The sequence below is a fragment of the Haemophilus sp. CCUG 60358 genome, assembly GCF_001679485.1.
Classification (GTDB): domain Bacteria; phylum Pseudomonadota; class Gammaproteobacteria; order Enterobacterales; family Pasteurellaceae; genus Haemophilus_D.
In genome coordinates this window covers 325,155-382,825 of sequence record NZ_LZOZ01000014.1, presented here as the reverse complement: position 1 = coordinate 382,825, position 57,671 = coordinate 325,155, and the positions used below count along the sequence as shown (strand labels likewise).

The following is a 57,671-nucleotide window of genomic DNA, read 5'->3' as shown; positions in this document are numbered from 1 at the left end:
AGTTTGCCGGGTGTATTCAGTGCCAATGAACTTGATAGTGGCACGTCACTTCTACTTTCTACCTTAACATCACCAATTCAAGGCAAAGTGTTAGACGTTGGTTGCGGTGCGGGTGTTATTGGTTCAATGATCAAAAAACATCACCCTAAAGCGGATGTCACAATGACTGATATTCATGCAATGGCAATTCAATCCGCTCGCCAAACACTTGCTGAAAATCAGCTTGAAGGTCAGGTTATCGCAAGCGATGTGTTTTCCCATATTGAAGGGAAATTTGATCTAATTATTTCAAATCCGCCTTTCCACGATGGAGTCGATACGGCTTATCGTGCGGTGAAAGAACTTATTCAACAAGCTAAATGGCATTTAACGACAGGCGGAGAACTGCGTATCGTTGCTAATGCATTTCTTCCCTATCCCGATTTATTAGCACAACATTTCAGTAAGTTTGACGTACTTGCTCAAACCACCAAATTTAAAGTGTATTCCGTGAGAAATTAAGGAGAAAACAATGTTTGTAACCAGTTCAGCCATTCAAAATGGTGCCTTTGAAGACAAATATGGTAAACGCGGCACACAATTTAGCCCAAATGGTATGCCGCTCTACTCTATCCCGTTTGAAATTCATGATGCACCTCAAGGTACCAAATCCTTTGCGGTTGTCTTAGAAGATAAAGACGCAATTACGGCGAGTGGCTTTGTGTGGATTCATTGGCTCATTGCGGATCTTGAACGTACCGTTATCCACGAAAATGAAAGTCAAACTGCAACAGATTATGTACAAGGTGCAAATACTTGGGCAAGTAAATTAGGTCAATTTGATATCGAAGAAGCCTCATTCTATGGTGGTATGGCCCCACCAAACTGCTTACATCGTTACGAGCTTATTGTGTATGCACTTGATACCAAACTAAACCTCAAACCGGGATTCCGTTTTAATGATCTACATTTTGCAATGCAAGGGCATATTCTAGAGCAAGCAGTGGTAATGGGCACCTATGATGTTTAATCATTTATAGCTCATTCTAAAAATACCATAAAAAATGACCGCACTTCGATAAAGTGCGGTCATTTATTTTGAGGGTTTATAATGTGATTTTATTTGATGAGTCTTTCACTAATTTCGCGTGCGCTTTTTTCTGTTCTTTCATCTTATTGCTCGTTTCACGGCGTAAAGTAGAAAGTTCCGCATTGCGAATGTTGTACTCATCCACACGGCCTTCATAATCATCACGCATATTTTCGATAATCGCACGAACATCTTCAATGCTCATATCATCACGAATATATTGATTTAAGTTATCTAACAATAAGACACGTTTTTGGTTATCACGAATTTTGCGGTTGTTGTCTTCAATGTCACGTTTAAGTTTATTTTTCAAACGATACAAACGCACATACTCTAATACTTCTTGGAAGGATTTACTTACATTTCTCATGATCTACTCTCTCAAAGTTAAAAACAAGCTTCGAGTACTGTAGCCTTTTTTTTCGTCCCCGTCAAAAGCTTAAATTTAAATTGATAGATTAGATCAAAAAACTGTTTGATTTAGTTGATTATCCTATTCGGTAGTGGTAAAAATGAAGAATCCATTCAAAATAAAATAAGGAAACACAATGTCAAAAGTCTTTAATTTTAGCGCGGGTCCAGCCATGATTTTTCCTGAGGTCCTACAAAAAGCACAAGCTGAGTTAACCAACTGGCTTGGTCAAGGTGTATCGGTAATGGAAGTCAGCCACCGTGGCAAATATTTTATGGAATTGATTACCCAAGCAGAAAAAGATCTGCGCGAGGTATATCACATTCCAGATAACTATCGTGTATTATTCCTACAAGGTGGCGCTCGTGGTCAATTTGCAGCCTTGCCAATGAACTTAATCGGTGAGAAAGGCAAAGCACTTTACTTAAATAGCGGTCACTGGTCTGCAACTGCAGCGAAAGAAGCGCGTAACTTTGCTGAAATTGATGAAATTACCATTGTAGAAAATGGTGATCACACACGCATTACCAACCTTGATTTCAGTGACATTGCGGAACAATACGATTATGTTCACTATTGTCCAAATGAAACGATTAGCGGTGTTGAAATTTTTGATGTACCGAATGTGGGCAATGCGGTACTTGTAGCAGATATGTCATCTAATGTGCTCTCTCGCGAAATTGATATTAGCAAATTTGGTGTCATTTACGCTGGTGCACAAAAAAATCTTGGCCCAGCAGGGATTACACTTGTGATTATTCGCGATGATTTAATTGGCCATGCTCGCCAAGCGACACCATCAATTTGGAATTACGCTACACAACGTGATGCAGACTCCATGATCAATACTCCACCAACATTTGCTTGGTATCTCTGTTCATTGGTCTTCAAACACATTCAAGCAATTGGCGGCTTAAAAGAAATTGCAAAACGTAACGCCGTGAAAGCACAAACCCTTTATGACTACATTGATAGCAGCAAGCTCTATCGTAACGTGGTAGCTAAAGAAAACCGTTCAACCATGAATGTCACATTTGTAACAGGCAATCCTGAACTTGATGCTAAGTTTGTTGCAGAATCGACAGCTGCAGGTCTTCAAGCCTTAAAAGGCCACAAAGTGTTAGGTGGTATGCGCGCCTCTATCTATAACGCGATGCCATTAGAAGGGGTACAAGCGCTCATTGAATTCATGAAAAAATTTGAAGCTGAAAATAGCTAATTATCTGATTTATTAAACTCAACGTGCGGGCTGAAAGGCCCGCTCGTCTTTATAAGGAAAGCATATGCAATACATCAACGTCGCCAATCAAGGCGTGAAATCTCTTTCACCTTACCAAGCCGGAAAGCCAATCGAAGAACTTGAACGAGAATTAGGCATTACTGATATCGTTAAACTGGCCTCAAATGAAAACCCTTTCGGTTTTCCTGAAAGTGCGAAAAAAGCCATTCAAGCCCAACTTGATCATCTAACTCGCTATCCTGATGCGAATGGTTTTGAACTTAAAGCGGCTATTGCAAAAAAATTTGGTGTGCAACCTAACCAAATCACCCTTGGTAATGGTTCGAACGATTTATTAGAACTCTTTGCCCACACCTTTGCGGGTGAACACGATGAAGTGATTTATTCACAATATGCTTTTATTGTTTACCCTTTAGTGACGAAAGCTATTAATGCTGTCGCAAAAGAAATTCCCGCTAAGAATTGGGGACATGATTTAAACGGATTTTTGACCGCACTTTCAGATAAAACCAAGCTAATTTTTATTGCCAATCCAAACAATCCAACGGGGAATTTCTTAACGGAAGCAGAATTAGATGACTTCTTAGCCAAAGTGCCTGAAAAAGTGATTGTGGTACTAGATGAAGCGTATACTGAATTTACTCATCCAAGCGAACGCGTTAATTCTTTTGCATTACTGGAAAAATACCCAAACCTTATTGTTTCTCGCTCCCTATCAAAAGCTTATGGACTTGCGGGTTTACGCATTGGTTACGCAGTCTCTAATCCTGAAATCGCAGACTTATTAAACCGTGTTCGTCAACCGTTTAACTGTAATAGTCTTGCTTTGACTAGTGCAATTGCAGTGATGAACGATGATGCCTTTGTCGAAAAAGTGGCTGAGAACAACCACCAAGAAATGAAACGTTATGAGGCCTTCTGCCAACAATATGGTTTAGACTTTATTCCATCTAAAGGTAACTTTATTACCATTGATTTTAAACAGCCTGCCGCACCAATTTATGATGCATTATTGCGTGAAGGCGTGATTGTACGCCCAATTGCAGGCTATGGCATGCCAAATCACTTACGTATCAGTATTGGCTTACCACAAGAAAATGACAAATTTTTTACTGCACTCGTTAAAGTGCTGAATTTAGGAAAATAAAAATAAGGCGCTTTCTTTTAACTAGAAAGCGCCCTTTTATTTATTCAGGAAAAATCTCATTCAATATCAATGCAATCCCATCATCATTATGCGAAGCGGTGACGCGATTAGCAGCTTGTTTAATTTCATCCGGTGCATTGCCCATTGCAACGCCTAATCCCACACTTTCTAGCATATCTAAATCGTTAAAATTATCACCGAAAGCAACACATTCTTCCATCTTCACATGAAAATAATCTTCAAGAAAACGTACTGCGTTACCTTTTGTCGCAGATTTATGCATCACCTCAAGGAAATTCGCATGAGAACGGCAAATGCTTAAATGTGGGAATTTCTCTTTCAAGATTTGCTCAATAGCAATCACTTCATCCGTTTCACCAATGATTTGAATTTTATGCGGAGAATAGACCGCACTTTCATCATAAGGATCAATTTGAATGCCTGTCACGCTACGTTCATAAATCACCCATTTATTATCCAAATCGCGAGCGACGCAATCATCATAGGTATAATAATTGACACCTAACGCAGGATGATCTGCTAATACTTGGTTAATGGCTTGGATATCAGCGGGATCAATTTGTACTGAATAAATAGGCGTGGCGTTTTTATCTAAAATCAAGGCACCACTGAATGCCACAATGATATTGTAATTTTCAATGAGTTTTGCATAAGGCCAAATACCAAGCGGCGAACGAGCAGAGATTGGTGTAAATGGAATACCTTGTTTTGTAATGCGTTGAATTGCATCTAAGGTTTTAGGCAAAATTCGATGATCCGACGTTAATAAGGTACCATCAAAATCGCTGAATACGGCTTTATACATAATTGCTCCAAATCGTCATTATTTTTCGGAAAGGTAAGGATCGGCAAAGCCCAAACCCTGCATAATTTCAGTTTCTAAACTTTCCATTTCTTCGGCTTCATTATCTTCAATGTGATCGTACCCCAACAAATGTAAGCTGCCATGCACAATCATATGCGCCCAATGTGCCATTAAAGGCTTTTCTTGCTCGATAGCTTCACGCTCCACCACTTGACGACAAATCACTAAATCGCCCAACAGCGGTAATTCCACTTCATCAGGACATTCAAAAGGGAAAGACAATACATTGGTTGGACGATCTTTACCACGATAAGTCAAATTCAAGTCATGACTTTCCGCTTCATCCACAATACGTACTGTCATTTCAACATTATCACTTTCTGGTTGAACTGCAGCGGTTGCCCATTGCAGAATTTGCGCTTCTGATGGCAAGCCTTCTGTATTTTCACAGGCCAGTTGCAAATCGATAATCATATTGCCCATGTTATTCTCCTAAATTCGTTTCATTTTCTGACCGCACTTTTTGCTCACGTTCAGCTCGACGCTGCGCTGCGATTTCTTGGCGACGAATTTCATCTTGAGCTTCCCATTCTTCGTAAGCCTGCACCACTTTTGCCACCACAGGATGTCGTACAATATCTTTACTCTCAAAGTAGTTAAAGCTCAATTCCGACACTTTGCTTAATACTTCCATGGCGTGGCGTAAACCCGATTTTGTGCTGCGCGGTAAATCGATTTGAGTCACATCCCCTGTAATCACGGCTTTGGAATTAAAACCAATACGAGTCAAAAACATTTTCATTTGTTCAACTGTTGTATTTTGGCTTTCATCTAGAATAATAAAGCTGTCATTGAGTGTGCGACCACGCATATAAGCCAATGGCGCGATTTCAATCACATTACGCTCCATTAATTTTTGTACACGTTCAAAGCCAAGCATTTCAAATAACGCATCATAAAGTGGTCGTAAATAAGGTTCAATTTTTTGGCCTAAATCACCCGGCAAGAAACCTAATTTTTCGCCCGCTTCCACCGCAGGACGAGTCAGCAAAATGCGACGAATTTCTTGGCGCTCTAATGCCTCAACAGCAGCCGCTACGGCTAAAAAGGTTTTCCCTGTGCCAGCGGGGCCAATCCCAAAACTAATATCGTGCGTAAGAATATTATGTAAATACTGAATTTGATTTTCACCACGCGGTTTAATCAAACCTCGCTTGGTTTTAATTGTGGTGCTATAGACGTGATTTTCACTGCGTGACTCACTGCCCTCTTGCGATAACATTCTGCTCTCTTGCAAGGCAATATGCACATCTTCCAAATCAAGTTCTTTCACTTTCCCCTTAATTGGCGCTGTCTCCACATATAATGCTTGGATTAATCTAGCTGCACGCTCAACTAATTGCTCATGATGTGGTTTCGGACTTTCATCGTTAGATTTCACCGTGAAAGTGAAATTATTGCGGGAAATATTGAGGTTAAATTCTTTTTCAATCAGTTTGATATTTTCATCAAATGCCCCACAAAGGGATTGCAGACGATCATTTTCTTGAGGTTCTAAGGTAAAAGTTGTCATTAAATTTCATTTTAGAATTGTGAATACTGTTTCCATTTTAGCCTAATTACGATGAATGTAAAACGGGCTTCACCAACTGATGAAGCCCGATAACTAAATTAAGGTAATTCAGGGAAAAGCATCTTAATCACATTCATTGTCAATCGTCGAGATTGTCCACTAAATGGGAAAATATGCATCATCATCATAGGATTAAAGTTTGCCTCAATCACACCCCACGAATGTAAACTCGGTTCTGCCGGCTGTTTCAAATCAGGAATAATTAAATCTACACCACAAACTGCCGCCCCCATTGCCTTGCTAATCCCTACCGCAATTTCTTTGTAACTGGCATGCATTTCATCCGTCATATCAATAGAATCACCGCCTGTACTAATATTAGAATTCGCACGTAATTGAACAAGTTGATCTTTTGCAGGAATAGAATTCACGGTTAATCCTTGCTCCTTAAGCTGCAACTGCTCAATATCCCCCAATGCTATTTTTTTCAATGGTGTACGACTGCCATCGCCCCGTAAAGGATGATCATTTTTAGCGGCAACTAATTCAGCAACAGTATGTACACCATCTCCAATTACATTTGCTGGAACACGTAATAAGACGGCTAACGTTTGATCCCCTAGCACAAAGAAGCGATATTCAGTGCCAAGTAGATAATCTTCAACCATGATCTCTTTATCTTCACGGAAAGCAATTTCTACTGCTTTTGCAAAATCATCTCGATCCGTTACACCTTGTTGGAAAATACTGATCCCTAAACCAAAATTCGTTGATTTTGGCTTAATCACGACAGCTCGATTCTCAAAAAGTGGGAAATTTTCGACCGCACTTTTCACATCGGTAAACTCGATGCTTTGTGGTACATTAAATCCGGCTTTCGCTAACACTTTCTTCGTCACCACTTTATTTTCCATGATGAGTGGGGAAATATAGCTATCGTGAGAAGTCATATTACCGTTTTTCACATATTCCAAATGGTCGCCAAATTGAAGACTGATAAATTGATCGCGTTCATCTAAAATCTCAATCTTTAGCCCTTTTTGGATTGCATCAAACAATAACGCTTGTGTGGACAGTTCCATATTATCAAACGCAGTTAATGCATAAAAACGTTCAAAGGCTTTTGCTTTATTAGATTGCGCAATATCGGCCCCTAATTGTTGGTAACTGCCGACCTGTTCAATTGCCGCAACCACTTTGGCACAAAGCGTTTGGCTTGGTTCCGCAAATTGTCCTAATTTGTCTTTAACAATCGTTTTAATCTCATCACTCACATTGAGTTGCTCAAGCATTTTGAACATTTCAAGGAGGACTAATTCCCCTTCTACCGCATAAGCACTTTGCTGTCTTGGGTCTTCCCATGCCACTTCAGCAAGACGTGCTTTACCTAATTTTATGCCCTCTTGATCAGCGGTATCGTCAAGCCATGCCATTAACAAAATAAAATAATGAATGAATTTCGCATCTGCAAGTTCCATTCCATAAGGTGCAAACGGATTGAGATCAAACAAACGAAATTCTAAATATTGAATTCCTTTTTCAAGTAAATCGCGCGCTTTTTTAGCGCCACGCAAACGTACGCTTGAGTAAAACTCTTTTTCCGCAATCAAATCACCCGATTTCACCCAGTGTTCTAACGTCTCAACATACTCTTGCAAACTGTCATAAGAAACGTGGATCTTCGGATCATTCACATAACCATATTTCCCTGAACGTAAACTGCGAACATATTGATGCGATTTAAGTGGTGAATGACCTCTGAAATATTTTTCCTCTACCGTCGGTGTCGCAGAAAACAGATAAAGCAGAATCCATTGATAGCGTAAGAAGTTTTTGGCTATTTTTAGGTAAAAATCATTTTGAAAATCAACCGCACTTTGTGTTTCATTTTGTGCATGAAATAAAGCATCAATAAACTTAGGGTCAATTTGAAAATTGTAATGAATACCACTGACCATTTGCTTATATTTACCGTAAGACTGGACTAAATGCTCCCGATAAGCCACATCTTCCTGATTATCTAATTGTGCAACCTTAATGTGTTCTTCTGGTGGTAACCCTGCAGGCATACTAAAAGGAAAAATAAATTCATCCTCCGGTAAAGTTCGCAAAGTCACTTCATGAATGGCTGAAAGCCAACGTAATGTATCCTCTAATTTTTTCATAGGGGGAGTCACCAATTCCAACTGACTTTCTGCAAAATCAGTTTGAATATAAGGGTGGAAACGACGATTACCAAAAGCTTTAGGATGCGGTGACGTCACAATTGAACCATCTGCATATACCCGTTGACTTTCCTTTTCAATCCCAAATGACCCTTGCTGGAATAAGAGCTCTAAATGATGTTGTTTAATGATTTGCTGAATATTCATATCCGTCCTTATTAGAAATTTCTACTAGACATTATGGAGAAAAATCAACATAGGACGAAGTAAAAAAATAGAATGGGATATGAAATTTTGATATAAGAGAAAAACATCTGAGAATTATTTGCATTATCTCTTTTAAATATATTAGAATGGGACGAATTTTATTTTCAGAAAATGGGCGATTTGCCCGATAATATAAAGGAGTTTTCATGAAAATTAAGCACTTCCAAATTGCCGCACTAACCGGCTTAATGGCGTTTGCAGGATTCGCTTCTGCAGATATTACTGTTTACAATGGACAGCACAAAGAAGGTTCTCAAGCTGTTGCTGATGCATTTACAAAAGCAACGGGCATTAAAGTGACCTTAAACAGTGCTAAAAGTGATCAACTTGCAGGTCAATTGAAAGAAGAGGGAGATAAAACCCCTGCTGACGTATTCTTTTCTGAACAAACTGCACCTTTCGCGGCACTCTCTGATGCAGGCTTATTAGAACCGCTTTCTGCAGATACTATTAAACAAACTGCACACAAGGGCGTTCCTGTTGCACCGAAAAAAGACTGGGTCGCATTAAGCGGTCGTTCTCGTGTTGTGGTTTACGATCACACTAAATTATCTGAAAAAGACATGGAAAAATCCGTGTTAGATTATGCAACACCAAAATGGAAAGATAAAATTGGTTACGTTCCAACTTCAGGCGCATTCTTAGAGCAAGTTGTTGCGATTACCAAATTAAAAGGTAAAGATGCCGCTCTTAAATGGTTAAAAGGCTTAAAAGAAAACGGTAAACTTTATGCGAAAAACAGCGTTGCTCTTCAAGCGGTTGAAAATGGTGAAGTACCCGCAGCGTTAATCAACAACTATTACTGGTATACACTTGCAAAAGAAAAAGGTGCTGATAACCTCAAAACACGTCTTTACTTCATTCGTCATCAAGATCCAGGTGCATTAGTGACCTATTCTGGTGCAGCGGTATTAAAAGGTTCTAAAAATAAAGAAGAAGCGAAAAAATTCGTTGATTTCTTAGCAAGTAAAGAAGGACAACAAGCGTTTGTTTCAGTACGTGCAGAATACCCACTTCGTACCGATGTGGTTTCTCCATTTAACATGGAACCTTATGCGAAATTAGAAGCGCCTGTTGTTTCGGCAACCACTGCTGAAGACAAAGACAACGCCAATAAACTTATTGAAGAAGCTGGTTTGAAATAAGTTTAATTTGCTATGCAATATAGGGCGTGTAATACACGCCCTTCTGTTATTTACTCTACACTAATATTTTCAAAGGATTTTTCTGTGTCTAATCGCCCACCTCGCTGGCTTATAGCCTTAATCGTGCTGATTAGTTTGCCATTATTACTCCCTTTTTTATATGTTATTGAGCGTGCTGCAGATGTCGGATTGGCTCGCAGCATTGAATTACTTTGGCGCCCAAGAATGTGGGAATTGCTCAGTAATACCCTACTTTTAATGGTATTTGTCACACTTTTTGCCATTATTCTCGGCACACTATGTGCGTTTTTATTAGAACGTTATCGCTTTTGGGGAAAAGGCTTTTTCCAAGTAGCCATGACGCTCCCTCTTTGTATTCCGGCTTTTGTCAGTTGTTTTACGTGGATCAGTCTTACCTTCAGAGTGGAAGGCTTCTGGGGAACCATCGGCATTATGACGCTGAGTTCTTTCCCGCTTGCTTATCTCCCTGTCGCGGCGACCTTAAAAAGACTCGACCGCTCTTTAGAAGAAGTGAGCCTTTCATTAGCTAAAAGCCATGCTTACACATTTTGGCATGCGATTTTTCCACAACTCAAACCCGCCATCGGTAGCAGCGTATTATTAATTGCGCTTCATATGTTGGTAGACTTTGGCGCCGTGTCTATTTTAAATTACCAAACCTTCACTACGGCAATTTTCCAAGAATATGAAATGGCCTTTAATAACAACACCGCCGCCTTACTTTCTGGTGTGTTAATGGTGATCTGTATCTTTGTTGTGATGGGGGAAATTCGTTTTAGAGGCACACAAACACTCTATCAAAGCGGCAAAGGCGTAATACGTCCGTATCCATTGAAAACCCTCTCAGCAGGAAAACAAATTTTAGTCGTAAGCTTTTTCACGACCATTTTTGTGCTCAGTATTGGTGTGCCGATTACTATGCTGATTTATTGGCTAACCGTGGGAAGTTCCATTGAAGGTGCGGTCGATTTTGGGGAATTTTTTACCGCCTTCACAAATTCACTGACTATATCAACACTGGGTGCAACACTTACCGTTATTTGTGCACTACCATTGGTATGGGCTGCGGTACGCTATCGCAGTAAATTGACGATTTGGCTTGATCGAATCCCTTATCTACTTCACGCTGTGCCAGGGCTTGTTATCGCATTATCATTGGTCTTCTTTACCATCAACTATGCCTATTCCCTTTATCAAACCTTTGCCATGGTTATCGTCGCCTACTTTATGCTTTATCTTCCAATGGCACAAACGACCTTGCGGAGTTCGCTTGAACAAATGTCTAGCAACATTGAAAAGGTAGGACAAAGCTTGGGCCGTAGCAACTTTTATATTTTCCGAACCTTAGTCATTCCGGCTATGCTACCAGGGATTGCTGCTGCCTTTGCTTTAGTGTTCTTAAACTTAATGAAAGAGCTCACCGCAACCCTATTGCTGACCCCAAATGACATTAAAACGCTTTCAACCGCCGTATGGGAATACACCTCTGATGCACAATATGCGGCTGCTACGCCTTATGCCATTATGTTAGTGCTATTTTCAGGGATTCCTGTATTTTTACTGAAACGATACGGTTTTAAATAACGAGAAGATAAAAATGACAACATTACTCGACATTAAAAATTTGAATAAATCCTTTAATGGACACCAAGTTCTACACAATATCTCTCTGCAATTAGAGAAAGGTGAAATTCTGTTTCTTCTCGGTGCATCTGGTTGTGGGAAAACTACCTTATTGCGTAGTATTGCTGGTTTTGAACAACCAACAAGCGGTGAGATTTGGTTAAAGAATCAACCTATTTTTAAAGAAAATCTCAATGTGCCAACCCAGCAACGCAAATTAGGGTATGTGGTACAAGAAGGCGTGTTATTCCCTCATTTAAATGTTTACCGTAACATTGCTTATGGTTTAGGCGATGGTAAAGGAAAAATGGAAGAGGAAAAACAACGCATACAGGAAGTGATGAAACTCACGGGTATTAGCAGCTTAGCGGACCGTTTCCCTCATCAGCTTTCTGGAGGTCAACAGCAACGTGTTGCACTTGCTCGAGCACTTGCACCAAGCCCTGAATTAATTCTATTTGATGAACCATTTAGTGCGTTAGATGAGCATCTGAGAAATCAAATTCGTTACGATATGTTACAAGTATTAAGAGAAAGTGGTTCCTCTGCCGTATTTGTGACCCATGATCGTGATGAAGCACTATGCCATGCGGACAAGATCGCAGTGATTCAAGAAGGAAAAATTCTCCAAATTGCGACACCTAAAACGCTCTATTGGTCCCCTCAGTATTTGTCTATTGCTAAATTTATTGGGGACAGCATTATTCTTCCTGCAACATTAAAAAACGATAGCATCGCGACCTGTCAATTAGGTGAAATTGCCGTCGAAAATAAAGGAAATGGCCATATACAAGGGAAAGTGTTATTCCGCCCTGAGCAATTCTCTCTTGCGAAAAAAATCCAAGATCCGATCGCTTCTTTTAACGGTGAGATTAAGCGAATTGAATCAAGAGGACGAGCTATCAATATTTGTATTGATGTTAGCGGTTATGAATTGAATATCAATGAAGATCTCATTAACGAATACCATACTGGCGAACAAGTCACGATGTATTTATATGGGAAAGGGGTATTCTATAATGACTAAAAAAGGCGGAACACATTGTTCCGCCTTTTTATATGATTTAATGACCAAGTGATTTTCGCATTTTGATGTTGAGCATTTCAACTACTGCTGAGAAGCCCATTGCAAAGTAAATGTAGCCTTTTGGAATATGAATATCCAAGCTTTCAGCCATTAAACTTACTCCAACTAAAATTAAGAATGCTAAGGCTAAAATCTTCAATGTCGGATGGGTATCAACAAAATCACCAATTGGTTTCGCCGCAAACATCATCACACCTACTGCAATCATAATTGCCAAGATCATCACTGGAAGGTGGTTTGCCATCCCTACAGCTGTGATCACTGAGTCTAAAGAAAACACAATATCTAAAATCGCAATTTGGATTAACACGCCTAAATAACTGACTTTCTTCTTGTTATTCTCTTCTTCATGATGTGATTCAGGATGCATCGCTTCTTTAATTTCACCTGTACTTTTCACAATCAGGAATAAGCCCCCCAGGAATAAAATCAAATCGCGGCCTGAAATTTCCTGACCGACTAAAGTGAACAGTGGTTCCGTTAATTTCATCATCCAAGAAAGGGAAACAAGAAGTAAAATACGGGTAATCATCGCTAACCCAAGACCGATAATACGACTAGATTGGCGTTGATTCGCGGGTAAACGTCCCACTAAAATACTAATAAAAATAATATTATCGATACCCAAGACGATTTCAAGTGCGGTCAAAGTGAGCAATGAAATCCATGCTTCAGGATCAACAAGCCATTCAAACATAATATGTTCCTATATAAAATCCGAAAGGTTGAATCATAGACAGTTCGTGTAGAAAATCAAGATTTTTCCTAACTTTTTAAGGTCTCGAAAATCTTTTCTGCTAACGCTTTAGAAATACCAGGTACAGAGGCGATTTCATCCAACGTGGCATTTTTGACACCTTGCAATCCACCTAAATATTTCAACAAGGCTTGACGTCGTTTAGCGCCTACCCCTTCAATGGTTTCCAATCCACTTTGGGTAAAGGCTTTTTGGCGTTTTTGACGATGACCGCTAATCGCATGATTATGGCTTTCATCTCGAATATGTTGGATTAAATGCAGCGCAAGACTATCATCTGGCAAATGGATTTCACGATCTTGTTTGCTGATAATCAACACCTCTTGTCCCGCTCGACGATCCACACCTTTTGCGACACCAATTAAGTGCGGTCGGTTTTTATCCCATTTTACATTAAGTTGATAGAACACCTCTAAAGCACGATTAAGTTGTCCTTTACCACCATCAATAAAAATAATATCGGGAATTTTATCTTCATCAAGATCGCGGTCGTAACGTTTCTTTAAGGCTTGCTCCATCGCGGCATAGTCATCGCCGCCAGTAATGCCTTCAATATTAAAACGACGATAGTCTGATTTCAGCGGACCTTCTTGGTTAAATACCACACAGGATGCAACCGTTTGATTGCCCATCGTATGACTAATATCAAAACATTCCATGCGTTTAATTTCAGGCATATCGAGCAACTCACAAAGGGCTTGATAACGTTCGTGCATTCGGGAAGATTGTTTAAGTTGAGTCGCTAAAGCCGCTTTGGCATTAATTTGTGCTAGTTGTAGATATTTACCTTTATCGCCTTTAGCAGATTCTTGTATCACCACTTTTCGACCGGCTTGTTCAGTTAATAAGGCCTCAAGCTCGGCTTTTTCATCTAGTTTATGATCCACAATAATACTATTCGGAATACTTCTGCCCTGATGACCTTGCAAATAAAACTGCCCAACAAAAGTGGCTGTTAATTCGGATAAATCGGTATTGTCGGGTACTTTCGGAAAATAGCTGCGATTGCCTAATACTTTACCTTGACGAATAAACATCACCTGAACACAAGCTAAACCGTGCTGATACGCAATGGACATAATATCCATGTCGTCCAAACGCTCATTGGAAACAAATTGTTTTTCGATAACAGCACGAACGGCTTGAATTTGATCACGATAACGCGCTGCACCTTCAAAATCCAAGTCTCGGCTCGCCTGCTCCATTCTGCCAATGAGATAATCTAATACTTGCTGATCTTTCCCTTGCAAAAATAATCGTGCTAATTCCACTTGTTGGTTATATTCCTCATCAGTCACATAACCTGGCACACAAGGTGCTGAGCAACGCCCAATTTGATATTGCAAACAAGGGCGGGAACGATTGTTATAAACCGAATTTTCACATTGACGAACAGGGAACAATTTTTGCATTAACGACAAGGTTTCACGTACTGCACCTGCATGAGGATAAGGTCCGAAATACTCACCTGCAATTTTTTTCGTTCCACGATAAGAAGTAATACGAGGATGACGTTCTTTCGTCAATAAAATAAAAGGATAGGATTTATCATCTCGCAATAATACGTTATAACGAGGTTGATAAAGCTTAATGAAATTATGCTCAAGCAATAATGCTTCTGTTTCAGAAGAAGTAATCGTCGTATCAATATGATGAATTGACGACACCAAGGCTTCTGTTTTTTTGCTACTTAAGTTTTTGCGGAAATAGCTGGAAAGTCGCTTTTTAAGATCTTTCGCTTTGCCCACATAAATAACCTGATCTTTATCGTCATACATACGATAAACACCAGGTTCATGAGAAACATCTGAGAGAAACTTTTTAGAATCAAACATCAGTAAAAACTACGCCAAAATTGACCGCACTTTTTCTAAATCTTCTGCCGTATCCACACCAACAGCCGGGACTTCTTTCGCCAATTCCACATGGATACGCTCACCGTACCACAATACACGGAGTTGCTCTAATTTCTCTAGATTTTCTAACTGCGTTGGTGCCCATTGCACATATTGTTTAATAAAACCTGCACGATAAGCATAAATACCAATATGACGAAGATACGTGTCAGCCAGTTGTGCTTTTGAAGTGTCTTCTAATTGCATAAACTGATCACGATCGTAAGGAATCACTGAACGGGAAAAATATAAAACGTAGCCATCTTTATCCGTAACGACTTTCACGGCATTTGGATTAAATAACTCTTCCGCTTCATGAATTTTTACGGCAAGCGTCGCCATATTCACGTTAAACTTCGCTAAATTCTCTGCCACCTGACTCACAATAACAGGCGGAATTAACGGCTCATCCCCTTGAATGTTTACAATGATTTCATCGTCAGCAATACCAAGCTTACTTACTACTTCCGCTAAACGCTCAGTACCAGAATTATGCGCTTCTGATGTCATGCAAACTTCAGCCCCAAAAGTTTTTGCGGCCTTTTCAACTTGTTCGTTATCTGTGGCAATAATGACTCTGCTCGCGCCTGATTGTTGAGCTTTCTCAAAAACATGTTGAATCATGGGTTTACCGGCAATATCAGCTAAAGGTTTACCTGGTAAGCGGCTCGATGCAAAACGAGCAGGGATAATAACTGTAAATGACATAAGCATTCCTTATTCTTTCAATATTTCGGCTTTTTCTGCCAACAAAATCGGCACGCCGTTTTCAATAGGATACGCCACTTGCTCAAAAGGGCAAATGAGCCGTTGATTTTCTTGATCGTATTTCAATCTTGCCAAACATCTCGGGCAAGCGATCACGTCTAATAATCGAGGATTAAGTTTTTCACGCATATTTCACTCGAATAGAGTTAAACTAAATGACGGATTTTTTCCCACAATTGTGGAAGTTTTTGGCCTTGGTTTTCAGCCTCAACAATCTCCGCATCAACTGGAACATACCACCAATTCTCTTTAGCAAAAGCTTGGCATTTTACGGCATCCTTTTCGGTCATAAAGAGCGGTTGGTTTTCAGCGAGTTTTTCTAATAATTGCGGCTCAAAATGTTGATGATCTTGAAAAACTTTCGTATTGGCTAAACGAATATTTAAATTTTCCAACATCGTGAAAAAACGTTGTGGGTTACCAATCCCCGCGATGGCTGAACCTTGAGTAAATTCACTTAACAAGCGTTTTTCTGCCGTCACTAAATTAATTGCATAATGAGGAACTAATTGCATAATGGCATCAGAATAAGCATTTTTTCCGCCGTTAGTAATCACAAAGTCCACATTTTTTAAACGACTTGGCAATTCACGCAAAGGCCCTGCAGGTAGCACAAAGCCGTTCCCTAAAGCTCGCTCTGCATCCATCACCACAATTTCAATATCACGTTGCAACTTATAATGTTGTAATCCATCATCCGAAATAATCAGATCGCAATCCTGTGTTTTCAAAAGTAATTCAATAGCTTGTTGACGATTCGGTGAAATCACCACAGGCACACCTGTTCTTTTGGCAATTAAAACAGGTTCATCGCCCCCTTGAACAGGGTCTGTTTCAGGTGTGACAAGTAAAGGATAGGTTTTAGATTGGCTACCATAGCCACGAGAAATCACGCCTACACGTAATCCTTGTTTTTGTAACTCTTCAACTAACCAGACAACGACAGGGGTTTTACCATTTCCACCAACAGAAAGATTACCAACAATAATGACGGGTTTCGGAGATTTATAAGAAGATAAGATATTCAGAGAAAATAGTGCTCGGCGAATTTGGCTAATCAACCAAAATAGCAGTGAAAAAGGCAGAAGCAACCAAGCTAGCTTTGAATTAGAGTACCAAAAAGGCATTTCATTTATCCTATATTGATTTTGGGCGAACACATTGGTTCGCCCTTATTATTTTATCCGCTAAACTGCATACTGTGTAATTGTTTATACGCACCATCAAGCGCTAATAAATCTTGATGCGTACCACGTTCTTTAATTTCACCGTGTTCAATAACTAAGATTTCATCGGCATTTTCAATGGTTGATAAACGATGCGCAATCACCAATACCGTACGATCTTTCTTCAGTTCTTCTAATGCAGACTGAATCGCACGTTCAGATTCGGTATCAAGAGCAGAAGTCGCTTCATCTAAAATTAAAACAGGTGAATTACGTAATAGCGCACGAGCAATGGCTAAACGCTGACGTTGACCACCAGAAAGACTTGCGCCATTCTCACCAATAACGGTATCAAAACCTTGTGGAAGTTTCTCGATAAACTCTAGGGCATAAGCCGCTTTTGCTGCTTCGATAATTTCTTCACGCGTGTATTTATCTTCTGCTGCATAAGCAATATTATTAGCAATCGTATCATTAAATAAATGCACTTGTTGAGAAACAACAGAACAATTCTCACGTAAATTAGATAAACGATAATCTTGAATTCTCACGCCATCTAATAAAATCTCGCCTTCGTCAATATCGTAGAAACGCGTCACCAAATTGGCAATCGTTGATTTACCCGAACCTGAACGTCCCACTAAAGCCACGGTTTTGCCTGCAGGCACATAAAAAGAGATATTATTTAAGGCTTTCTCTTCTTTACCCTCATAAGCAAAACTCACATTTTTAAATTCTAAATCACCTTTTGCGGGTTCTGCTTTATACGTGCCATTATCTTTTTCAGTTTCTAAATCTAAGATAGAAAATAATGTCTGACAGGCCGCCATGCCTCGTTGGAATTGTGAGTTTACATTCGTCAAGGATTTTAACGGACGCATCATCGCTAACATGGAAGAAAAGACGACAGTGAAAGAACCTGCAGTTAAATTATCATCCGCAATTAATGGTGTGGTTGCCAAATAAAGCACGGCGGCTAACGCCAAGGAAGCAATCACTTGCACAACAGGATCAGAAATCGCATCGGCAGTCACCATTTTCATGCCTTTACGACGCATATCGTTACTGACTTTATCGAAACGCTCTTCTTCTACTAACTGACCACCAAAAGAAAGCACCACTTTATGCCCTTTTAGCATTTGTTCCGTCGCAGAGGTTAATTCCCCCATAGAATCTTGCATGTTTTTACTAAGCTTACGGAAGATCTTCGATACAAAGCGAATAAGCACTGCAATAATTGGCCCGATGACGAAAAGAACCAACGTCAGTTCCCAACTGGTGTAAAACATCACCACGAGCAATGAAATTAAATAGGCACCCTCACGTACAATGGTCACTAATGAATTAGAGGAAGAATTAGCAATCATTTCTGAATCGTAGGTAATACGAGAAAGCAATTTCCCCGTTGAATTACGATCAAAGAAACTTACCGGCATAAACATCAAATGTTTAAACAAACGGCGGCGCATAATCATCACCACTTTGCCAGACACCCAAGCCAAGCAATAGCTGGAAATAAAGTTAGTCACACCACGCAACATAATCATACCAACCACTACAAACGCCATCAGTTTTAGGAAGGAGTGATCTGCTTTCCCAAAACCATCATCGAGCAACGGTTTAAGCATATAAATCAGGCCTGAATCAGCCAATGCATTAAAAACGAGAGCGACAGCAGCGACAAATAAGCCCGATTTAAAAGGTGAAATCATCGGCCATAAACGCTTAAAAGTTTGCGAAGTTGAAAAATCTTTATCTTGCATAGTTTATTCTTGCATCACATTGTCTTAATAAAAATTGGCTGCATTGTACCTGTTATTTTGGGGATAATCCAATTACACGGGCAAACCAAGGTGAAAAATCCCCTCTCGCCTTTTCAACTTCAATCCTTTTTTCAATAAAATTTAACCTTATATGACCTGAAATAGCCGTATTTTCGACCGCACTTTGATAACGATTTAATCGTTCAATGACTGTTGGATGAGGAAAATTCCACGCATTCCATCGCCCACTTGAAATTAAAGCGATATCCGGTTTTGTCTGTGCCAATAAAAACTCGCCTGTTGAAGTTTTACTGCCATGGTGCCCTACCTGTAACACATTAATTTTGCTTAGTTTTTCAGCAAAAGATCTTTCTGTTGCCACATCAGCATCACCGGTTAAAAGAATTTGATACTGTCCATCCGTGAATACAATCACGCAAGATTGGGGATTCTCCGCCCTATCTGTTATTTGCGTTGGTGAAAGAACTTTAAAATCAAGTCCTCGCCACTGCCATTGTTTCCCCTGAAGACAAAAAGTGCGGTGCGTTTCACCATAGTTTTTACGAGAAGGTGTAATCAGTTCAATCTCTGGATATGCGGCTAAAATCGCTTTAGCGCCGCCTGAATGATCATTATCATCATGGCTTAAAATCAAGGTTTCAAGTTCAATGTCTTCCCGTTGAAGATAAGGTAATATCTCTAATTCCGCCATAGAAGAGCTACCTATTCCACTCTGCCAAGCAGGCCCAGTATCATATAACACACCTTTCCCCTCTTTCACAATTAAGGTTGCTAAACCTTGACCAACATCTAACGTATCTAACTGCCATTTGGGTTTCGTGATATATCGATACCCAAGCGTGCCAATACAAAAACAAAAAATAAAAATGACACTACGAAGCGCTTGTTTATAATCTTTTGCTGATAAGATTTTTGTATGATTTAACGTGAAAAATCGACTCGATTTTAACGGTGTATTTTTTGTTTTCCCTTGAGATGCAAAATACAATCCACCTAACATGCCACCAAAAACAAGGCTTAAAAGAGCGATCAGAATGAGGGATAAATTGATCGAAATCGGCATATACGAGCCTTGGAAAACACGGAGGCATTGTGTAATACCTTGAGCAATTGCATTTGAAAAATGCCAAGAAGAAAATGCACCATGGGTCAACACCGCAAATAGAATCAAGGGCACAAGTAAAAAACTATACAAGGGCACTGCAATTAAATTTGCTAAGAATCCATTTAATGCCAAGCCATTAAAAAAGAAAAGCTGAATGGGCGTGAATAAAACCAGCAGCCCAAGCTGCAAATGAAACAAGCCAAAAATCCACCGCACTTTGCTGGATAATTTTTGATGTCGCCATTCAATGATTGATAAGGGAACATATCGGTACCACACAATCAGACAGGCAACTGCACCAATTGAAAGCCAAAAGCTCACCGAAAGCGGCATAAGCGGATCACAAAAAAGCAAAAATGCCACCACCAAACACAGCATTTGCAAAGGCGTGTAATATCGTCGCGAAAATTGAAGGATTGCAATAAAAAGCAGTGCCATCATTGCACGGAAGGTTGGTAAACTAAATCCGGCTAAATAGGCATAACCTAAAGCAATCAATACGCCAAAGCAAAGCGGAAACCAAGGTGAAATAAAGCGTGTTGATAAGAGTATTTGCAATAATCGAACAAAGAAAAAGCCGATCCCCATTGCTAAACCGATATGGAGTCCTGAAATAGCAATTAAATGTGCTGTATTCGTTTGTTGATAAATCAGCCACGTTTTATTATCCAGCCAAGCCCGCTCGCCAAATGCCAATGCGATAAGTAAACCTTGTAAAGAAAGCCCTTCCGTCTGTTTGAGGCTATTCTGTAGAAAATCTGTGCGGAAAGAAAAATCGTCTCCAATTTTGACCGCACTTTTCACATTCCCTACGGCAATAATTCTTTTGGAAAAATACCATTGCTGTCGATCAAATCCTCTATGGTTTAATCTCGCCGAAATAGGACGAAGCTTTACATCTGCTCGCCAAACTTCGCCAAGTTGTGGTTTTTCTGGTGCTCTCCAATTAATAAAAATTTGTTGTTCTTTCCCATCAAATAAAGACGTCGTAGCAACCAACGTTTGATAATCTTGCTGATGAAGAATTTCTGAAATGTGAAGTTCTAACGTGATTTTATTCGGTAAACTGGAGATTTTTTCTGCTTGAGTCAATAACGACAAGGCTTGTGAATGCACGTAAGCCAAAGTAATCAAAAACAAGATAGCGCTCATGCAAAAATTTCTGGCTTTAAAATAATTGAACCAATGGAAACAAAGTGCGGTCATAACCAACATTAAAATGCTCAACCCTGCCTGTTGCCAAGTGAACAGTAAAAAATCTGGCACGACAAGCAAGGATAAGGCTGAGACAATGAGCATCATGCACAGCTGAAATAGCGTGATTTTCATGTTAAGTATGATTTATAGCGAGAAAGTAAGGCAAACTAGCCTTAACCTCACAGATAAGCAAATAAACATACTGTTTTTTGCGATCACGATCGCAAAATTTAAATTTCCAGGTTAAATTTATTTGCTAAATAGATGAAGTTCTGCTATTTATATCGCCCTTAAAATAACTAGGTTCTTATCTCAGCTATTTTTAGCAATAAGAACTAATCACAAAAAACAAGACAGGACGTCATTAAATTCTGTACTATTATTAGGAGTTATCAATGTCTAAGGCATCTCTAAGTTTGCTGGATTTAGCCGGTGTTACACCTTATCAACCTAAGAAAGATGAGGAATACATGAATGAAGATCAAATTCTTCATTTCAGAAAAATTTTAACTGCGTGGCACGAGCAAATTGTGGAAGAAGCATCAAGAACTGTTGCTCATATGCAAGATGAAGCGTCAAACTTCCCAGATCCAGCTGACCGCGCGACCCAAGAAGAAGAATTCAGTCTTGAATTACGTAACCGCGATCGCGAGCGTAAATTAATGAAAAAGATTGAATACACATTGAAAAAATTAGATACCGATGATTTCGGTTATTGCGATTCTTGTGGCGAAGAAATTGGCATTCGTCGCTTAGAAGCACGTCCTACAGCTGATCTTTGTATCGATTGCAAAACCCTTGCTGAAATTCGTGAAAAACAAGTCGCAGGTTAATTGATTCAAATAACCCAATGAAAAAGTGCGGTCAAAAACAACCGCACTTTTCGTGTTTTTATCAAATGTGCATTTAACACAGAGAATGGAGTAAATTATTCTTACTTATATAAAAAATTTATTTGGTAAAAAAACTAAAAAAGAAACTGAAACCAATATAAATTCTCCCGTTCCCAAAACGGCGCCAAAAAGCAAAAAATCAAACGTTTCAAAAACAGAGCGTTCACAACCCAAGATCGCCCCGTCCTCTTCTCACCATAAAAAAACGAACACCCAAGCGCATCGTCACGACAAACATACCGTTAAAGCCTCTCATTTTGGTATTACCCCACGTATGTTTAGCCGTAATGCCATTACCGTGGTAGAAAAATTGCAACGTCAAGGTTATGACGCTTATATCGTTGGTGGTTGTTTGCGTGATTTATTGTTAGGTAAGCATCCAAAAGATTTTGATGTGGCAACCAATGCACGTCCCGACCAAATTCAAGCGGTATTCCAACGTCAATGCCGTTTAGTTGGTCGTCGTTTCCGTCTTGCACACATTATGTTTGGTCGCGATGTGATCGAAGTGGCCACATTCCGTGCTAGCCATTCGGATGCGCGCAGCGAAAATCAAGCCAAACAAAGTGATGAAGGGATGTTACTGCGTGATAACGTGTACGGCACCATTGAACAAGATGCGGAGCGTCGTGACTTTACCGTAAACGCCCTTTACTACAATCCGCAAGATAATACGCTGAGTGATTACTTCAACGGAATTGATGACCTGAAAAACGGAAAATTACGTCTGATTGGCGATCCCGTTACCCGTTATCAAGAAGATCCTGTGCGTATGCTACGCTCTGTGCGCTTTATGGCGAAATTGGATATGTTCTTGGAAAAACCAAGTGAACAGCCCATTCGGGAACTTGCGCCATTGCTGAAAAATATTCCACCGGCGCGTTTATTCGATGAAAGCTTAAAATTATTGCAGTCTGGCAATGGCGTAAAAACTTATAAATTACTTCGCCAATATGGCTTATTTGAACAGCTTTTCCCAAGCTTAACGCCTTATTTCACCGAAAAAGAAGACAGCCTTGCGGAACGTATGATTTTAACGTCGTTAAATTCAACGGATGAACGTATTGCCGATAAATTACGCATTAATCCAGCCTTTTTATTTGCGGCATTCTTCTGGTATCCATTACGCGAAAAAGTGGATGTGTTGAAAAATGAAGGTGGCTTAAACAATCACGATGCTTATGCCCTTGCGGGCAATGAAGTGCTTGATCAATTATGCCGTTCATTAGCAGCGCCTCGTCGTCACACCTCTGTCATTCGTGATATTTGGATGTTGCAATTACAACTGCTTAAACGTACCGGTTCTCACCCTGCTCGCACGATGGAACATCAAAAATTCCGTGCAGCCTTTGATTTATTGGCGATGCGTGCTGAAGTGGAAGGCGGTGAAACCGTTGAACTCGCAAAATGGTGGCATGAGTACCAACTCAGCAATCAAGAACAACGTCGCCAGTTGGTTCAAGAGCAACAAAAATTGCATCCAGCGCCGAAGAAAAAATATTACCGCAGACGTAAACCTAAGGCGGCTAACTAATGGTTCAAGTGTATATCGCCCTTGGCAGCAATTTAAATACGCCTACAGAACAATTAAATTCCGCATTAGAGGCAATTTCTGCGCTACCTAATACCGAATTAAAATCGGTCAGCGGATTTTATCAAAGCAAACCATTAGGCCCGCAAGATCAACCGGATTATGTGAACGCAGTGGCAATGATCGAAACCACTCGCCCACCTTTAGCTTTGCTCGATGAATTGCAACGCATTGAAAATGAACAAGGTCGCGTACGTTTACGTCGTTGGGGTGAGCGTACACTGGATTTGGATATTCTGCTTTATGGTGATCAAATCATTCAAAATGAACGCTTAACCGTGCCTCATTACGACATGAAAAATCGCGAATTCGTAATTGTGCCGCTTAATGATATCGCACAAGATTTGGTTTTACCGGAAGGCGAAAAAGTCGCAGATTTGGTGAAAGCCTTTGAAAATCATCAAATGCATAAAATCAAAAACAGCGAGAAAATTGACCGCACTTAACTCAAAACAAAAGGGCTGATATTCACTATCAGCCCTTCTTTTTTACCTAAATAACGCTGCCAGAAGAAGTGTGCTATCCTGGAGGATTTTTATTATTTTTCACTATTTCTATTTAAAAATTTTTCAATAAATTTGTCTATTTCAAAAGGTGAATTTTTTGTATTTTTATCAAACAAATTCACAGGATTATTTCCCATATTGGTTACTGATAATTCTAATAGTAACTTTTTCAAATCAACATCATTTATTTCATCAACTTTACGTTGATACCCCTCAAATGCAATAGCTACAGCTGCTTTATAAGCATACTCTTCTTGAACTCTAACCAAATGATTATTTCTCTGAGAATTAGACCAAACCAACCATAATAGTGGCATCACAACAGGTAATCGTGAAAAAAATCGGAAATAATCAAATGAATTCTGCTCCCATTCTGAAGCTAAAATAATAAGGATTATAATTGACATAGCTAATAAGCCAATATTACGCCACACAGCAGAATTTTCAATTGGAGTATCTAATTCTTTTTTTCTTGCTAAGAAAGATTGAGCCATACTAGCTCTATTTGCATCCCCTAAGATATCTTTAATGTTTTCTTTTTCATCATCTAACTCTTTAATAAGAACATTCAATTCATCTTTTTTACTTTTCTTCAATTCATCAAGTTCAATTATTGAATTAGCTAATCTATTCTTATCAGCATTAATACTTGAAAGCAATGCTTCATATTCACGCTCCACTTCAATATATTTATTTTTATATATTTCATACTCAGATTGAATAGATGAAATCCTTGCTTCTAAAGATATAACATTATTTTTAACCCCTTCTATTTGAGTAGCATTTGCTTGACTACTCCCCAATAATGTTTGTAATGATGTAAGTTTATCTGAAAAATCTTTATCTTTTTTAGAAAAAGAGTCTTCAAATTTCAAAATTTTATCATTCACTTTCTTCTCAAATTCTTCTATCAAAGGCATCTGAGGTATATATGTAAAATATAAGGATTCAATCATAGAAAAAAGTTCTATGAAATCATTATAGCTTTTAGAAATATCAACCCCATTATTTTGTTCAATACTTTTCAAAATTTTCTTAATCTTAGGGATAATTTTCTTCTCTTCATAAATCTGGCATAGCTCATATTTTTTATCAGATAAAGATTCTATCTGTTTGATTGAATAGCTAACTAATCCGCCTAAATTACTTTCAGTATCATTTTTAACCAAGTCATATAGGTTATTCAATAATTTTAGAGTTTCCATAATATTTATCCTTATATTTGTTATGAATTAATAAAACTAAGCAACCGAAATAACATTCAAAATCCGCTTATCCGACACCTGGTACTTTGTGCCTAACTGCTGCGCAAATAAACTCACTCGCAATTCTTCAATCATATAGCGAATTTCTGCAATTTCATCGGAAATCGGTTTGGATTTTGGCAGTTTAGCGAGCAATTGTTGGTAAGCCTGTTGTACTTGTTCTACGCGTAGCATCGCCGCACGGTCTCGATTTACATCTTGAGCCAGTTTATCAATGCGTTTATCAACGGCTTGCAGATAACGCTGTAAATCCGGTAGGCGATCATAACCGCTCTTTTGCACAAAACCGGGATAAATCAGCCCCGCTAATTGCGCCTTAATATCAGAAAAGGCAAAAGCCATGGTGAAATCCATTTTACCTTTTAAACGTTGGTTTAAGGCGTGATTGAGAGATAGGATTTGTTCCACTTTCTGCGCAATATCTACGGTCACTTCGTTAAGGTTTTCTCGAACAAAATCACGCAATTTTTCAAAACCTGCTTCATCCCAAACAAACCCGCCAAAATCGGCAATCAGTTTATCCACCGCACAAGCGATACAGTCATCAATCAAATCCAACACACGACCGAACGGAGTAAAATACAGACCCAATTTAGCCTTATTCGGCAATTTTTCATGCAGATATTTAATCGGTGACGGCACATTGAGCAACAATAAGCGGCGCAAACCTTGTTGCATCGCCACCGCTTGCTCAAATTCTGTTTCAAATAGTTTAATACCTACGGCATCTTTTTCATCTACAATGGCTGGGAACGCTTTGACGCTGAAACCACGTTGTTTTTGTTCGTAACATTGTGGTAAATCTGCAAAGCTCCAAATATGCAGCCCGCTTTGCTCAATGCCATCATCTGCCACAGCAGAAATACTTTCCTGCACACGATCTTTTAAGTTGAATTTCAGTTCGTCCAAATTCATGGATTCGGCAATTTTCTTGCCATTTTCATCCACCACGCGGAACGTCATTTTCAAATGGCTCGGGATTTGTTCCCAATTCCAATGTTCTGGTTCTACGGAGACACCCGTCATGCGGCGCAATTCATAAATCAACGTATCCAACAACGGTTTTTCCAACGGCACGGCACGCCCTAAAAAGGCTTGGGCATAATTAGGTGCCGGCACGAAGTTACGACGATAAGATTTCGGCAGCGATTTAATCAGCGCAATCACCAATTCTTCACGCAAGCCTGGAATTTGCCAGTCAAACCCCGTCATTTCCACTTGATTGAGCAACGGCAACGGAATATGCACGGTCACCCCATCCGCATCGGTACCTGGTTCAAATTGATACGTCAGTTTGAGTTTCAAATTACCTTGATGCCAGAAATTCGGGAAATCCAGCTTACTCACTTGTTCCGCATCATCATTAATCAAGAATGAACGTTCAAAATTAAGCAATTCAGGATCTTTTTGCTGCGCCTTTTTCCACCACGTATCAAAATGTTTTTGAGAGACCACTTCCGTGCTAATACGTTGATCGTAAAATTCAAAAAGCGTACGGTCGTCCACCAAAATATCGCGGCGGCGACTTTTGTGTTCCAACTCTTCCACTTCTCGAACGAGTCGTTGATTTTCTTTGAAGAATTTATGCTTAGTATTCCAATCCCCTTCTACCAAGGCAGATTGAATAAAGATCTCGCGGCTTACCGTTGGATCAATAGCTCCGTAATTCACTGGTCGTGCAGCCACAATTGGCACACCGTAAAGCGTGACTTTCTCATCTGCAATCACCGCCCCACGAGATTTTGACCAACGCGGTTCTGAATAGGATTTTTTAATTAGATGCTCGGCAAGTGGCTCAATCCACTCTGGCTCGATTTCCGCTACCATACGCCCCCAAAGTTTGGAGGTTTCCACTAACTCTGCCGCCATCACCCATTTCGGTTGTTTTTTGAAAAGCACAGAATTGGGGAAAATTGCAAAATGGGCATTACGTGCGCCAAGATATTGTTGTTTCTCCGCTTCTTTTAAACCGATATGAGAAAGCAAACCGCTTAAAAGTGCGGTATGAATTTGCTGATATTCTGCTTTTTCGGAATTAATCGGCAAGCCCATTTCACGGACGGTTAAACGAATTTGATGATAAATATCTTGCCATTCACGAATACGTAAATAATTTAAGAAATCCTTTTGGCATTGGCGACGGAATTGGTTTTTACTCAATTCTTTTTGTTGTTCTTGTAGATAACGCCAAAGATTGAGGAAAGCCAAGAAATCCGATTTTTTATCGGCAAAACGACGATGTTTTTCATCGGAAGCTTGTTGTTTTTCTTGTGGGCGCTCGCGCGGATCTTGAATAGATAAAGCAGCGACAATAATCATCACTTCATGCAACGCACCTTGTGAGACAGCACTCAGCAACATCTTCGCTAAACGAGGATCCACAGGGAGTTGCGATAATTGACGACCTGCGGCCGTTAATTGACGTTTCTCGCCCGCTTTAGTGCGAACCATTTCAAACGCGCCCAATTCTTCCAACAGTTTTATACCATCTTGAATATGGCGTTTATCTGGCGCATCCACAAACGGGAAGGCTTCAATATCATCCAAACCCAATGCTGTCATTTGCAAAATAACGGAGGCTAAATTGGTGCGCAGAATTTCAGGATCGGTAAACTCTGGACGAGAATTAAAATCCTCTTCCGAATATAAACGAATACAAATCCCTTCGCTCACACGACCACAACGACCTTTACGCTGATTCGCAGAAGCCTGTGAAATGGGTTCAATCGGTAAACGTTGTACTTTGGTACGATAGCTATAACGGGAAATTCGCGCAGTACCTGGGTCAATCACATATTTAATGCCCGGCACGGTCAATGAAGTTTCCGCGACGTTGGTCGCCAACACGATGCGATTTAATCCGCTCGGATGGAAAATTTTATTTTGTTCTTGCGCAGACAAGCGAGCGAAGAGCGGTAGAATTTCCGTGTGTTTTAGATTTTGTTTTTGTAAAGCTTCGGCGGTATCACGAATTTCTCGCTCACCATTCATAAAGATCAAAATATCGCCTCGACCTTCCGCTTGCAGTTCATCCACCGCATTGAGAATGCCTTGTAGCTGATCTTGATCGTCTTCTTCTACTACGGGACGATAACGCACTTCAACAGGATAGGTTCTGCCCGAGACTTCAATAATCGGGGCATTGTTGAAATGTTTAGAAAAGCGTTCCACATCAATGGTTGCGGAAGTGATGATAAGTTTCAAATCACGACGGCGTGGTAAAAGCTGTTTCAGATAACCGAGAATAAAATCGTTGTTTAGGCTTCGTTCGTGGGCTTCATCGATAATCAAACAAGAATATTGATTGAGAAAACGATCGTTTTGAATTTCCGCTAACAGGATCCCGTCGGTCATCAACTTGATTTGCGTATCATCACTGATTTGATCGTTAAAACGAACCTTATAACCAACTAAACCGCCAAGTTCTGTTTCCAGTTCTTCTGCAATACGCGCCGCCACCGAACGAGCAGCAATACGGCGTGGTTGAGTATGACCAATCATACCCAGATTGCCGAAACCTAATTCCAAACACATTTTCGGCAATTGGGTGGTTTTACCTGAACCGGTTTCCCCTGCCACTACAATGACCTGATGTTCAGAAAGCAGTTTTTGAATTTCTGCTTTGCGTTGGCTAACGGGCAAACTCTCTGGAAAAACAATCGGATTTTTAATCGCACTTTTACGATTTTCTACACGTAATTGAGCCTGTTCAATCTGCAGCTGGATTTCTGCGGCAACGGCTTGTTGGGCCTCTTGGCTTTTAATTTTTCCAATACCATGAATGCGGGCGGATAAACGACGTTGATCCACCAGCATAATATCCTTGAGTTTCGAAAAGAGAGATTGTTGTATCGGATTTAATTCACGTTTGACTGATTTGTTCTTCATACTGATTTACTTTTAAAACCACCGTAAGCCAAGCAAAGCCAACCAATTAAAAATAACGTGCCTCCAATCGGTGTTACCCAAACGAGGAATTTGCCTGCACCAAGCGCAAGTGCATAAAGGCTGCCACTAAAAAGAAGAATGCCGTACGCCCAAGTCCCTGCAGCAAGATTAACTATTTTGTTTGCAATCAATGATTCACGGCATAATTGCAAAATGCCAATCGCTAAAATCGCAATGGTGTGGAACATTTGATATTTCACACCCGTTTCAATCCACGCTAATTCTTTAGGTTCTAAAACCTTGCTTAATCCATGTGCCGCAAAAGCACCAATCGCCACACACAAAAAACCGCTTAATCCCGCGATAAATAACCATTTGTTTTTCATTTAAAATTTTCCTATTAATACCGCTAAAATCCCTGCGGCGATTAGAGGTCCAACCGGAATACCGCCTAAGAAAGACACACCAATAATCGTACCAATTAATAATCCTGTCACCAAAACTGGTTGTTCACTCATTAATGGCACCCCTTTTCCCGCAAGCCATGCGACGAATACCCCTGTTAAAATAGAAACACCCATTTTCCAGTTTAAAAATGAACTGAGATCGGGCAGTTGAATTTTTCCCGACACTAACGGTGCAAGCACACCAATCGTTAAAATGATGATCCCGATTTTGACACCGTATTGTTCAAGTATAGGAATGTATTTGGATAATAAGGTTTGCTGCATGATTAACAGCACGGCGGCTGAGATGGTAATCGCGCTATTTTGGCTAATTAAACCTAAAACAATTAAGAAAACCAATAACAACGCGACCATATTGAATTGTAATGTCATAGTACCTCTAAAGTGCGGTCAAAAAAACGTAGGTTTTTCAACGTTGGCTTTGCCAACGGCCCCACAGGGGTGAACAAGCGAACGAGTGAGCTTGTGAATAAAAAACTGACCATTTTTATGCGTGTAAAGTTTTTGTAAATTATACCAATTTCTTGCTTTTCTGTGTTTTTTATTTAGTGAAAAAAAGCTAGAATATAAGTCAACTTTCTTCTCATACTCCCTGTTTTTACTAAGGTTTTTTGCCCTATGTCGAATGTCGTCAGCCCTGAATTAATTAAAACTGTAGTCCTGCTTGCTACCAGTGTCACTATCGTGCCGCTTTTTAAGCGTATTGGCTTAGGTAGCGTGTTGGGCTATTTAGTGGCTGGCTGTTTAATTGGTCCTTCCGTTTTCGGCGTAGTGAAAGATGCCGAATCGATTCTGCATATGGCTGAACTTGGCGTGGTGATGTTCTTATTCATCATCGGTTTAGAGATGCATCCAGAACGTTTATGGGCCATGCGAAAAGCGATCTTCGGGCGAGGTTTTCTACAAGTCGGGCTATGTGGCGTTCTGCTTACCTTTGCGGGTATCTATATTTTAAATCTTCCTAAAGAAGTGGCATTTATCGCAGGTATGGGCTTTACCCTTTCTTCCACCGCTATCGTAATGCAGGTATTAGAAGAACGTGGGATTACGAATACACCAAAAGGCCAACGAGTTATTTCTACCTTAATTTTTGAAGATTTATCCATTGTGCCATTATTGGCTTCTATTGCCTTTTTAACGCCTGAAACAAAACATATTGAACATCAAACCAACTGGACATCTATTGCTATTGCACTCGGCGCCGTTGTCAGTTTAGTGGTTGCGGGTAAATGGTTAATGAACCCTATTTTCCGCTTGATTTCTAAAGCCCATATTCGTGAAATGATGACGGCTGCTGCTTTACTTGTTGTATTAGGTGCGGCATTAGCGATGGAAGCGAGTGGCCTTTCAATGGCGATGGGCGCATTCGTTGCGGGTGTAATGCTTTCAGAATCTGCATTCCGCCACCAATTAGAAGCCGATATTGAACCATTCCGTGGTTTATTGCTCGGTCTCTTCTTTATGGGCGTGGGAATGTCGCTTGACCTCAGTTTAGTCTTTAATGATGCGGTTTGGTTGTTAGGTATCGTATGCCTTTACATCATCGGCAAAGCCTTAGCCGTTTATACCGTGGCACGTATTACAAAACTAGACCGCACTGAATCTGTTGGCCGAATGACCATCATGGCGCACGGTGGTGAATTTGCATTCGTACTTTTCTCTGCTGCGACCACTGCAGGCGTGATGACAAAAGATCAAAATGCGACTTTTACCGCTGCGGTCATTATCTCGATGTTATTCTCCCCATTGATTGGCTTATTAATGCGTAAAATTAACCAACGCAAATCAGCGAATCAAGAGGAAAAAGTCGATACTAGCGATCTCGATCCAATTGTAGATTTAGAAGATAGCGTGCTCGTGATTGGTTTTGGTCGTTTCAGCCAAATCGTGTGTCAATCACTTCTTGTTCGTGGTATTAACGTATCGGTGATTGACCGCAATATCGAAAACATCCGTGCGGCAGCGAAATTTGGTTTTAAAGTTTATTACGGTGACGGTATTCGTCTTGATGTATTACGTGCCGCGGGTATCGAAAAAGCTAAATGTGTTGTCATTGGGATTAACGATACACAGCGAATTGAAAATATTGTTGAGAATCTGAAAGATGCTTATCCGAAACTCCCAATTTTGGCTCGAACTTATGACCGTAAAACGACAGTAAGTCTTATTAAGAAAGATGTGGACTTTATTGTACGTGAGACCTTTGAGTCTGCCCTCACGCTCAGTCATGCAACCTTAGTGCAATTAGGCGTGAATAAAATTGAAGCAGATGAAATCATTGCGGAAGTTCGTTATTTAGATCAAGAACGCTTGAATGAAGAAGTTTTGCATGGTTTCTCAACGGACATCATCCGAAAATATTGGATGCCTAAACCCTTCATCAAACCACATTCTGATGCTGAAGCATTAAATGAAGAAACGGCTGAAATCTTAGAAAAAGAAGATGATATCAATGATGAAGCCGCGGTCGAAACCCTTCTTCATGATGATTCTGAAACCGAAAAACAAAAAGAAGTCGAATAATAAAAAAGCCCGATAAATCATTATCGGGCTTTTTTGTTAGGCTTTCATTGTCACAAGCCAGCAATTATGGATTTGTTTATTCCGCTCAAAATCAAGCGGTAAGGTTTTCGCTGAAATTTCGACCGCACTTAATCCTAATTCATCTAGCGCATCAAAATCCATTTTAAAACCTCGTTTATTGTTCGAGAACACGATGGTGCCGTTAGGGCGTAAAATACGTTTGAGATTACGCATCAATTTAATGTGATCACGTTGCACATCCCAACTGTCTTCCATACGTTTAGAATTCGAGAATGTTGGCGGATCCACGAAAATTAAATCAAACTGGCGATCACATTTCTCTAACCACTGCAAACAATCTGCCTGGATGAGCTTGTGCTGCTTGCCTTCAATATCATTTAAAATCAGGTTTTGCTCTGCCCAGTTTAAATAGGTGTTAGACATATCCACGGTCGTCGTCGATTTTGCCCCACCTAATGCTGCATGAACCGTTGCTGAACCAGTATAAGCAAAAAGATTAAGGAAATCTTTGCCTTTTGCCATTTCGCCAATCATTTTACGGGTTAAGCGATGATCTAAAAATAATCCTGTATCCAAGTAATCCGTTAGATTCACCCAAAGCTGAGCACCGTATTCATTCACATAAAAATATTCGCCTTTATTGGCCAATTTTTCATATTGATTCGTACCTTTTTGTTTTTGACGGACTTTCAAAATCAGTTTATTGGTTTCAATACCGGTGACTTGCAAGGTTGCAGTCACTGCATCCAATAAACGTTGACGGGCTTTATTTTCATCAATATTTTTTGGTGCGGCATACTCTTGCACCACGATATGATCACCATAACGATCCACTGCCACGTTATATTCCGGTAAATCGGCATCATATAAACGATACGCATCAAGGCCTTGCTGCTTCGCCCATTTTTCAATTTTCTTGATATTTTTCTGCAAGCGATTCGCAAAATCCACCGCTACCGTTGAAGTGCGGTCAAATTCAATCGGATTTTCAGCCGCACTTTCTTTACGTTCTGAAATTTGATAATTTTTCTGAATACAATCTAACGGGCCATTTTTCGCTTTAAATTGACGATGTGAACGCATACGCAAGCAATCAAGCAACGTAGATTCACTACTGAAAATCGACGCATTCCAACCACCAAATTCACTTTTAAGACGTTGTCCAAAGACTGAATATAGTGCAATCAAAGCTGGAGTTGTGCCTAAACGTTCACCGTAAGGCGGGTTACAAATCACTGTTCCCACTTCATCTGGACTTGGATTTTTTAATGCAGCGACATCACCTTGTTTCCACTGAATTAAATGTGCTACGCCTGCATTTTGTGCGTTCTTTTGCGCTTTTTTCAGTACGTGATGATCGAGATCGAAGCCATAAAAATGCGGCTTTGGATTTTGATTAAAATAAGTTTCAGCTTGCTGTACCGCTTCTGCTTTCACCTTATCCCAAGCATCTTGATTATGCCCTTTCCAGCAATCAAAGCCCCAATGTAAACGATGTAATTGTGGTGCAATTTGTGCTTCCATTTGTGCCGCTTCGATTAACAAGGTACCTGAACCGCACATTGGATCCACTAAAGGTGTCCCTTTTTTCCAACCTGAACGCAGCACTATCGCAGCGGCTAAGGTTTCACGTAAAGGCGCTTGGCCTGTATCTTCACGATAGCCACGTAAATGCAATGCTTCGCCACTTAAATCAAGTGAAACGACGAGTTCTTCTTTATTCAAATAAACATGAACTCGCACATCTGGATAGTCTTTATCCACATTTGGACGCGCTTTCCCTTGGCGTTCAAAATAATCCACAATGGCATCTTTCACACGCATCGCACCAAATTGGGTGTGACGAATTTCTTGGTTTGTCCCGTTGAAATCGACAAAAAATGTGGCTTTCTCATCAAAATAACTTAACCAATCCTGCCCTGTCACAATTGAATACAAATCCAAATCACTATATACCTTGCCATTTACAATAGGTAACAAAATACGCGAAGCCAAACGTGACCATAATAAGCTGCGATAAAGTGTTTCATCATCAGCATGAAAATGTACACCGCCTTGTGCAATTTTACATTCTGTTGCACCAAGCTCTGTCAGTTCGACTTTTAAGAGTTCTTCAAAACCACGGGCAGTTGTGGCAAATAATTGTTTCATGCGTTTTCTCGATAGGGAAAAATTGGGCGGATTATAGCACGAAAGTGCGGTTAAATTTGGGGAGATTTCAAGAATATTCCCCCCTCTTTTATAAAGAGGGGGGAAGGGGGAAGATTTTTGATTATTTACTTAAACATTGAGCATAGCTATCAGCGGTAGCTTGAAGGAAATTCGCATAGGAATTTGGACCAAGCTGTACGTTATCGCCAATAGGATCTAAACGACCTACGTTAACTTTTGTACTTTGAGCAAGAGAATCAATTACTTTTGGTGTGAATTGAGGTTCAGCAAAAAGACAATTTACACGATGTTCTTCAATTTCTTCTTTGATGTGAGCAATGGTTTTTGCACCTGGTGCCACTAATGGATTAATGGTGAAATAACCGGTTTGATTTAAACCATAAGCATCATTGAAATAGCTATAAGCATCATGGAACACAAAGAAGCCTTTATCTTTAAGTGGCGCTAATTGTGCTTTGATCTTATCGCTTTGCTCAGTCAAAGTGCGGTTAAAATCGGCTAAGTTTTTCGCGATGAGCTCTTTTTTATCCGGATATTGTTCTGTTAATTTATCCGCCACTTTCTGTGCCACAATTTGGCTAATCTCTGGTGAATACCATAAATGCCAGTTTACACTTAAACCATTTTCATCTACATCATGATGGTGATCGTGATGCTCATGAGCATGTTCGTGTTTATGATCGTGTCCATGCTCATGTTTATGGTCGTGTCCATGTTCGTGTTTATGGTCGTGCCCATGTTCATGTTTATGATCATGGCTGTTGCCATGCTCGTGCTCATCATCTTCATGATAATGCTCATGATGAACTTTACTTAAAAGCGGTTTAATTTCTGGAATATCAGAAATATTAATGACTTTTTTACTATCAATTTGGCTAATTGGTTTTGCTAAAAAAGCATCAATATCTTCACCAACCCAAAGCACTAAATCTGCCGATTTCACTTTTTGCACATCTGAAAGTTTTAAGCTGTAATCATGAGGAGAAGCACCAGCAGGCACTAAAATTTGCGTATCCGTTACACCATTAGCAATAGACGATGTAATAAAACCGAGGGGTTTCACGGAGGCCAATACATCTGCATTTGCCATCATTGGAAGCGTTAAAAGTGCGGTAGAAATTGCACTCATTTTTAATACTTGTTTCATTTTTGTTTCCTTACTTTTATTGGGAATTATTCTCAAAGCCAACATAGACTACGCCTTTTTGATAAAATTGCAATATTTCAAATTAAAAAAATGAAGTGATATTTCTTCATCTTATTGAATACTTTTCTTCATAAAGAAAAAGCAACGTTTTTACGTTGCTTCATTTCTTTATTTTAATAACTTGTCTATTACCCGAGAAACGGCAAAAAATCCAAAGGTTGCGGTTATCATGGTTGCTGCACCAAAGCCATTTGCACAATTCATGGTGGCTGATACTTCACAGCCCTCACCCATTTTAGGGAAAATCAGAGGCTGACTAGAAAACACCGCATCAACTGCGAACTTACGTTGTGGATTTTGGGTAAAATTAAAATCCTTACGTAAAACTGACCGCACTTTTGCCAATAATGGATCTTGGATCGTTTTGCTTAAATCGGCTATTTGGATTTTGGATGGATCTGTCTGACCACCTGCGCCCCCAATAGTAATAATCTTGATTTTATTACGTTTGCAATAGGCAATCATCGCCGCTTTGGTTTTCACATTATCAATAGCATCAATGACATAATCATAGCTACGATTTAAGTATTCGGCTTGATTATCCGGTGAAATGAAATCATCGATAATATTCACCACACATTCTGGGTTAATCAGCTTAACTCGTTCTGCCATCACTTCCGTTTTAAGCTTGCCAATATTGCCACTTAACGCAGGAAGCTGACGGTTAATATTGGTGACACAAATGTCATCCATATCAATCATGGTGATCTGCCCTACGCCACTTCGAGCCAATGCTTCCACCACCCACGAACCTACGCCGCCAATACCAATAACGCATACATGAGCCTGACGTAAACGCGCCAAGCCTTCTGGTGTATAAAGGCGACCAATGCCGCCAAAACGTTGTTCGTAGTTATCGATACGAGCCATTATTGTAGTACCCAAACACGTCCATAATGTTTTGATAAACCCGCGATGTGACCTGCTTGATCGCCAATACCACGGTATAAGTCAAAGTGGTGGCCGTTTACCGCACCGCCCACATCAAGCGCTACCATTAAGTGCAATTTGTGTGAGCCAGTCCAGTTACCGTTGTTATCAATATCTGGTACTTCAACCAATAATACGGTACCAGAAGGAATGACATTGCGATCAGAAGCCACAGAAGCCATAGGTACTAAAGGCACACCAGCAGAACCTTTCACTTTTCCTGTCGGATCGTTTTTAAAGAAAACATAAGATGGGTTACGCTCTAATAATTCCTGTACACGAGATGGGTTTGCTTTACCCCATTCACGAATCGCTTGAATAGACATTTTTTCTTTTGGAATTTCACCATCTTCTACTAACAAGCGACCAACTGCTTGATATTTATAACCATTTTGACCTGCATAAGCTAAATAATTTAAATTGCCATCGCCGTAATCAACATAACCACTACCTTGTACACCAAGTAAGAAGTTATCCATCATTGAATCACTATACGCAAGCTCTAAGCCTTTTCCTGCCAATGCACCATTGTAAATTTCCGCACGGCTATAACGTTTATAACTTGGCATCGCATAAATTGGATATTGATATTTGCCTTGTGCAGTGCGGCGAGCATGAATAACCGGCGAATAATAACCCGTCATCAAGACGTTTTGATAACCATCAAAACCTTTCATAATCTGAGGGTTAATACCATATTGCGCTAATTCATTCACATTTGCCCCTGAAAGTACCCAGTTGGTGATCTTGCCGTAACTCACAGCAAAGCGATTAGTAATTGAGTTTGAATAGCCACGTACGTTAGAAAGCTGCGTTAAAAAATCACCTTGGTTGACGACCGCACTTTTGTTATCCACAGAAGCTACTGGGCTTAAAATAGCTTGTTGATAATTACGTCCGCTATACTTTGCCCCAAATTTTTGTGGATCATCGCCTGTCGCGGTACGCGGTACGCTTGAATTATTTTTTGAAGAGACTTTACTTGGTGCTGAACCACATGACGCAAGCACTGAAACTGCCGCCATTACAGAGAGCATTTTTACAGCGAGATGTTGACGAAATTTCATTCTTATTTTCCTAAATTAAACTAACTAATACAAAGTTGCATACGCTATCAAAAATTCCCTTTTAGGACTAGCACTATTTCATAAAATGATTAATTAATATTCACATTGTTTATTTTCTTAACAAACAGAAAGTCAAATTCAGTTTAAATCTTGCAATAATTTTTGAAACGAGTATATTACACGCCATCAGACGCGGGGTGGAGCAGCTTGGTAGCTCGTCGGGCTCATAACCCGAAGGCCGTCGGTTCAAATCCGGCCCCCGCAACCAAATTACAAAGCACCGAGATTTCGGTGCTTTTTTCATTTTTAGATGAAGGTAAATTTAATCGAAATAAAAAGGCACAATGTCGTGAAACATTATGCCTTTATCTATCAATCTTATTAGATTTGATACTTTGTCTTATCGCCAATATCAAAGTGCAATGGCATTCGCCATTTTTGAACCGCAAGAATCAATAATAATCCACCAACAATCAGCGACAAAATTCGGGCAATCCAACCTCCTTCAAATACCCAAGCAAACCAAAGTGCGGCGACAAATGCAGGTTGTAAATTTAACAGCGGTACTCTAAAACAGAAGTATTCTTTAAAACATAATCCACCCAGTGTTACTAATGCACCACCTAACGCTAATTCATGCCAACCTAAAAGCGCACATAAGAGTGCAAGCCACGTGGAAAATTGGAATATTAAGCGGAAATGTTTTAAATAAATATGAAGGGATGACGCACAACAAGTTGCCGCAATCAACACGGCAATTTGAGCCTGTTGAGGATACCAAGTTAAAGCCAAGATGCTAAATGCCGCAATCACAAAGCCTGTGCGATAAATAATGACGGTGAGTTTATCCCAAACATCCATTGGAGATTGAATATGTGGATCAGCCATGCTATTTCCTTATTTTTGATGATAAAAAGTGCGGTCAAAAACACCCTCATTTTTGACCGCACTTTGCATTGAGATTATTTTAATCGATCTAAAATCTTTTGATGAATGCCACCAAAGCTACCGTTTGACATCACAAGAATCTGATCCCTTGGTTTCGCTTCAGCCACAATCATATCGACTAATTTATCAACATTTCCTGTGTAATGCGCTGGTTGCACACATTCTCCTGCAATTTCAGCCACATCCCATGGAATATTATCTGGTTGTAGCATAAACACCGCATCAGCACGTCCAAGTGCTGGCGCAATTTCATCTTTATGCACGCCCATCTTCATAGTATTTGAACGAGGCTCTAAGACCGCAAGAATACGTACACCACCACCTACTTTGTCACGCAACGCCGTAAGTGTCGCAAGAATGGCTTCAGGATGATGAGCGAAGTCATCATAAACCGTAATACCGTTTACTTCACCCTTCACCTCTAAACGACGTTTTGCATTGATAAAGCTACCTAATGCATGACATGCATCTTCAATTTTGACACCCGCATGGTAAGCCGCTGCAACCGCCATTAAAGCATTGTACATATTGTGCTGTCCGACAATATTCCATTTCACTTCAGCAACTTTTTTACCGTGATGGAATACGGCAAATTCAGAACAATCATTAGTAATACGTTCCGCAAACCATTCTTTATCTTTACCGATAAATTGCTGTTCTGACCAACATCCCATATTGAGGGTTTCTTTCACACTCTGTTCATCTGCAAAAGAAAGAACGCGTCCTGTAGAAGGAATGGTTCTAATCATATGATGGAATTGACGCTGGATCGCATGAAGATCATCGAAGATATCAGCATGATCGAAGCTGATATTGTTAATGATCAAGGTTTTCGGATTGTAATGTATAAATTTAGAACGTTTATCAAAGAACGCCGTATCATATTCATCCGCTTCAATCACGAAGAACTCACTTTCCCCTAAACGAGCTGACGTACCAAAATTCCCTGCAATACCACCTATTAGGAAGCCTGGTTTTAGCCCATTTTGTTCTAAAATCCAAGTCAACATACCCGTTGTTGTAGTTTTACCATGTGTACCTGAAACCGCTAACACCCAACGATTACGCAATAAATGGTCGTGTAACCATTGTGGACCTGATGTGTAAGGCAAGGCATTATCCAAAACATATTCCACGCAAGGATTACCACGTTTCATGGCATTACCCACAATCACCATATCGGGTGCTGGCTGAAGCTGTGCAACATCATAATTAGGAATAATTTCAATGCCCTGCTCTTGTAAAAAAGTACTCATTGGCGGGTAAACATTAGTATCGGAGCCTGTTACTTTATAGCCCATTTGTTTGGCAATCATCGCAATGCCGCCCATAAAGGTACCGCAGATGCCTAAAATATGAATATGTTTCATTGTTCTTCTCTAGTTACTAAAAATGCTGACTATGATAAATCAACTCAAAGATTGAGTAAATAAGGGCTGTTTACATAAACAGCCCTCTTTCTTATTTGATTCGGTCAAAGCCCGCTTGAAGATCGGCAATTAATTCATCCGTGTCTTCAAATCCAATATGCACACGAATTAATGAACCTGTTAATTGACGTTCAATACCTGGGCGAATTTTTGCAATTTCTTCTGGTTGATTGCATAAAATGAGCGATTCAAACCCACCCCAAGAATACGCCATTGTGAAAAGATCAAAATGATCCATAAAGGCGGAAAGCTCTTCATCGTTTAAACGTTTATGTAATTCGAAAGAGAATAAACCGCTTGCGCCGGTAAAATCACGTTTAAAGTTTTCATGGCCTGGGCAACTTGGTAACGCAGGATGATACACTGCTTTAACTTGTGGTTGTTCACTTAACCATTTGGCCACTTTTAAACTACTTTCGTGATGTTGTTTTAATCTCACACCTAAGGTGCGAATGCCACGAGCCGTCGTATAGGCAGAATCAGCATCAACCATTTGCCCCATTAAATAGGAATGTTCGCGCAATTTATCCCAAGTACGCGCATTAGCCACAGCAGTACCAATCATAATATCAGAATGCCCCACTAAATATTTGGTCCCAGCTTGAATAGAAATATCAATACCGTGTTCTAGCGCTTTGAATAGTACACCTCCTGCCCATGTATTATCGATCATAATGACGATTTCAGAGCTCACTGCTCGAACCGCTTTAACAATCGTGGGGATATCAGGCACTTCCATCGTTAAAGAACTTGGCGATTCTAAAAATAAGACTTTCGTATTTGGCTGCACGAGTTTGGCAACATCTGCGCCTATCATGGGATCATAATAGGTCGTATCAATATGCATTTTTTTCAAAATTACATTACAAAAATCTTGTGTCGGCTCATAGGCTGCCCCTGTCATTAAGACATGATCGCCTGTTTCCACAAAGGATAAAATAGCATTTGTTACCGCTGCGGCCCCACAAGGATAAAGATAACAGCCTGCGCCCCCCTCCATTTCACACATTAAATCTTGAAGTGCAAAATGCGTTAACGTGCCACGGCGTCCGTAGAAAAGCTCTCCTTTGTAACGATTTTTTGTACAATGTTTTTTATCTGCAATAGTCTCAAATACTAAAGAAGATGCACGTTGAACCACGGGGTTAACTGAGCCTTGACTAAAACGTTTTTTACGCCCAGCATGAACCAGTGTGGTCGATAAGGTATGATGTTCTGACATATATTTCACCTGTAACTTAGACAATATTAATTAATTCAATAGATAAAAACAGCTGTTAAAGTGCGGTTAATTTTCTTAAAATAATCGGCGACTTTTTGCATCCGCAAAATTTTTATTAACTTTCATATAGGAATTATGACTATGGTATTAGTAACTCGTCAAGCTCCAGATTTTACTTGCGCTGCAGTTTTAGGCAACGGAGAAATCGTTAATAACTTCAATTTCAAGAAACACATCAATGGTAAAGCGGCAGTATTATTCTTCTATCCATTAGACTTTACTTTCGTTTGCCCATCTGAGTTAATCGCATTCGACCACCGTTACGAAGAGTTCAAAAAACGTGGTGTTGAAGTTGTTGGTGTATCTATCGACTCAGAATTCACTCACAATGCATGGCGTAATACCCCAACTGAAAACGGCGGTATCGGTGCAGTTAAATATGCATTAGCTGCAGACGTTAAACACGAGATCGCTAAAGCATACGGTATCGAACACCCTGAAGAAGGTGTTGCACTACGTGGTTCTTTCTTAATTGACAAAAACGGCGTTGTTCGTCACCAAGTGGTTAATGACTTACCATTAGGTCGTAACATCGATGAAATGTTACGTATGGTAGATGCATTACAATTCCACGAAGAACACGGTGAAGTTTGCCCTGCTCAATGGGAAAAAGGCAAAGAAGGTATGAAAGACAGCCCTGAAGGCGTTGCTAAATACTTGAAACAAAACGCTGACAAACTTTAATTTTTAAGAAAAAGCCACATTAAGTGGCTTTTTTTATTTTTGTAGATCCTTTAGAATGAGCGTATCTTTAACCAAAGTGCGGTTATTTTTATGAAATATAATATTCCTATTTTCCTGACGATTCTCCGAGTGATTTTAATCCCATTCTTCGTCGTGGCATTTTATTTGCCAATCCCTTCTGCACCTTTTATTACAACGCTTATTTTCTTTATTGCTGGTGTCACCGACTGGTTTGATGGCTATCTCGCTCGAAAATTAAAACAAACAACCCGTTTCGGTGCTTTCCTTGATCCCGTAGCTGATAAAGTGATGGTTATTACTGCGCTTGTATTAATTGTGGAATATCAACATTCTTTCTGGATTACCATTCCTGCCATTATTATGATTTCACGTGAAATCATTATCTCTGCTTTACGCGAATGGATGGCTGAATTAGGTGAACGTAATAAAGTGGCCGTTTCATGGCTTGGAAAAGTGAAAACCACCTCTCAAATGCTAGCTTTAGGTGGATTACTCTGGCGATATAATGTGTATATGGAAACGCTAGCAATTGTATTGCTCTATTTAGCAGCAATCTTAACAGTTTGGTCAATGCTCCAATACTTAAAAGCAGCAAAAGGCAGCTTGTTAGATAACATTGAATTATAGAATTGACTAAATTTTAAATAAAAGGTGCGGTTATTTTAATCGCACCTTTTGTTTTTGAATTATTTTTAACCAATCGAAAACTTTTTTTACGAATTTTATTTGACACAATGAGATAAATCCGTAAAATACGCCCCGTTGTTTGGCAACAAGCAAACGCGGGAATAGCTCAGTTGGTAGAGCACGACCTTGCCAAGGTCGGGGTCGCGAGTTCGAGCCTCGTTTCCCGCTCCAATTTGCCCGAGTGGTGGAATCGGTAGACACAAGGGATTTAAAATCCCTCGCCTTTCGAGGCGTGCCAGTTCAAGTCTGGCTTCGGGCACCATTTCAAAATCATACCAGTGGGTCGTTAGCTCAGTCGGTAGAGCAGCGGACTTTTAATCCGTTGGTCGAAGGTTCGAATCCTTCACGACCCACCACTTTAAATCAGCACCTTAATTGGTGTTTTTTTATGCCTAAAATTTAGGGTAAAGACTTTCCTACTCTCTTTTCTAAAAACAAATAAAAAAATAACCGCACTTTTGTACGGTTACTTATCCATATTCACTTTAAATAATTAGCCGTGATAACGTCCTACGCCTAATTCATCTTCTTTACGAGTACGGTTCATTACTTCTTGTGGTGATTGTGCAATACGTAATCCCATTTGATCTTCAGTACGCACCACATCGCCACGTAGAGAGTTAGTATAAACATCGGTAATCTTGATATCGACAAACTTACCAATCATATCTGGAGAACCTTGGAAATTCACAATACGATTGTTTTCAGTACGTCCTGTTAATTCCATAATATCTTTCTTAGACGGACCTTCCACCAATACACGTTGCTCTGTGCCAAGCATACGACGGCTATATTGCGCCGCTTGTTGGTTGATACGCTCTTGTAAAAGATAGAGACGTTGTTTTTTCTCTTCCTCGGTTACATCATCTGGCATGTCTGCTGCAGGTGTGCCTGGACGCGCGGAATAGATAAAGCTAAAGCTCATATCAAAATTCACTTGCGCAATTAGATTCATTGTTTGTTCAAACTCTTCATTGGTTTCACCTGGGAAGCCCACGATGAAATCTGAGCTGATTTGAATATTTGGACGCACTGCACGTAATTTACGAATAATCGATTTATATTCTAACGCGGTATGACCACGTTTCATCATGGTTAAAATACGGTCAGAACCAGCTTGTACCGGCAAGTGAACGAAGTCCACTAATTCTGGTGTATCGCGATACACGTCAATAATATCGTCAGTAAATTCGATTGGGTGACTCGTGGTAAAACGTAAACGGTCGATACCGTCAATAGACGCTACTAAACGCAATAATTCTGCAAATGTACAAATACCACCATCAAATGTCGGGCCACGATATGCGTTTACGTTTTGGCCTAATAAATTGATTTCACGAACACCTTGATCAGCTAACTGCGCAATTTCAAATAATACATCATCAACAGGACGGCTCACTTCTTCACCACGGGTATAAGGCACCACGCAGTAAGTACAATATTTATTACAGCCTTCCATAATAGACACAAACGCGGTTGGGCCTTCTGCACGAGGTTCCGGCAAACGGTCAAATTTCTCAATTTCTGGGAAACTCACATCCACCACCGAACTTTTACCGCCACGAATTTGGTTAATCATTTCTGGTAAGCGATGTAAAGTTTGCGGGCCAAATACGATATCCACATAAGGCGCACGGTGACGAATATGCTCACCTTCTTGTGATGCTACACAACCGCCCACACCAATCACTAAGTTTGGATTTTGTTTTTTTAATTCTTTCCAACGACCTAACTGATGGAACACTTTTTCTTGTGCTTTTTCTCGGATAGAACAGGTATTTAGAAGTAACACATCTGCTTCTTCTGGAATATCAGTTAATTCTAAACCATGAGTATTTAAGAGAAGATCGGCCATTTTTGATGAATCGTATTCATTCATCTGACAGCCCCATGTTTTAATATGTAATTTTTGCGTCATTTTGCTTAAAAATAAAGATTAGTTAAAAGATAAAATCGGTCGGCTATTGTACAGATTTGTGGGAATTCTGGCTAGTGTAAAATGGACTTTTACCCATTTCGGTATAGAAAAAGTGCGGTTAAAATCACCTGAATTTTAACCGCACTTTGTTTAGTATCCTTCTTCCTCCATATTTGGCAGGAATGTTTTTTGTTTGATTCTCTTCACCCTAGTTTCAATTCGCCCATCTGGATGTAGCTCAATTTCACGCCAACCTGGTTGTAAGGTATCTAAAGCAAAATGATTGCTGTCCGGCTTAAATTGAATGCAAGTCGCTGGTGTTGCCATGGTTTGATAACCTTGCCAATAGCCATCAACCTCTTGATGAATATGACCGTATAAAATCCCTTTTACATTGTTGAATTGAGCAAGAACCTCTGAGAATTCATGAGCATTCCGTAAGTTATGCTGATCAAGCCATGCTGAATTTGTTGGCAATAAATGGTGATGTAAGACGACTAAGCTATGACGCGCCGGATTTTCCGCTAATTTCATTTTTAACCAATCTAGCTGATAAGCACTTAATTCGCCATGAGGCACACCAGAAACTTGGCTATCTAACAAAATCACTTGCCAATGTTTTCCAAGAAGTAAATGTTTTGACGCATTAATAGGTGGTTGGCTTAAATGCTCGACCATTTTAGGTTGAAAATCATGGTTACCCGGAAGCCAAAATACTGATTTATTTAACGGTTTGACCATCTCAATAAATCGTAGATAGCCTTCATCGCTACTATCTTGTACCAAATCACCCGTCGCAAACACGACATCATAATCAAAAGATTCTGCCTGAATTTCTTTTAACACCTGAGAAAAGCTTTCGTGCGTGTTAATACCTAATAACTCTTTGCTTGTATCCTTAAATAAATGAGGATCGGTAATTTGTAATAATTTGACGATCTCACTCTCGGGTTCGCATTCAAATGTATTGCTCATGGGACTCCTATTGCCAGCGCTGCCGCAATTGGGCGTAATTTAATTGAAGCCATTGCAAGCCCATTACTGCAATGCCATTATCAATTTTACCTTCACACATCCATTGATAGGCCTGTTCACGTTTCACCACATGAACACGGATGTCTTCATTTTCTTCAGCTAAACCATGAATGCCCTTGGCTTGCGAGCTATCTACTCGACCGACAAACAGATGAATACGCTCGACTACGCCACCCGGGCTATCCCATACACTTAAACAATGAGTAAGATCTTGAACTGATACACCAGCTTCTTCTTCACTTTCACGCAAAGCGACCTCTTCAGGTTGTTCACCCTCTTCTACCATCCCGGCGATCAATTCTAATAACCAAGGAGAACGAGCAGAACCAGGTTGATATGCACCAATGCGTACTTGTTCCACCAAAACCACCGAATCTTCTTTCGGATCGTAAGCAATTACGGCAGAGGCGGCACCTTTTACCAACAACTCTCGTGTTACGACACCACTTTCGCCACCGGCAAAAAGTTTGTGTTTGAACTGTACTTTCTTAAGTGTAAAAAAACCTTTATAAACAGTTTCTTCATTAAGAACTTCTATATCATGCTGACTAAACTGTTGAATTTCTGACATCATTACTCTCCTAGTATCGAGGTCGCATAATACTCCCATAAAAAAATAAAAAAAACTGAACCCTCTATTTTTTTGTCGAAACTTTGAAGCCGGTCACAAAAAAAGAAAACCTATGATGATTTCTTATTCATCATAGGTTTACATTAAAAATTTATTTAAATTAACAAACGCGGCTGGTTATCTCCCCATCTGCTACCTTCGTTTTAATGGTGTCGCCTGTTTTGACTTGCTTCACACTCATAATAGCATGTCCTTTATCATCCTCTGCAATGGAATATCCTCGCGCTAACACTTTCAATGGGCTTAATCCATCTAACTTGCCACACAATGTTGCCAATTTATTTTGACGTTCCGTGACTTGACGATTCGCCCCTAAATTTAACCGCACTTGTAACTGAGCTAAATATTGGGATTGTTTTTGCAACCGATAAGGCAACGGATTTTGTTTTAAGCGTGCTGAAAGTGCGGTCAATTTTTGCTGCGTTTTATCCATTTGTCGCTGCATTGCCAAAACTAAACGATGATGTAATTGTTCCGTTCTGGCTTTTTGCATCAATAATTGATTTTGCGGATGTTGGTTTTGTAAGCGTAAACGTAACTGTTGTAAACGTTGTTGTTGCTGACTAAAAATACGATCTAACGCCATCTCCAAACGCTGTTGTTTATAGGCTAACTGTTGAAGTAACTCCTGCTGATTACGACTCACTAACTCTGCCGCTGCAGACGGCGTCGGCGCTCGTAAATCAGCTACAAAATCTGCAATGGTAACATCCGTTTCGTGACCGACTGCACTGATAATCGGTAAATTAGAACGGAAAATCGCACGTGCCACTTCTTCTTCATTAAAGCACCAAAGATCTTCTAAGGAACCACCACCTCGACCGACGATCAATACATCTACTTCTTGACGAGCATTGGCGAGTTCAATCATTTGGACGATTTCAGCCGTTGCTTCTTTTCCTTGCACTGCCGTTGGGTAAATCACCACTTTTAAACTGGGATCTCGGCGAGCCAAAATATGTAAAATATCCTGCAACGCTGCACCAGTCGAAGAGGTTACAATGCCCACCGCTTTAGCAAAGTCTGGCAAGCTTTTCTTCAAGTTTTGTGCAAACAACCCTTCAGCCGCCAATTTCATTTTTAGCGCTTCAAATTGCTGTTGCAACAATCCCTCACCAGCAGGGTGCATGGATTCAATAATCAGCTGATAATCACCACGAGGTTCATATAAACTGACATTCGCCCGCACCAACACCTGCATACCATTTTGCGGACGAAATCCCACCCGCAAATTTTTCATGCGGAACATTGCACCACGAACCTGGGCATTTTCATCTTTTAGCGTCAAATACCAATGTCCTGACACTGGTTGGGTGAAATTAGAAATCTCCCCTGTAAGCCAAATCTGTGAAAAATTCCCTTCTAACATTTGGCGAGCAGCACTGTTAAGCTGGGAAACGGAGTAAATGTTTTCAGACATTATTCAATCAACACCCAACCGTCATCTAACCAGTTACAAATCGAATCGAGCAATAATTCCATTGTACTTTCAGGATCTTCTGTATCATTCACTAAATTATTTAAGAATTCCCAATCTAGCGCTTCACCATCGGAAAGACGCTTCAACACTTCCGCTTCAATTACATTCACTTCATCCAACCATTCGCCATTCGCATAAATGCGGAGCGGATTTTCGGTGTAAAGTAATTTGCAGTTATTGTCCTGCATTAACACACCTTGTTCCTCTTCTAAAATTGACCGCACTTCGTCAGGATCGGACATTTCATCGGATACTAACATTTCATAGCGACGTGAACTCACTGTGCCTGCTACCGCTTGTTTGAACAAGGCATCAAAGGCTTCTGACTCTGCCAATTTCGCTAAGAATTGCTTTTTCATTGCTTGAATATTTTCATCCGCCAATTTGCCCGTACTTTGCTCTGATTGCGTTAAGCGTAACGGTAATTGGAACTCGCTTAAATTCAATTCAGGATCCTGATGACAAAACGCTTTATTCACGTTATCGAGAATGTCCGCTAAATTCGGGTAACGCAAACCAAAAGAAAAGGTCAAACAATCATCTTCTGCCACACCATAATGTGACATACGAGCCGGAATATAAAGAATATCGCCTGGATTCATCACTTCATCAATCACCAATTCGCCCATATCATCGAAAATACGAATCGGCTGATTCGGTTTGAATTCTGTGGAAGAATCACACCATTTGCCTAACTGCCAACGGCGATGACCATAGCCTTGCACCAAGAACACATCATATTCGTCATAATGTTTACCAACGGAACCTCCTTTAGGTGCATAGGACACCATAATATCGTCGCGTTGCCATTGCGGGATAAAGCCAAACTTATTCCAAAGCTGACCGAGTTCAGTGCTCCATTGTTCTAGATTTTGGACGAGCACCGACCATTTTTCTGGTACATCCGCAAAATCTTCTTCGGATAACGGACTAAAAAACACTTTCCAATTATCATCTGAAAAGGTTTTCACTAAACGTGCCGTCACATCTTCGCCTTGTGCTAATTCGATGATATCGTCAGGCTCGAATTGGCCAACAATTTCAGGCAAACCATTACGAATAATCAATGGTTTTTTCTGCCAATAATCACGCAGGAAAACTTCAGGGGTAATGCCATCAGGCAGACAATATTGGTTGGAAAGTGCGGTCATTTTTTTACTCCTTTTCCTGTTTTTCTTGTTGAGCTTTTTCTTGTGCAGCTTTGGCTTGCTCTGCTGCACGTTTACGACGAATTTCTTTAGGATCGGCTAACAATGGACGGTAAATTTCAATACGATCACCATCTTTTAACTGATCCGTTAATTTGGCTGGACGGGAATAAATTCCTACTTTATTCTCGCGCAAATCAATCTCGGTAAATTGTTGTAAAATGCCCGATTGTAAAATAGCCGTTTGGATCATCGTACCTTCATCCACTTTGAAGGACTTCAAATAATAGCGATCCGGCAAGGCATAAGCGATTTCAATATTAATTTGTTTCATGTCTTATTCTGTCTTAATGAGTTTTCCGTTATTATAGCGGAAAAGTGCGGTCAATATTAACGATAAAATAGGAGCACATCATGAATTGGGTATTTTTTGCTATTGGTTCAGCCTTTTTCGCTGGACTTACCGCTATTTTAGGCAAATTAGGGGTTGAAGGCATTAACAGTAATCTCGCGACCTTTATCCGTACGATTGTGGTTTTACTGGTCACGGCTGGCATCATTAGTGCTCGCAATGAATGGCAACTGCCACAACATATTGCCGCAAAACCATTTACCTTTTTAATTCTTTCTGGTGTTGCTACGGGCCTATCTTGGCTTTGTTATTATCGCGCGTTACAAATGGCACCTGCCTCTTGGGTTGCACCTATTGACAAACTCAGTGTGGTCATTGCGATTATTTTAGGCGTAGTTTTGTTGGGTGAACCCTTAAGCATGAAATTAGTCATAGGAAGTCTATTAATTCTCTCGGGCGTTTTAGTCTTAGCCTTATAGATTGAGAAATTAGCCCTTTTTCGCTACAATACGCCACTATTTTTATTCAAGCAGAAAACTATGTCTGAAATTAAACTCATCGTGGGGCTGGGAAACCCTGGCGATAAATATGCGGAAACCCGCCACAATGCAGGTGAATGGCTGATTGAGCGTTTGGCTCGTCGCTTTAATGTTTCCCTTAATGCAGAAAATAAATTCTTCGGTTATGTAGGAAAAACACTGATTAACGGCAAAGAAGTCCGTTTTTTAGTGCCAACGACGTTTATGAATTTAAGTGGAAAAGCCGTAGGCGCACTTGCTAATTTTTATCGCATCAAACCAGAAGAGATTTTAGTGCTACACGATGAATTAGACTTACCTCCAGGCACCGTAAAATTAAAACAAGGTGGCGGACATGGCGGACATAATGGTTTAAAAGATATCGTGGCACAGCTTGGTAACAGCAACAATTTCTATCGTTTACGCATTGGCATTGGCCATCCTGGACACCGTGATTTAGTTTCAGGTTTTGTGCTTAACAAACCTGCGCCTGCAGAAAGAGAAGCGCTCGATAAAGCGTTAGACGAAGCCACCGATTGCATTGAATTGCTTTTCAAAGAAGGCATGGTGAAAGCCACCAATCGCTTAAACAGTTTTAAAATTTAACTCAGAAGTGCGGTGAAAAAACACCATAAATTTTAACCGCACTTACGCTTACAATAAGGAAAACATCATGGGATTTAAATGTGGTATCGTTGGTTTGCCAAACGTCGGTAAATCTACCCTTTTTAATGCATTAACCAAAGCCGGTATCGAAGCGGCAAACTATCCGTTTTGTACAATCGAACCTAATACTGGCGTGGTACCAATGCCGGATCCGCGTTTAGATGCGTTAGCGGAAATTGTTAAACCTGAACGCGTATTACCCACCACCATGGAGTTTGTGGATATCGCTGGTTTGGTTGCGGGTGCAAGTAAAGGTGAAGGCTTAGGTAATAAATTCTTAGCTAACATCCGTGAAACTGATGCAATTGGTCATGTTGTTCGTTGTTTTGAAAATGATGACATCGTGCACGTTGCGGGTAAAATCGACCCATTAAGCGATATCGAAACCATCAATACCGAATTAGCCCTTGCTGACTTAGACAGCTGTGAACGTGCTATTCAACGTTTACAAAAACGTGCAAAAGGTGGGGATAAAGACGCAAAATTTGAGCTGTCTGTGATGGAAAAAATCCTTCCTGTACTTTCTGAAGCAGGCATGATTCGTTCTGTTGAGTTAGATAAAGATGAATTATTAGCAATTAAAAGCTATAACTTCCTCACATTAAAACCAACCATGTACATTGCGAACGTAAATGAAGACGGTTTTGAAAATAATCCGTATTTAGACAAAGTACGTGAGTTTGCAGAAAAAGAAGGCTCTGTTGTAGTGCCTGTATGTGCCGCGATTGAAGCAGAAATTGCTGAACTTGATGATGATGAAAAAATCGAATTCTTACAAGACCTTGGCATTGAAGAACCAGGCTTAAACCGTGTAATTCGTGCAGGTTATGCCTTATTAAATCTTCAAACCTACTTCACTGCGGGTGTGAAAGAAGTGCGTGCATGGACGGTTTCTGTGGGTGCAACCGCCCCTAAAGCAGCGGCAGTAATCCATACTGACTTTGAAAAAGGCTTCATCCGTGCAGAAGTAATTGCTTACGATGACTTCATCCAATTCAAAGGTGAAAACGGTGCAAAAGAAGCAGGTAAATGGCGCTTAGAAGGTAAAGACTACATCGTGCAAGATGGAGATGTCATGCACTTCCGCTTTAACGTATAAAAACGCTTCAGACCGCATAACTATGCGGTCTTTTTGTATTTATAAAAGGAAAAAACAATGTCGGATAAATTAAATCAACTCATCGAATTGTTAAAATTAGAAAAAATTGATGATCTTATCTTTCGCGGAGCCAGTGAAGACTTAGGTTTTCGCCAAGTGTTTGGCGGTCAGGTCGTGGCGCAATCTCTTTCTGCCGCGATGCAAGTTGCCCCGCCTGAGCGTGTACTCCATTCTTGCCATGCTTACTTTTTAGCACCTGGCGATAGTCAACACCCGATTATTTATGACGTAGAAACTTTACGTGAAGGACGCAACTTCTCTGCGTTACGCGTAAAAGCCATTCAACATAAAAATGTGATTTGTCATGTCACTGCTTCATTTCAAGTACCCGAAGAAGGCTTCGACCATCAATCAGCCATGCCGCAAGTGCCAGGCCCTGAACAATGCATTGATGAACACGAAATCATGTTAAAAGTAGCACAGACGTTACCCGAAAGCTTAAGTGAAAAATTTGCTCAAGAGCGACCATTTCAGATTCATAGCCGATATTTGAACAATCCATTTGATGGTCGAGAACTGCCGCCAGAACAATATGCTTGGTTTAAAACCAATGGAGAAGCACCATTAGATTTGCAGACTCAACAATGTCTCTTAGCCTATTTTTCTGATTTTCACTGTATTTTGACCGCACTTCACCCACATGGAAAAGGCTTTTTACAGAAAGGGATGAAAGTGGCTACAATCGACCACAGCATTTGGTTCCACCGTCCCTTCAATTTAAATCAGTGGCATTTACATGCCATTGAAAGTAATAATGCTTTTGCGGGGCGTGGTTTAGCGAGAGGACAAATTTTTGCTGCAGATGGCACATTAATAGCCACCACACAGCAAGAAGGGTTAATTCGTTATCAAGAATAACCGCACGTTAAAACCAGGTGCAGACTAGCCTTCGTAACCGATATCTTCGAAAGTTGGGTTTTCTGCGCCTTGTTTGGCTAATTCATCACAAATTTCATTTTCACGATGGCCTGAATGGCCTTTCACCCACTGCCAATCAATGTTATGGGTTTGAATCGCCTGATCTAACGCAATCCATAAATCCTGATTTTTTACCGCTTTGCCCGTGCTGGCTTTCCAATTGTTTTTCTTCCAATTGTAAATCCATTGCGTGATGCCATTTTTCATATATTGGCTATCGCTATAAAGCGTCACATGACAAGGCTCTTTTAAGCTATTTAAGGCCTCGATCACTGCTCGTAATTCCATGCGATTATTGGTGGTTTTAAAATACCCTTTTGAAATATGTTTTTCGTGCTGTTTATAGCGCAGGACAATCCCTATTCCCCCAGCGCCTGGATTGCCTAGGCAAGAGCCATCCGTAAAAATTTCAATCTGTTTTTGCATAACTAATTCGAGCTTGTGTAAAATAGACGGTATTTTAAAGGAAACAAATAGGTAGAACAATGATAAATCCGGATCGCCAGATTGTACTGGATACTGAAACCACCGGTATGAACCAAATTGGTGCGCATTACGAAGGGCATTGCATTATTGAAATTGGCGCGGTGGAAATGATCAACCGTAAATACACGGGCAATAATTTTCACATTTATATTAAGCCGGATCGTTTGGTTGATCCTGATGCCATTAAAGTTCACGGTATTACGGATGAAATGCTGGCAGATAAACCGGATTTCAAAACGATTGCACAAGATTTTATTGAATACATTCGTGGTGCTGAACTACTGATTCACAACGCCCCCTTCGACGTGGGCTTTATGGACTATGAATTCCGTAAACTCGGGTTAGATATCAAAACGAACGATATTTGCCTTGTTACCGATACGTTGCAAATGGCACGCCAAATGTATCCTGGAAAACGGAATAGCTTAGATGCGTTGTGTGATCGTTTAGGCATTGATAACAGCAAACGCACGCTCCACGGGGCCTTACTGGATGCGGAGATTTTAGCCGACGTTTATTTATCCATGACGGGCGGTCAAACTAGCCTATTTGATGAAGATCATGCGGATAGTCCAATTATCCAAGCTGGTACCAATATGCAAGATCGTCAAAGTGCGGTCAATTTTTCGCAAAATTTAAAAGTGTTACAACCCACCGATGATGAACTCCAAGCCCATTTAGATTTCATTAAATTGGTCAATAAAAAAAGCGATGGCAAATGTTTTTGGTCGATTCGTACGGGGGAGGAAACCTCACATTAATCGGTTATCTATTAATCAGATAAACATAAAAAAGAAAAAAAAGATTGACGGTTTTAACGTTCATCATTATTATACCCAGCACTTAGCGGAGTGGTAGTTCAGCTGGTTAGAATACCTGCCTGTCACGCAGGGGGTCGCGGGTTCGAGTCCCGTCCATTCCGCCAATTTAAAACTTGTCTTAATATACTCACGGAGTGGTAGTTCAGCTGGTTAGAATACCTGCCTGTCACGCAGGGGGTCGCGGGTTCGAGTCCCGTCCATTCCGCCAATTAAGCCGAGATAATGAAGCACCAGAAGGTGCTTTTTTTATGCCCGAATTTTACCTGCCAGCCAACATTCGCTATAATTAACCAAATTTACACTTTACAGAGATATTTTTTATGACAACTCCTGTCGTTGCCTTAGTGGGTCGCCCAAACGTAGGCAAATCCACCCTATTCAACCGTTTAACCCGTACTCGTGATGCGCTTGTTGCTGACTTCCCTGGTTTAACTCGAGATCGTAAATACGGCCATGCCAATATTTCTGGCTATGATTTTATTGTGATCGATACCGGCGGTATTGATGGCACAGAAGAAGGCGTTGAAGAAAAAATGGCGGAACAATCCTTATTAGCGATTGAAGAAGCCGATGTAGTGCTTTTCTTAGTGGATGCGCGCGCAGGTTTAACGGCAGCAGACATTGGTATTGCCAATTACTTACGCCAACGTACGAATAAAACAACCGTCGTGGTGGCGAATAAAACTGACGGTATTGATGCAGACTCACACTGTGCAGAATTCTATCAATTAGGCTTAGGTAAAATTGAACAAATTGCTGCATCACAAGGCCGTGGCGTGACTCAATTAATGGAGCAAGTACTTGCACCTTTAGCGGAAAAATTACAAGAAAACGAAGCAGAAAATGACCGCACTTCTGATGAAGAAGAAAAAGATGAATGGGATCACGAATTTGACTTCGATTCAGAAGAAGATACTTCATTGATTGATGAAGCATTAGACGAAGAGCTTGAAGAAGAACAAGATAAAAATATCAAAATTGCGATTGTAGGCCGTCCAAACGTTGGTAAATCGACATTAACCAATCGTATTTTAGGTGAAGATCGCGTGGTGGTTTACGACATGCCAGGCACAACACGTGACAGTATCTACATTCCAATGGAACGCGATGGGCAACAATACACCTTGATTGATACAGCGGGTGTGCGTAAACGTGGTAAAGTGCATTTAGCCGTTGAGAAATTCTCTGTTATTAAAACCTTGCAAGCAATTCAAGATGCAAACGTGGTATTACTCACAATTGATGCGCGTGAAAACATTTCAGACCAAGATCTCTCTCTACTTGGCTTTATCTTAAATACAGGACGCTCACTCGTGATCGTCGTGAATAAATGGGACGGCTTAGATCAAGATGTGAAAAATCGCGTCAAATCTGAATTAGATCGCCGTCTTGATTTCATCGACTTTGCCCGTGTGCATTTTATTTCTGCTTTACACGGCAGTGGCGTGGGGAATCTTTTTGATTCGATTAAAGAAGCTTATGCTTGTGCGACACAAAAAATGACGACGTCCCTTCTCACCCGAATCTTACAAATGGCAACGGATGAGCACCAACCACCAATGATTGGCGGTCGTCGTATTAAATTAAAATATGCTCACCCAGGTGGTTATAACCCACCAATTATCGTGGTGCATGGTAACCAAATGGATAAATTACCGGATTCATACAAACGTTATTTATCTAATTATTATCGTAAGAGTTTGAAAATTATTGGTTCGCCAATTCGCTTGCTATTCCAAGAAGGTTCAAACCCATTCGCGGGTAGAAAAAATAAACTCACACCAAACCAATTACGTAAACGTAAACGCTTAATGAAGTTTATCAAAAAAGCGAAACGCTAATCTTAACAAACAAAGAGCGGTCAAAAATCACTGTGAATTTTGACCGCTCTTTTTATTGAAAAATAAATTATTCGTCTATAACCACTTTGCCAATATAGCCTAGATTACGATAACGTTGAGCATAATCAATACCATAGCCGACAACAAATTCATCCGGAATAGAAAAACCAATCCATTCAACCGGTACTTCCACTTCTCGGCGAGAAGGTTTATCTAATAAGGTACAAATCGCCAAGCTTGCAGGATCGCGTAAATTTAAAATGCCACGTACTTTTTCAAGGGTATAGCCCGTATCAATAATGTCCTCAACAATCAGCACGTGTTCATTGCGAATATCGCCCTCGAGATCTTTCGTAATTTTCACATCGTGATTGCTTGTCATCCCAGCGCCATAACTTGATGTGGTCATAAACTCCACTTCTACCGGTAATTTTAATTCACGCACGAGATCGGCCATGAACATAAATGAACCACGTAAAAGCCCAACAACAATCAGTTTATCAATGGCTTTTTGTTGATAAAAATGCGTAATTTCCGCGCCAAGTTCAGCTATGCGACTACGGACATCCGCTTCTGAAATCATAATATCGACGTGGTGTTTTTTCATAGTCTTTCCTTTTTTATTTAATCGTTTGCGTATTCTACAATAAAAAAGGCTGAAGTTTAAACCTTCAGCCTTTTTAACCCTAACGAATTTACTTTCTACTCTACCTGTTGGAGCAATCTGCAATCGCTACTAAACAGATGTGCGTATAGTAGCAGAAAGAAATTACATGTCAATAAGAATTATTATCATTTTTAAAAAAATTATTAATTTCCTGAAATTTTCATCTTATCTAACAAGATTGAACCGGTTTGAATATTGGAACGATGTTCAACATCATCTGCTACTGCCACAATATTTTTTAACATATCCTGCAATTGACCCGCAATCGTAATTTCAGCAACTGGATATTGGATCTCGCCATTTTCCACCCAGAAACCGGCTGCGCCACGAGAATAATCCCCGGTCACAATATTGACACCTTGTCCCATGACATCGGTAACCAATAAACCAGTGCTCATTTGACGTAAAAGTGCGGTCAATCCGCCCGTTAAATTTGGTTTCACGAGCCAGTTGTGAATACCGCCTGCATGCCCAGTACTTTGCATGCCCATTTTTCTACCGCTGTAACTGGTGAGCAAATAGGTTTGCAACACGCCATCTTGAATAATTTCAAGATTCTGTGTGCGAACCCCTTCGCTATCAAAAGGCGTAGAGGCTAAACGTCTTAACAAATGAGGACGCTCACTGATTTGGAACCAATCTGGCAATACTTGTTTTCCAAGATGATCGAGCAAGAAACTGGATTTGCGATATAAGCTGCCGCCACTAATCGCGCCCGTTAAATGAGAAATTAATCCTGTGGCCACATCATTTAAGAAAATCACGGGCACTTCGCGCGTGCTTAATTTCTGTGGATTTAAACGCGCGATCACTTTTTTCGCGCAATTTTGTCCTACCCAATCCGCGGAAGAAAGCGCATCAAACTCACGTGAAACCGTGTACTCGTAGTCATTTTCCAGTTGATCTAGCTCTCCACCAATCACCGAACAAGATAAAGAATAGCGGCTAGATAAGTAACTTTGTAGCATGCCGTGTGTATTGCCATAAACACGCACGCCAGTATGTGAATTAAAACTTGCACCGTTACTATTCACGATTTTAGCATCGTATTCCAACGCTGATTTTTCAGCCTCTAAAGCTAATTTTGTAGCCTGTTCAACATCAACACTTGCCCCATGATAAAGTTCTAAATCGGGCGCTTCAAAAGCCATTAGTTCTTTATCTGCTAGCCCTGTGCAATCATCTGGTGAGGTATATTTTGC

The 57,671-nt window shown here is 40.2% G+C and carries 51 protein-coding genes and 6 tRNA genes (2 of these 57 cut by a window edge); 25 read left to right on the top strand and 32 right to left on the bottom strand.

All coding sequences use genetic code 11. The features are described from left to right. A protein-coding gene (gene rsmC / locus A9500_RS06925) for a 16S rRNA (guanine(1207)-N(2))-methyltransferase RsmC (protein WP_065244365.1) crosses the window boundary here: on the top strand, positions 1-501 show its 3' portion. 492 nt of this gene lie to the left of the window's left edge; only the last 501 of its 993 coding nucleotides appear in the window; its start codon lies off the left edge, out of view; it ends in the stop codon at positions 499-501. Positions 502-511: 10 nt separating this feature from the next. Continuing rightward, positions 512-1,009 carry a YbhB/YbcL family Raf kinase inhibitor-like protein gene (locus A9500_RS06920; RefSeq protein WP_065244364.1) on the top strand — a complete coding sequence of 166 codons (498 nt, stop codon included), beginning with the start codon at positions 512-514 and terminating at the stop codon, positions 1,007-1,009. 76 nt (positions 1,010-1,085) lie between these two features. On the opposite strand, the gene A9500_RS06915 is transcribed toward A9500_RS06920, so the two are convergent. Continuing rightward, positions 1,086-1,439: a DUF496 family protein gene (locus tag A9500_RS06915; protein ID WP_054417992.1), complete on the bottom strand. Its 354-nt coding sequence runs from the start codon at positions 1,437-1,439 to the stop codon at positions 1,086-1,088. 178 nt (positions 1,440-1,617) lie between these two features. On the opposite strand from A9500_RS06915, the gene serC reads away from it, so the two are divergent. Both serC and hisC read left to right on the top strand, forming a co-directional pair. Continuing rightward, on the top strand, positions 1,618-2,700 hold the full coding sequence (serC, locus tag A9500_RS06910; protein ID WP_065244363.1) for a 3-phosphoserine/phosphohydroxythreonine transaminase: 1,083 nt from the start codon (positions 1,618-1,620) through the stop codon (positions 2,698-2,700). Positions 2,701-2,764: 64 nt separating this feature from the next. Then, positions 2,765-3,868, top strand: coding sequence for a histidinol-phosphate transaminase (hisC, locus tag A9500_RS06905; protein ID WP_065244362.1), 1,104 nt, complete (start codon positions 2,765-2,767; stop codon positions 3,866-3,868). 40 nt (positions 3,869-3,908) lie between these two features. On the opposite strand, the gene A9500_RS06900 is transcribed toward hisC, so the two are convergent. The 4 genes from A9500_RS06900 to gshAB form a co-directional block, all read right to left on the bottom strand. Then, positions 3,909-4,694 (bottom strand): Cof-type HAD-IIB family hydrolase, encoded by a 786-nt coding sequence (locus tag A9500_RS06900; protein WP_065244361.1) that lies wholly within the window; start codon positions 4,692-4,694, stop codon positions 3,909-3,911. Between the two features lie 18 nt (positions 4,695-4,712). Further along, the gene (gene ybeY, locus A9500_RS06895) at positions 4,713-5,177 is read right to left on the bottom strand and encodes an rRNA maturation RNase YbeY (RefSeq protein ID WP_065244360.1); all 465 of its coding nucleotides are present in this window, start codon (positions 5,175-5,177) and stop codon (positions 4,713-4,715) included. A 1-nt stretch (position 5,178) separates the two neighbouring features. After that, entirely contained in the window at positions 5,179-6,267 is a 1,089-nt protein-coding gene (locus A9500_RS06890) for a PhoH family protein (RefSeq protein ID WP_065244359.1), read from the bottom strand. A gap of 98 nt (positions 6,268-6,365) precedes the next feature. Beyond that, a complete protein-coding gene (gshAB, locus tag A9500_RS06885; RefSeq protein ID WP_065244358.1) occupies positions 6,366-8,639 on the bottom strand; it encodes a bifunctional glutamate--cysteine ligase GshA/glutathione synthetase GshB in 2,274 nt (757 codons plus the stop codon). Between the two features lie 206 nt (positions 8,640-8,845). Between gshAB and A9500_RS06880 the strand changes: the two genes are divergently transcribed. The 3 genes from A9500_RS06880 to A9500_RS06870 all read left to right on the top strand — a co-directional run bounded on the left by A9500_RS06880 (position 8,846) and on the right by A9500_RS06870 (position 12,515). Beyond that, positions 8,846-9,844 (top strand): iron ABC transporter substrate-binding protein, encoded by a 999-nt coding sequence (locus A9500_RS06880; protein ID WP_049355936.1) that lies wholly within the window; start codon positions 8,846-8,848, stop codon positions 9,842-9,844. Between the two features lie 84 nt (positions 9,845-9,928). Continuing rightward, positions 9,929-11,449 carry an iron ABC transporter permease gene (locus tag A9500_RS06875; protein WP_049370161.1) on the top strand — a complete coding sequence of 507 codons (1,521 nt, stop codon included), beginning with the start codon at positions 9,929-9,931 and terminating at the stop codon, positions 11,447-11,449. Positions 11,450-11,462: 13 nt separating this feature from the next. Further along, positions 11,463-12,515 (top strand): ABC transporter ATP-binding protein, encoded by a 1,053-nt coding sequence (locus tag A9500_RS06870; protein WP_065244357.1) that lies wholly within the window; start codon positions 11,463-11,465, stop codon positions 12,513-12,515. A gap of 37 nt (positions 12,516-12,552) precedes the next feature. Here A9500_RS06870 and A9500_RS06865 read toward each other — a convergent pair whose 3' ends face one another. The 7 genes from A9500_RS06865 to A9500_RS06835 form a co-directional block, all read right to left on the bottom strand. After that, positions 12,553-13,272, bottom strand: a complete 720-nt coding sequence (locus A9500_RS06865; RefSeq protein WP_065244356.1) for a TerC family protein — start codon at positions 13,270-13,272, stop codon at positions 12,553-12,555. A 68-nt stretch (positions 13,273-13,340) separates the two neighbouring features. Next, positions 13,341-15,167, bottom strand: coding sequence for an excinuclease ABC subunit UvrC (gene uvrC, locus A9500_RS06860; RefSeq protein ID WP_065244355.1), 1,827 nt, complete (start codon positions 15,165-15,167; stop codon positions 13,341-13,343). 9 nt (positions 15,168-15,176) lie between these two features. Further along, entirely contained in the window at positions 15,177-15,935 is a 759-nt protein-coding gene (gene kdsB / locus A9500_RS06855; RefSeq protein ID WP_065244354.1) for a 3-deoxy-manno-octulosonate cytidylyltransferase, read from the bottom strand. Between the two features lie 9 nt (positions 15,936-15,944). Continuing rightward, positions 15,945-16,124 (bottom strand): Trm112 family protein, encoded by a 180-nt coding sequence (locus A9500_RS06850; RefSeq protein ID WP_065244353.1) that lies wholly within the window; start codon positions 16,122-16,124, stop codon positions 15,945-15,947. 17 nt (positions 16,125-16,141) lie between these two features. After that, a complete protein-coding gene (gene lpxK / locus A9500_RS06845) occupies positions 16,142-17,122 on the bottom strand; it encodes a tetraacyldisaccharide 4'-kinase (RefSeq protein ID WP_065244352.1) in 981 nt (326 codons plus the stop codon). Between the two features lie 53 nt (positions 17,123-17,175). Beyond that, a complete protein-coding gene (gene msbA / locus A9500_RS06840; protein WP_065244351.1) occupies positions 17,176-18,924 on the bottom strand; it encodes a lipid A ABC transporter ATP-binding protein/permease MsbA in 1,749 nt (582 codons plus the stop codon). A gap of 52 nt (positions 18,925-18,976) precedes the next feature. Continuing rightward, entirely contained in the window at positions 18,977-21,379 is a 2,403-nt protein-coding gene (locus tag A9500_RS06835) for a DNA internalization-related competence protein ComEC/Rec2 (protein ID WP_065244350.1), read from the bottom strand. A 263-nt stretch (positions 21,380-21,642) separates the two neighbouring features. Between A9500_RS06835 and dksA the strand changes: the two genes are divergently transcribed. From dksA to folK, 3 genes are all read left to right on the top strand, one after another. Beyond that, on the top strand, positions 21,643-22,080 hold the full coding sequence (dksA, locus tag A9500_RS06830) for an RNA polymerase-binding protein DksA (RefSeq protein WP_014065107.1): 438 nt from the start codon (positions 21,643-21,645) through the stop codon (positions 22,078-22,080). 235 nt (positions 22,081-22,315) lie between these two features. Beyond that, positions 22,316-23,674: a polynucleotide adenylyltransferase PcnB gene (pcnB, locus tag A9500_RS06825; RefSeq protein WP_083180364.1), complete on the top strand. Its 1,359-nt coding sequence runs from the start codon at positions 22,316-22,318 to the stop codon at positions 23,672-23,674. Beyond that, a complete protein-coding gene (folK, locus tag A9500_RS06820) occupies positions 23,674-24,177 on the top strand; it encodes a 2-amino-4-hydroxy-6-hydroxymethyldihydropteridine diphosphokinase (RefSeq protein ID WP_014065105.1) in 504 nt (167 codons plus the stop codon). The genes pcnB and folK overlap by 1 nt, the downstream gene beginning before the upstream one ends. A gap of 92 nt (positions 24,178-24,269) precedes the next feature. Here the strand turns inward: folK and A9500_RS06815 are convergent, their stop codons facing one another. The 4 genes from A9500_RS06815 to A9500_RS06800 are packed head-to-tail and all read right to left on the bottom strand — an operon-like array spanning position 24,270 to position 30,229. Then, entirely contained in the window at positions 24,270-25,442 is a 1,173-nt protein-coding gene (locus A9500_RS06815) for a hypothetical protein (protein ID WP_065244348.1), read from the bottom strand. A gap of 36 nt (positions 25,443-25,478) precedes the next feature. Beyond that, entirely contained in the window at positions 25,479-29,390 is a 3,912-nt protein-coding gene (hrpA, locus tag A9500_RS06810) for an ATP-dependent RNA helicase HrpA (RefSeq protein ID WP_065244347.1), read from the bottom strand. Continuing rightward, entirely contained in the window at positions 29,387-29,776 is a 390-nt protein-coding gene (locus A9500_RS06805; protein ID WP_065244346.1) for a DUF423 domain-containing protein, read from the bottom strand. Before A9500_RS06805 ends, hrpA begins: the two co-directional genes overlap by 4 nt. Next, complete coding sequence (locus A9500_RS06800) at positions 29,777-30,229, bottom strand: DUF441 domain-containing protein (protein ID WP_065243362.1); 453 nt, start codon at positions 30,227-30,229, stop codon at positions 29,777-29,779. It lies immediately after the preceding gene. Between the two features lie 246 nt (positions 30,230-30,475). On the opposite strand from A9500_RS06800, the gene A9500_RS06795 reads away from it, so the two are divergent. Then, positions 30,476-32,380: a monovalent cation:proton antiporter-2 (CPA2) family protein gene (locus A9500_RS06795; protein ID WP_065244345.1), complete on the top strand. Its 1,905-nt coding sequence runs from the start codon at positions 30,476-30,478 to the stop codon at positions 32,378-32,380. Positions 32,381-32,416: 36 nt separating this feature from the next. On the opposite strand, the gene rlmKL is transcribed toward A9500_RS06795, so the two are convergent. The 4 genes from rlmKL to mltA form a co-directional block, all read right to left on the bottom strand. Continuing rightward, positions 32,417-34,552, bottom strand: coding sequence for a bifunctional 23S rRNA (guanine(2069)-N(7))-methyltransferase RlmK/23S rRNA (guanine(2445)-N(2))-methyltransferase RlmL (rlmKL, locus tag A9500_RS06790; protein WP_065244344.1), 2,136 nt, complete (start codon positions 34,550-34,552; stop codon positions 32,417-32,419). Between the two features lie 121 nt (positions 34,553-34,673). Further along, complete coding sequence (gene znuA, locus A9500_RS06785) at positions 34,674-35,720, bottom strand: zinc ABC transporter substrate-binding protein ZnuA (RefSeq protein ID WP_065244343.1); 1,047 nt, start codon at positions 35,718-35,720, stop codon at positions 34,674-34,676. Positions 35,721-35,888: 168 nt separating this feature from the next. After that, a complete protein-coding gene (tcdA, locus tag A9500_RS06780; RefSeq protein WP_065244342.1) occupies positions 35,889-36,650 on the bottom strand; it encodes a tRNA cyclic N6-threonylcarbamoyladenosine(37) synthase TcdA in 762 nt (253 codons plus the stop codon). Continuing rightward, positions 36,650-37,777, bottom strand: a complete 1,128-nt coding sequence (mltA, locus tag A9500_RS06775) for a murein transglycosylase A (protein ID WP_065244341.1) — start codon at positions 37,775-37,777, stop codon at positions 36,650-36,652. The genes tcdA and mltA overlap by 1 nt, the downstream gene beginning before the upstream one ends. 191 nt (positions 37,778-37,968) lie before the next feature. Between mltA and A9500_RS06770 the strand changes: the two genes are divergently transcribed. Beyond that, positions 37,969-38,045, top strand: a tRNA-Met gene (locus A9500_RS06770). Between the two features lie 113 nt (positions 38,046-38,158). On the opposite strand, the gene A9500_RS06765 is transcribed toward A9500_RS06770, so the two are convergent. From A9500_RS06765 to metC, 3 genes are all read right to left on the bottom strand, one after another. Next, positions 38,159-38,665, bottom strand: a complete 507-nt coding sequence (locus tag A9500_RS06765; protein WP_065244340.1) for a DUF2301 domain-containing membrane protein — start codon at positions 38,663-38,665, stop codon at positions 38,159-38,161. Positions 38,666-38,739: 74 nt separating this feature from the next. Continuing rightward, entirely contained in the window at positions 38,740-40,095 is a 1,356-nt protein-coding gene (gene mpl, locus A9500_RS06760) for a UDP-N-acetylmuramate:L-alanyl-gamma-D-glutamyl-meso-diaminopimelate ligase (protein WP_065244339.1), read from the bottom strand. Between the two features lie 91 nt (positions 40,096-40,186). Then, positions 40,187-41,377 carry a cystathionine beta-lyase gene (metC, locus tag A9500_RS06755; protein WP_065244338.1) on the bottom strand — a complete coding sequence of 397 codons (1,191 nt, stop codon included), beginning with the start codon at positions 41,375-41,377 and terminating at the stop codon, positions 40,187-40,189. A 141-nt stretch (positions 41,378-41,518) separates the two neighbouring features. Here metC and A9500_RS06750 point away from each other — a divergent pair, with 141 nt between their 5' ends. The 5 genes from A9500_RS06750 to A9500_RS06730 all read left to right on the top strand — a co-directional run bounded on the left by A9500_RS06750 (position 41,519) and on the right by A9500_RS06730 (position 43,185). Next, positions 41,519-42,121 (top strand): peroxiredoxin C, encoded by a 603-nt coding sequence (locus tag A9500_RS06750; RefSeq protein WP_014065088.1) that lies wholly within the window; start codon positions 41,519-41,521, stop codon positions 42,119-42,121. A 90-nt stretch (positions 42,122-42,211) separates the two neighbouring features. Then, positions 42,212-42,769, top strand: a complete 558-nt coding sequence (pgsA, locus tag A9500_RS06745) for a CDP-diacylglycerol--glycerol-3-phosphate 3-phosphatidyltransferase (protein WP_054418055.1) — start codon at positions 42,212-42,214, stop codon at positions 42,767-42,769. A 155-nt stretch (positions 42,770-42,924) separates the two neighbouring features. Continuing rightward, positions 42,925-43,000: transfer RNA gene (locus A9500_RS06740), tRNA-Gly, on the top strand. 4 nt (positions 43,001-43,004) lie between these two features. Next, positions 43,005-43,091: transfer RNA gene (locus A9500_RS06735), tRNA-Leu, on the top strand. An 18-nt stretch (positions 43,092-43,109) separates the two neighbouring features. Further along, positions 43,110-43,185, top strand: a tRNA-Lys gene (locus tag A9500_RS06730). A gap of 137 nt (positions 43,186-43,322) precedes the next feature. On the opposite strand, the gene miaB is transcribed toward A9500_RS06730, so the two are convergent. The 6 genes from miaB to A9500_RS06700 form a co-directional block, all read right to left on the bottom strand. Then, the gene (gene miaB / locus A9500_RS06725) at positions 43,323-44,747 is read right to left on the bottom strand and encodes a tRNA (N6-isopentenyl adenosine(37)-C2)-methylthiotransferase MiaB (RefSeq protein WP_005698299.1); all 1,425 of its coding nucleotides are present in this window, start codon (positions 44,745-44,747) and stop codon (positions 43,323-43,325) included. Between the two features lie 150 nt (positions 44,748-44,897). Then, a complete protein-coding gene (gene cpdA / locus A9500_RS06720; RefSeq protein WP_065244337.1) occupies positions 44,898-45,722 on the bottom strand; it encodes a 3',5'-cyclic-AMP phosphodiesterase in 825 nt (274 codons plus the stop codon). Between the two features lie 7 nt (positions 45,723-45,729). Then, positions 45,730-46,353 (bottom strand): ADP-ribose diphosphatase, encoded by a 624-nt coding sequence (gene nudF / locus A9500_RS06715; protein WP_065244336.1) that lies wholly within the window; start codon positions 46,351-46,353, stop codon positions 45,730-45,732. A 160-nt stretch (positions 46,354-46,513) separates the two neighbouring features. Continuing rightward, complete coding sequence (gene xseA / locus A9500_RS06710; RefSeq protein ID WP_065244335.1) at positions 46,514-47,833, bottom strand: exodeoxyribonuclease VII large subunit; 1,320 nt, start codon at positions 47,831-47,833, stop codon at positions 46,514-46,516. Continuing rightward, positions 47,833-49,044, bottom strand: coding sequence for a cupin domain-containing protein (locus tag A9500_RS06705; RefSeq protein WP_065244334.1), 1,212 nt, complete (start codon positions 49,042-49,044; stop codon positions 47,833-47,835). The genes xseA and A9500_RS06705 overlap by 1 nt, the downstream gene beginning before the upstream one ends. Positions 49,045-49,048: 4 nt before the next feature. Beyond that, positions 49,049-49,375, bottom strand: coding sequence for an RnfH family protein (locus A9500_RS06700; protein WP_065244333.1), 327 nt, complete (start codon positions 49,373-49,375; stop codon positions 49,049-49,051). A gap of 80 nt (positions 49,376-49,455) precedes the next feature. On the opposite strand from A9500_RS06700, the gene A9500_RS06695 reads away from it, so the two are divergent. The 4 genes from A9500_RS06695 to tesB all read left to right on the top strand — a co-directional run bounded on the left by A9500_RS06695 (position 49,456) and on the right by tesB (position 52,594). Further along, positions 49,456-49,872, top strand: coding sequence for an EamA family transporter (locus tag A9500_RS06695; RefSeq protein ID WP_065244332.1), 417 nt, complete (start codon positions 49,456-49,458; stop codon positions 49,870-49,872). Positions 49,873-49,932: 60 nt separating this feature from the next. After that, complete coding sequence (gene pth / locus A9500_RS06690) at positions 49,933-50,517, top strand: aminoacyl-tRNA hydrolase (protein WP_014065080.1); 585 nt, start codon at positions 49,933-49,935, stop codon at positions 50,515-50,517. Positions 50,518-50,584: 67 nt separating this feature from the next. Next, entirely contained in the window at positions 50,585-51,676 is a 1,092-nt protein-coding gene (ychF, locus tag A9500_RS06685) for a redox-regulated ATPase YchF (protein WP_049355809.1), read from the top strand. A 57-nt stretch (positions 51,677-51,733) separates the two neighbouring features. After that, positions 51,734-52,594 carry an acyl-CoA thioesterase II gene (gene tesB / locus A9500_RS06680; RefSeq protein ID WP_065244331.1) on the top strand — a complete coding sequence of 287 codons (861 nt, stop codon included), beginning with the start codon at positions 51,734-51,736 and terminating at the stop codon, positions 52,592-52,594. Positions 52,595-52,618: 24 nt separating this feature from the next. On the opposite strand, the gene rnhA is transcribed toward tesB, so the two are convergent. Then, on the bottom strand, positions 52,619-53,080 hold the full coding sequence (gene rnhA, locus A9500_RS06675) for a ribonuclease HI (RefSeq protein ID WP_005699219.1): 462 nt from the start codon (positions 53,078-53,080) through the stop codon (positions 52,619-52,621). Positions 53,081-53,139: 59 nt separating this feature from the next. On the opposite strand from rnhA, the gene dnaQ reads away from it, so the two are divergent. From dnaQ to der, 4 genes are all read left to right on the top strand, one after another. Then, positions 53,140-53,901 (top strand): DNA polymerase III subunit epsilon, encoded by a 762-nt coding sequence (gene dnaQ / locus A9500_RS06670; protein ID WP_049364385.1) that lies wholly within the window; start codon positions 53,140-53,142, stop codon positions 53,899-53,901. A gap of 87 nt (positions 53,902-53,988) precedes the next feature. Continuing rightward, positions 53,989-54,065: transfer RNA gene (locus A9500_RS06665), tRNA-Asp, on the top strand. Between the two features lie 27 nt (positions 54,066-54,092). Further along, positions 54,093-54,169, top strand: a tRNA-Asp gene (locus tag A9500_RS06660). A 112-nt stretch (positions 54,170-54,281) separates the two neighbouring features. Beyond that, entirely contained in the window at positions 54,282-55,802 is a 1,521-nt protein-coding gene (der, locus tag A9500_RS06655; RefSeq protein WP_049371540.1) for a ribosome biogenesis GTPase Der, read from the top strand. Between the two features lie 67 nt (positions 55,803-55,869). Here the strand turns inward: der and hpt are convergent, their stop codons facing one another. Then, positions 55,870-56,409, bottom strand: coding sequence for a hypoxanthine phosphoribosyltransferase (hpt, locus tag A9500_RS06650; protein ID WP_049371541.1), 540 nt, complete (start codon positions 56,407-56,409; stop codon positions 55,870-55,872). Between the two features lie 203 nt (positions 56,410-56,612). Next, positions 56,613-57,671: the 3' portion of a metalloprotease PmbA gene (gene pmbA, locus A9500_RS06645; RefSeq protein ID WP_049371542.1), read on the bottom strand. Its footprint extends 297 nt past the window's final position; the window shows 1,059 of its 1,356 coding nt (coding positions 298-1,356); its start codon lies beyond the right edge, outside the window; its stop codon occupies positions 56,613-56,615.

What these genes read in the sequence shown, in the direction of transcription:
- A9500_RS06920 (WP_065244364.1), top strand. Translation starts at nt 512, where the DNA reads ATGTTTGTAACCAGTTCAGCCATTCAAAATGGTGCCTTTGAAGACAAA.
- A9500_RS06915 (WP_054417992.1), bottom strand. Translation starts at nt 1,439, where the DNA reads ATGAGAAATGTAAGTAAATCCTTCCAAGAAGTATTAGAGTATGTGCGT.
- serC (WP_065244363.1), top strand. Translation starts at nt 1,618, where the DNA reads ATGTCAAAAGTCTTTAATTTTAGCGCGGGTCCAGCCATGATTTTTCCT.
- hisC (WP_065244362.1), top strand. Translation starts at nt 2,765, where the DNA reads ATGCAATACATCAACGTCGCCAATCAAGGCGTGAAATCTCTTTCACCT.
- A9500_RS06900 (WP_065244361.1), bottom strand. Translation starts at nt 4,694, where the DNA reads ATGTATAAAGCCGTATTCAGCGATTTTGATGGTACCTTATTAACGTCG.
- ybeY (WP_065244360.1), bottom strand. Translation starts at nt 5,177, where the DNA reads ATGGGCAATATGATTATCGATTTGCAACTGGCCTGTGAAAATACAGAA.
- A9500_RS06890 (WP_065244359.1), bottom strand. Translation starts at nt 6,267, where the DNA reads ATGACAACTTTTACCTTAGAACCTCAAGAAAATGATCGTCTGCAATCC.
- gshAB (WP_065244358.1), bottom strand. Translation starts at nt 8,639, where the DNA reads ATGAATATTCAGCAAATCATTAAACAACATCATTTAGAGCTCTTATTC.
- A9500_RS06880 (WP_049355936.1), top strand. Translation starts at nt 8,846, where the DNA reads ATGAAAATTAAGCACTTCCAAATTGCCGCACTAACCGGCTTAATGGCG.
- A9500_RS06870 (WP_065244357.1), top strand. Translation starts at nt 11,463, where the DNA reads ATGACAACATTACTCGACATTAAAAATTTGAATAAATCCTTTAATGGA.
- A9500_RS06865 (WP_065244356.1), bottom strand. Translation starts at nt 13,272, where the DNA reads ATGTTTGAATGGCTTGTTGATCCTGAAGCATGGATTTCATTGCTCACT.
- uvrC (WP_065244355.1), bottom strand. Translation starts at nt 15,167, where the DNA reads ATGTTTGATTCTAAAAAGTTTCTCTCAGATGTTTCTCATGAACCTGGT.
- kdsB (WP_065244354.1), bottom strand. Translation starts at nt 15,935, where the DNA reads ATGTCATTTACAGTTATTATCCCTGCTCGTTTTGCATCGAGCCGCTTA.
- A9500_RS06850 (WP_065244353.1), bottom strand. Translation starts at nt 16,124, where the DNA reads ATGCGTGAAAAACTTAATCCTCGATTATTAGACGTGATCGCTTGCCCG.
- lpxK (WP_065244352.1), bottom strand. Translation starts at nt 17,122, where the DNA reads ATGCCTTTTTGGTACTCTAATTCAAAGCTAGCTTGGTTGCTTCTGCCT.
- msbA (WP_065244351.1), bottom strand. Translation starts at nt 18,924, where the DNA reads ATGCAAGATAAAGATTTTTCAACTTCGCAAACTTTTAAGCGTTTATGG.
- A9500_RS06835 (WP_065244350.1), bottom strand. Translation starts at nt 21,379, where the DNA reads ATGAAAATCACGCTATTTCAGCTGTGCATGATGCTCATTGTCTCAGCC.
- dksA (WP_014065107.1), top strand. Translation starts at nt 21,643, where the DNA reads ATGTCTAAGGCATCTCTAAGTTTGCTGGATTTAGCCGGTGTTACACCT.
- folK (WP_014065105.1), top strand. Translation starts at nt 23,674, where the DNA reads ATGGTTCAAGTGTATATCGCCCTTGGCAGCAATTTAAATACGCCTACA.
- A9500_RS06815 (WP_065244348.1), bottom strand. Translation starts at nt 25,442, where the DNA reads ATGGAAACTCTAAAATTATTGAATAACCTATATGACTTGGTTAAAAAT.
- hrpA (WP_065244347.1), bottom strand. Translation starts at nt 29,390, where the DNA reads ATGAAGAACAAATCAGTCAAACGTGAATTAAATCCGATACAACAATCT.
- A9500_RS06805 (WP_065244346.1), bottom strand. Translation starts at nt 29,776, where the DNA reads ATGAAAAACAAATGGTTATTTATCGCGGGATTAAGCGGTTTTTTGTGT.
- A9500_RS06800 (WP_065243362.1), bottom strand. Translation starts at nt 30,229, where the DNA reads ATGACATTACAATTCAATATGGTCGCGTTGTTATTGGTTTTCTTAATT.
- A9500_RS06795 (WP_065244345.1), top strand. Translation starts at nt 30,476, where the DNA reads ATGTCGAATGTCGTCAGCCCTGAATTAATTAAAACTGTAGTCCTGCTT.
- rlmKL (WP_065244344.1), bottom strand. Translation starts at nt 34,552, where the DNA reads ATGAAACAATTATTTGCCACAACTGCCCGTGGTTTTGAAGAACTCTTA.
- znuA (WP_065244343.1), bottom strand. Translation starts at nt 35,720, where the DNA reads ATGAAACAAGTATTAAAAATGAGTGCAATTTCTACCGCACTTTTAACG.
- tcdA (WP_065244342.1), bottom strand. Translation starts at nt 36,650, where the DNA reads ATGGCTCGTATCGATAACTACGAACAACGTTTTGGCGGCATTGGTCGC.
- mltA (WP_065244341.1), bottom strand. Translation starts at nt 37,777, where the DNA reads ATGAAATTTCGTCAACATCTCGCTGTAAAAATGCTCTCTGTAATGGCG.
- A9500_RS06765 (WP_065244340.1), bottom strand. Translation starts at nt 38,665, where the DNA reads ATGGCTGATCCACATATTCAATCTCCAATGGATGTTTGGGATAAACTC.
- mpl (WP_065244339.1), bottom strand. Translation starts at nt 40,095, where the DNA reads ATGAAACATATTCATATTTTAGGCATCTGCGGTACCTTTATGGGCGGC.
- metC (WP_065244338.1), bottom strand. Translation starts at nt 41,377, where the DNA reads ATGTCAGAACATCATACCTTATCGACCACACTGGTTCATGCTGGGCGT.
- A9500_RS06750 (WP_014065088.1), top strand. Translation starts at nt 41,519, where the DNA reads ATGGTATTAGTAACTCGTCAAGCTCCAGATTTTACTTGCGCTGCAGTT.
- pgsA (WP_054418055.1), top strand. Translation starts at nt 42,212, where the DNA reads ATGAAATATAATATTCCTATTTTCCTGACGATTCTCCGAGTGATTTTA.
- miaB (WP_005698299.1), bottom strand. Translation starts at nt 44,747, where the DNA reads ATGACGCAAAAATTACATATTAAAACATGGGGCTGTCAGATGAATGAA.
- cpdA (WP_065244337.1), bottom strand. Translation starts at nt 45,722, where the DNA reads ATGAGCAATACATTTGAATGCGAACCCGAGAGTGAGATCGTCAAATTA.
- nudF (WP_065244336.1), bottom strand. Translation starts at nt 46,353, where the DNA reads ATGTCAGAAATTCAACAGTTTAGTCAGCATGATATAGAAGTTCTTAAT.
- xseA (WP_065244335.1), bottom strand. Translation starts at nt 47,833, where the DNA reads ATGTCTGAAAACATTTACTCCGTTTCCCAGCTTAACAGTGCTGCTCGC.
- A9500_RS06705 (WP_065244334.1), bottom strand. Translation starts at nt 49,044, where the DNA reads ATGACCGCACTTTCCAACCAATATTGTCTGCCTGATGGCATTACCCCT.
- A9500_RS06700 (WP_065244333.1), bottom strand. Translation starts at nt 49,375, where the DNA reads ATGAAACAAATTAATATTGAAATCGCTTATGCCTTGCCGGATCGCTAT.
- A9500_RS06695 (WP_065244332.1), top strand. Translation starts at nt 49,456, where the DNA reads ATGAATTGGGTATTTTTTGCTATTGGTTCAGCCTTTTTCGCTGGACTT.
- pth (WP_014065080.1), top strand. Translation starts at nt 49,933, where the DNA reads ATGTCTGAAATTAAACTCATCGTGGGGCTGGGAAACCCTGGCGATAAA.
- ychF (WP_049355809.1), top strand. Translation starts at nt 50,585, where the DNA reads ATGGGATTTAAATGTGGTATCGTTGGTTTGCCAAACGTCGGTAAATCT.
- tesB (WP_065244331.1), top strand. Translation starts at nt 51,734, where the DNA reads ATGTCGGATAAATTAAATCAACTCATCGAATTGTTAAAATTAGAAAAA.
- rnhA (WP_005699219.1), bottom strand. Translation starts at nt 53,080, where the DNA reads ATGCAAAAACAGATTGAAATTTTTACGGATGGCTCTTGCCTAGGCAAT.
- dnaQ (WP_049364385.1), top strand. Translation starts at nt 53,140, where the DNA reads ATGATAAATCCGGATCGCCAGATTGTACTGGATACTGAAACCACCGGT.
- der (WP_049371540.1), top strand. Translation starts at nt 54,282, where the DNA reads ATGACAACTCCTGTCGTTGCCTTAGTGGGTCGCCCAAACGTAGGCAAA.
- hpt (WP_049371541.1), bottom strand. Translation starts at nt 56,409, where the DNA reads ATGAAAAAACACCACGTCGATATTATGATTTCAGAAGCGGATGTCCGT.